At 67.6% G+C, this 56,426-nt stretch carries 50 protein-coding genes, 1 tRNA gene and 1 pseudogene (1 of these 52 running past the window's edge); 27 read left to right on the top strand and 25 right to left on the bottom strand.

Annotated elements, in window-relative coordinates:
* Positions 1-231: 3TM-type holin (locus MGN01_RS16225; RefSeq protein ID WP_280178549.1), on the bottom strand; the 231-nt coding region annotated here is incomplete at its 3' end.
* A 96-nt stretch (positions 232-327) separates the two neighbouring features.
* The gene (locus tag MGN01_RS16230; protein ID WP_147047874.1) at positions 328-1,227 is read right to left on the bottom strand and encodes an N-acetylmuramidase family protein; all 900 of its coding nucleotides are present in this window, start codon (positions 1,225-1,227) and stop codon (positions 328-330) included.
* A 245-nt stretch (positions 1,228-1,472) separates the two neighbouring features.
* On the opposite strand from MGN01_RS16230, the gene MGN01_RS16235 reads away from it, so the two are divergent.
* Positions 1,473-1,730 carry a hypothetical protein gene (locus MGN01_RS16235; protein ID WP_147047875.1) on the top strand — a complete coding sequence of 86 codons (258 nt, stop codon included), beginning with the start codon at positions 1,473-1,475 and terminating at the stop codon, positions 1,728-1,730.
* 44 nt (positions 1,731-1,774) lie between these two features.
* Here MGN01_RS16235 and MGN01_RS16240 read toward each other — a convergent pair whose 3' ends face one another.
* Genes MGN01_RS16240 through MGN01_RS24175 form a run of 3 tightly spaced genes read right to left on the bottom strand, consistent with a single transcriptional unit; the run spans position 1,775 to position 2,975 of the window.
* Positions 1,775-2,038 (bottom strand): hypothetical protein, encoded by a 264-nt coding sequence (locus MGN01_RS16240; protein ID WP_238258259.1) that lies wholly within the window; start codon positions 2,036-2,038, stop codon positions 1,775-1,777.
* On the bottom strand, positions 2,035-2,505 hold the full coding sequence (locus MGN01_RS16245) for a hypothetical protein (RefSeq protein WP_147047876.1): 471 nt from the start codon (positions 2,503-2,505) through the stop codon (positions 2,035-2,037). Before MGN01_RS16245 ends, MGN01_RS16240 begins: the two co-directional genes overlap by 4 nt.
* On the bottom strand, positions 2,505-2,975 hold the full coding sequence (locus MGN01_RS24175) for a hypothetical protein (RefSeq protein ID WP_238258261.1): 471 nt from the start codon (positions 2,973-2,975) through the stop codon (positions 2,505-2,507). Before MGN01_RS24175 ends, MGN01_RS16245 begins: the two co-directional genes overlap by 1 nt.
* A gap of 6 nt (positions 2,976-2,981) precedes the next feature.
* Here MGN01_RS24175 and MGN01_RS16250 point away from each other — a divergent pair, with 6 nt between their 5' ends.
* A complete protein-coding gene (locus tag MGN01_RS16250) occupies positions 2,982-3,476 on the top strand; it encodes a cytidine/deoxycytidylate deaminase family protein (protein ID WP_238258263.1) in 495 nt (164 codons plus the stop codon).
* Here MGN01_RS16250 and MGN01_RS24180 read toward each other — a convergent pair.
* A pseudogene (locus MGN01_RS24180) lies at positions 3,473-3,592 on the bottom strand (IS1595 family transposase); the annotation flags it as partial. The gene MGN01_RS16250 and the pseudogene MGN01_RS24180 overlap by 4 nt on opposite strands.
* 174 nt (positions 3,593-3,766) lie before the next feature.
* Between MGN01_RS24180 and MGN01_RS16260 the strand changes: the two are divergent.
* Positions 3,767-4,708 carry a PhnA-like protein gene (locus MGN01_RS16260; protein ID WP_147047877.1) on the top strand — a complete coding sequence of 314 codons (942 nt, stop codon included), beginning with the start codon at positions 3,767-3,769 and terminating at the stop codon, positions 4,706-4,708.
* 69 nt (positions 4,709-4,777) lie between these two features.
* Here MGN01_RS16260 and MGN01_RS16265 read toward each other — a convergent pair whose 3' ends face one another.
* From MGN01_RS16265 to MGN01_RS16285, 5 genes are all read right to left on the bottom strand, one after another.
* Positions 4,778-5,278 carry a YciE/YciF ferroxidase family protein gene (locus MGN01_RS16265; protein WP_147047878.1) on the bottom strand — a complete coding sequence of 167 codons (501 nt, stop codon included), beginning with the start codon at positions 5,276-5,278 and terminating at the stop codon, positions 4,778-4,780.
* Between the two features lie 548 nt (positions 5,279-5,826).
* Positions 5,827-7,146 (bottom strand): tyrosine-type recombinase/integrase, encoded by a 1,320-nt coding sequence (locus tag MGN01_RS16270; protein WP_147047879.1) that lies wholly within the window; start codon positions 7,144-7,146, stop codon positions 5,827-5,829.
* A 113-nt stretch (positions 7,147-7,259) separates the two neighbouring features.
* Positions 7,260-7,349 (bottom strand) — tRNA-Ser (locus MGN01_RS16275).
* Between the two features lie 94 nt (positions 7,350-7,443).
* The gene (gene mdoH / locus MGN01_RS16280; protein ID WP_280178550.1) at positions 7,444-9,627 is read right to left on the bottom strand and encodes a glucans biosynthesis glucosyltransferase MdoH; all 2,184 of its coding nucleotides are present in this window, start codon (positions 9,625-9,627) and stop codon (positions 7,444-7,446) included.
* 28 nt (positions 9,628-9,655) lie between these two features.
* Positions 9,656-11,305, bottom strand: a complete 1,650-nt coding sequence (locus tag MGN01_RS16285) for an OpgD/OpgG family glucan biosynthesis protein (RefSeq protein ID WP_147047880.1) — start codon at positions 11,303-11,305, stop codon at positions 9,656-9,658.
* A 166-nt stretch (positions 11,306-11,471) separates the two neighbouring features.
* Here MGN01_RS16285 and glmU point away from each other — a divergent pair, with 166 nt between their 5' ends.
* The 7 genes from glmU to MGN01_RS16320 all read left to right on the top strand — a co-directional run bounded on the left by glmU (position 11,472) and on the right by MGN01_RS16320 (position 20,911).
* Positions 11,472-12,866 carry a bifunctional UDP-N-acetylglucosamine diphosphorylase/glucosamine-1-phosphate N-acetyltransferase GlmU gene (glmU, locus tag MGN01_RS16290; protein ID WP_238258265.1) on the top strand — a complete coding sequence of 465 codons (1,395 nt, stop codon included), beginning with the start codon at positions 11,472-11,474 and terminating at the stop codon, positions 12,864-12,866.
* 172 nt (positions 12,867-13,038) lie between these two features.
* Entirely contained in the window at positions 13,039-14,865 is a 1,827-nt protein-coding gene (gene glmS, locus MGN01_RS16295) for a glutamine--fructose-6-phosphate transaminase (isomerizing) (protein ID WP_147047881.1), read from the top strand.
* A 144-nt stretch (positions 14,866-15,009) separates the two neighbouring features.
* Positions 15,010-16,536 (top strand): helicase HerA domain-containing protein, encoded by a 1,527-nt coding sequence (locus MGN01_RS16300; RefSeq protein ID WP_147047882.1) that lies wholly within the window; start codon positions 15,010-15,012, stop codon positions 16,534-16,536.
* Positions 16,537-16,657: 121 nt separating this feature from the next.
* Positions 16,658-17,041 (top strand): YciI family protein, encoded by a 384-nt coding sequence (locus tag MGN01_RS16305; RefSeq protein ID WP_147047883.1) that lies wholly within the window; start codon positions 16,658-16,660, stop codon positions 17,039-17,041.
* On the top strand, positions 17,038-18,318 hold the full coding sequence (locus tag MGN01_RS16310) for an RNA polymerase sigma factor (protein WP_147047884.1): 1,281 nt from the start codon (positions 17,038-17,040) through the stop codon (positions 18,316-18,318). Before MGN01_RS16305 ends, MGN01_RS16310 begins: the two co-directional genes overlap by 4 nt.
* 94 nt (positions 18,319-18,412) lie before the next feature.
* Positions 18,413-19,588: a winged helix-turn-helix domain-containing protein gene (locus MGN01_RS16315; protein ID WP_147047885.1), complete on the top strand. Its 1,176-nt coding sequence runs from the start codon at positions 18,413-18,415 to the stop codon at positions 19,586-19,588.
* 507 nt (positions 19,589-20,095) lie between these two features.
* Positions 20,096-20,911 carry a DUF502 domain-containing protein gene (locus MGN01_RS16320; RefSeq protein WP_147047886.1) on the top strand — a complete coding sequence of 272 codons (816 nt, stop codon included), beginning with the start codon at positions 20,096-20,098 and terminating at the stop codon, positions 20,909-20,911.
* Positions 20,912-20,927: 16 nt separating this feature from the next.
* On the opposite strand, the gene MGN01_RS16325 is transcribed toward MGN01_RS16320, so the two are convergent.
* A complete protein-coding gene (locus tag MGN01_RS16325; RefSeq protein WP_147047887.1) occupies positions 20,928-21,254 on the bottom strand; it encodes a hypothetical protein in 327 nt (108 codons plus the stop codon).
* 396 nt (positions 21,255-21,650) lie between these two features.
* Entirely contained in the window at positions 21,651-23,783 is a 2,133-nt protein-coding gene (recG, locus tag MGN01_RS16330; protein ID WP_147047888.1) for an ATP-dependent DNA helicase RecG, read from the bottom strand.
* Between the two features lie 325 nt (positions 23,784-24,108).
* On the opposite strand from recG, the gene MGN01_RS16335 reads away from it, so the two are divergent.
* Positions 24,109-24,405 carry an FAD assembly factor SdhE gene (locus MGN01_RS16335; protein WP_147047889.1) on the top strand — a complete coding sequence of 99 codons (297 nt, stop codon included), beginning with the start codon at positions 24,109-24,111 and terminating at the stop codon, positions 24,403-24,405.
* Positions 24,406-25,231: 826 nt separating this feature from the next.
* Positions 25,232-28,819, top strand: coding sequence for a transcription-repair coupling factor (gene mfd / locus MGN01_RS16340; RefSeq protein ID WP_147047941.1), 3,588 nt, complete (start codon positions 25,232-25,234; stop codon positions 28,817-28,819).
* 55 nt (positions 28,820-28,874) lie between these two features.
* On the opposite strand, the gene MGN01_RS16345 is transcribed toward mfd, so the two are convergent.
* Together MGN01_RS16345 and MGN01_RS16350 are read right to left on the bottom strand one after the other, a co-directional pair.
* The gene (locus MGN01_RS16345) at positions 28,875-29,216 is read right to left on the bottom strand and encodes a hypothetical protein (RefSeq protein WP_147047890.1); all 342 of its coding nucleotides are present in this window, start codon (positions 29,214-29,216) and stop codon (positions 28,875-28,877) included.
* 273 nt (positions 29,217-29,489) lie between these two features.
* Positions 29,490-30,779 carry an AMP-binding protein gene (locus tag MGN01_RS16350; RefSeq protein ID WP_147047942.1) on the bottom strand — a complete coding sequence of 430 codons (1,290 nt, stop codon included), beginning with the start codon at positions 30,777-30,779 and terminating at the stop codon, positions 29,490-29,492.
* A gap of 445 nt (positions 30,780-31,224) precedes the next feature.
* Between MGN01_RS16350 and MGN01_RS16355 the strand changes: the two genes are divergently transcribed.
* Positions 31,225-32,001, top strand: a complete 777-nt coding sequence (locus tag MGN01_RS16355) for an invasion associated locus B family protein (RefSeq protein ID WP_147047943.1) — start codon at positions 31,225-31,227, stop codon at positions 31,999-32,001.
* 115 nt (positions 32,002-32,116) lie between these two features.
* On the opposite strand, the gene hspQ is transcribed toward MGN01_RS16355, so the two are convergent.
* Both hspQ and MGN01_RS16365 read right to left on the bottom strand, forming a co-directional pair.
* A complete protein-coding gene (gene hspQ / locus MGN01_RS16360; RefSeq protein WP_147047891.1) occupies positions 32,117-32,455 on the bottom strand; it encodes a heat shock protein HspQ in 339 nt (112 codons plus the stop codon).
* A gap of 72 nt (positions 32,456-32,527) precedes the next feature.
* The gene (locus tag MGN01_RS16365) at positions 32,528-33,577 is read right to left on the bottom strand and encodes an HpcH/HpaI aldolase/citrate lyase family protein (RefSeq protein WP_147047892.1); all 1,050 of its coding nucleotides are present in this window, start codon (positions 33,575-33,577) and stop codon (positions 32,528-32,530) included.
* A 504-nt stretch (positions 33,578-34,081) separates the two neighbouring features.
* Here MGN01_RS16365 and MGN01_RS16370 point away from each other — a divergent pair.
* Entirely contained in the window at positions 34,082-35,425 is a 1,344-nt protein-coding gene (locus tag MGN01_RS16370) for a patatin-like phospholipase family protein (RefSeq protein ID WP_238258284.1), read from the top strand.
* A gap of 8 nt (positions 35,426-35,433) precedes the next feature.
* Here MGN01_RS16370 and MGN01_RS16375 read toward each other — a convergent pair whose 3' ends face one another.
* Entirely contained in the window at positions 35,434-36,639 is a 1,206-nt protein-coding gene (locus tag MGN01_RS16375) for an FAD-dependent monooxygenase (RefSeq protein WP_147047893.1), read from the bottom strand.
* Positions 36,640-36,922: 283 nt separating this feature from the next.
* Between MGN01_RS16375 and MGN01_RS23630 the strand changes: the two genes are divergently transcribed.
* From MGN01_RS23630 to pncA, 4 genes are all read left to right on the top strand, one after another.
* Entirely contained in the window at positions 36,923-37,111 is a 189-nt protein-coding gene (locus MGN01_RS23630; protein WP_170246019.1) for a hypothetical protein, read from the top strand.
* Positions 37,112-37,120: 9 nt separating this feature from the next.
* Positions 37,121-37,345 (top strand): hypothetical protein, encoded by a 225-nt coding sequence (locus MGN01_RS16380; protein WP_147047894.1) that lies wholly within the window; start codon positions 37,121-37,123, stop codon positions 37,343-37,345.
* A gap of 65 nt (positions 37,346-37,410) precedes the next feature.
* A complete protein-coding gene (locus tag MGN01_RS16385; protein WP_147047895.1) occupies positions 37,411-38,385 on the top strand; it encodes a quinone oxidoreductase family protein in 975 nt (324 codons plus the stop codon).
* Positions 38,386-38,440: 55 nt separating this feature from the next.
* Positions 38,441-39,070 carry a bifunctional nicotinamidase/pyrazinamidase gene (gene pncA, locus MGN01_RS16390; protein WP_147047896.1) on the top strand — a complete coding sequence of 210 codons (630 nt, stop codon included), beginning with the start codon at positions 38,441-38,443 and terminating at the stop codon, positions 39,068-39,070.
* Between the two features lie 70 nt (positions 39,071-39,140).
* Here the strand turns inward: pncA and rimO are convergent, their stop codons facing one another.
* Positions 39,141-40,493: a 30S ribosomal protein S12 methylthiotransferase RimO gene (gene rimO / locus MGN01_RS16395; protein WP_147047897.1), complete on the bottom strand. Its 1,353-nt coding sequence runs from the start codon at positions 40,491-40,493 to the stop codon at positions 39,141-39,143.
* A gap of 405 nt (positions 40,494-40,898) precedes the next feature.
* Here rimO and pabB point away from each other — a divergent pair, with 405 nt between their 5' ends.
* The 3 genes from pabB to MGN01_RS16410 are packed head-to-tail and all read left to right on the top strand — an operon-like array spanning position 40,899 to position 43,751.
* Complete coding sequence (gene pabB, locus MGN01_RS16400; protein WP_147047898.1) at positions 40,899-42,299, top strand: aminodeoxychorismate synthase component I; 1,401 nt, start codon at positions 40,899-40,901, stop codon at positions 42,297-42,299.
* Positions 42,296-42,937 (top strand): anthranilate synthase component II, encoded by a 642-nt coding sequence (locus MGN01_RS16405; protein ID WP_147047899.1) that lies wholly within the window; start codon positions 42,296-42,298, stop codon positions 42,935-42,937. The genes pabB and MGN01_RS16405 overlap by 4 nt, the downstream gene beginning before the upstream one ends.
* Positions 42,924-43,751, top strand: coding sequence for an aminotransferase class IV (locus tag MGN01_RS16410; protein ID WP_147047900.1), 828 nt, complete (start codon positions 42,924-42,926; stop codon positions 43,749-43,751). Before MGN01_RS16405 ends, MGN01_RS16410 begins: the two co-directional genes overlap by 14 nt.
* Positions 43,752-44,017: 266 nt before the next feature.
* Here MGN01_RS16410 and mazG read toward each other — a convergent pair whose 3' ends face one another.
* Positions 44,018-44,848 carry a nucleoside triphosphate pyrophosphohydrolase gene (gene mazG / locus MGN01_RS16415; RefSeq protein ID WP_147047901.1) on the bottom strand — a complete coding sequence of 277 codons (831 nt, stop codon included), beginning with the start codon at positions 44,846-44,848 and terminating at the stop codon, positions 44,018-44,020.
* Positions 44,849-45,523: 675 nt separating this feature from the next.
* On the opposite strand from mazG, the gene MGN01_RS16420 reads away from it, so the two are divergent.
* The 4 genes from MGN01_RS16420 to MGN01_RS16435 all read left to right on the top strand — a co-directional run bounded on the left by MGN01_RS16420 (position 45,524) and on the right by MGN01_RS16435 (position 49,342).
* Positions 45,524-46,618 (top strand): replication protein RepA, encoded by a 1,095-nt coding sequence (locus MGN01_RS16420; RefSeq protein ID WP_147047902.1) that lies wholly within the window; start codon positions 45,524-45,526, stop codon positions 46,616-46,618.
* Between the two features lie 267 nt (positions 46,619-46,885).
* Positions 46,886-47,545 carry a hypothetical protein gene (locus MGN01_RS16425; protein ID WP_147047903.1) on the top strand — a complete coding sequence of 220 codons (660 nt, stop codon included), beginning with the start codon at positions 46,886-46,888 and terminating at the stop codon, positions 47,543-47,545.
* A 223-nt stretch (positions 47,546-47,768) separates the two neighbouring features.
* Positions 47,769-48,896 carry a histidine kinase dimerization/phosphoacceptor domain -containing protein gene (locus tag MGN01_RS16430; protein WP_147047904.1) on the top strand — a complete coding sequence of 376 codons (1,128 nt, stop codon included), beginning with the start codon at positions 47,769-47,771 and terminating at the stop codon, positions 48,894-48,896.
* A complete protein-coding gene (locus tag MGN01_RS16435; protein WP_147047905.1) occupies positions 48,893-49,342 on the top strand; it encodes a response regulator in 450 nt (149 codons plus the stop codon). The genes MGN01_RS16430 and MGN01_RS16435 overlap by 4 nt, the downstream gene beginning before the upstream one ends.
* Before the next feature lie 3 nt (positions 49,343-49,345).
* On the opposite strand, the gene MGN01_RS16440 is transcribed toward MGN01_RS16435, so the two are convergent.
* The 3 genes from MGN01_RS16440 to MGN01_RS16450 all read right to left on the bottom strand — a co-directional run bounded on the left by MGN01_RS16440 (position 49,346) and on the right by MGN01_RS16450 (position 51,924).
* Positions 49,346-49,909, bottom strand: a complete 564-nt coding sequence (locus tag MGN01_RS16440) for a hypothetical protein (protein WP_147047906.1) — start codon at positions 49,907-49,909, stop codon at positions 49,346-49,348.
* Between the two features lie 191 nt (positions 49,910-50,100).
* On the bottom strand, positions 50,101-51,558 hold the full coding sequence (locus MGN01_RS16445; RefSeq protein WP_373319202.1) for a carbohydrate porin: 1,458 nt from the start codon (positions 51,556-51,558) through the stop codon (positions 50,101-50,103).
* Between the two features lie 90 nt (positions 51,559-51,648).
* Positions 51,649-51,924, bottom strand: a complete 276-nt coding sequence (locus MGN01_RS16450; RefSeq protein ID WP_147047907.1) for a hypothetical protein — start codon at positions 51,922-51,924, stop codon at positions 51,649-51,651.
* Between the two features lie 249 nt (positions 51,925-52,173).
* Between MGN01_RS16450 and MGN01_RS16455 the strand changes: the two genes are divergently transcribed.
* Complete coding sequence (locus tag MGN01_RS16455; RefSeq protein ID WP_147047908.1) at positions 52,174-52,437, top strand: hypothetical protein; 264 nt, start codon at positions 52,174-52,176, stop codon at positions 52,435-52,437.
* Positions 52,438-52,519: 82 nt separating this feature from the next.
* Here the strand turns inward: MGN01_RS16455 and MGN01_RS16460 are convergent, their stop codons facing one another.
* On the bottom strand, positions 52,520-54,175 hold the full coding sequence (locus MGN01_RS16460; RefSeq protein ID WP_147047909.1) for an acyl-CoA synthetase: 1,656 nt from the start codon (positions 54,173-54,175) through the stop codon (positions 52,520-52,522).
* A gap of 239 nt (positions 54,176-54,414) precedes the next feature.
* On the bottom strand, positions 54,415-54,609 hold the full coding sequence (locus MGN01_RS16465; RefSeq protein WP_147047910.1) for a hypothetical protein: 195 nt from the start codon (positions 54,607-54,609) through the stop codon (positions 54,415-54,417).
* Positions 54,610-54,889: 280 nt separating this feature from the next.
* On the opposite strand from MGN01_RS16465, the gene MGN01_RS16470 reads away from it, so the two are divergent.
* On the top strand, positions 54,890-56,426 hold the 5' portion of the coding sequence (locus MGN01_RS16470; RefSeq protein ID WP_147047911.1) for an ArnT family glycosyltransferase. It continues 251 nt past the right edge of the window; only the first 1,537 of its 1,788 coding nucleotides appear in the window; its start codon is at positions 54,890-54,892; its stop codon lies beyond the right edge, outside the window.

Here is a 56,426-nt window from a genome sequence, read left to right on the forward strand (position 1 = left end):
GCCGGCAGCGCAGATCCAACCAACCGACGGCCGCGAGCGCGCCGAGAACCGGTCGTTGCCCGTCGCTTCAGCGAGGTTCACCTGAGACTGCGCCTTGGCGACTTCCATCGCCGCATTGATCGCTGCCACGTCACGGGCGGCCAACGCTTGTTCAAGTTCGGCTTGTGCAGCCGCTTTCGCTGCCGGGTCCGGCACGAGCCGATCCACCAAGATTTTCGCGGTGTCCGCCACCGACGGGAGAACCGCACCGATCGCTGGCCCGATTCCGCCCGTCAGCGCGCCTCCGAGAATGCTTCCGATGAAGCCGCCAGCTCCGCTTGCCGTGGATCAGACCTTCTTGATGGGGAATGCGATGCGCAGGCGTTCGGCCATGCGGGCGAGGAGGCCAGGTTTGGGTTCGGCCGGCGCGACGGGTGTCGGCACCGGAACGGGCTGGATCTTGTCGATGGCAGCGGCAGTGGGGTCTGTCCGCGCGCCGCCGAGCGGAATTGGTTCCGGGATCGGCAGCTTCGCGGTGCCGATCGGAACGGGATCGCGCGCCGGCAGAGGCGCGGCAGGGATCGGCTGGGCAACCACCTGGTCCGGCGACCATGGCGTGTCGGGGATCGCCTTCCAGTGCGCGAAGCGAGCCGCCAGCTTGTCGTCGTAGGCGTTCTTCGCGTAGCTCGGCCCATTCCAGCCGCGAGCCACGAGCTTCCATTCGTGAGCCTTCAGGTTGGCCGCCAGCCCCATCGCCTTGATCAGCATCACGGTCGCGGTGAGCTGCGCACCCTCAGAGGCCGCCATGGCCACCACCATGTCCTGCGGACTGGCGAAGCCGCTTTGGGCGTAGTTCTCGCCAAGGATCTGCGTGAGGCCCCACGAGGCCGACAGGCACGCCGCGCGTTCATCGATCGCCAGCGCCTGCGCCAGGCGCGGATAGCTGTCGGTCGGATAGTTGCCGGGCTTCCACTTCTCATAGGCGAGGCCGAGCGACACGGCGCGCGTGCGCTTCTCACCCGACAGGTTGCGGTAGAAGACGTGCGGCTCGAACAGCTGCTTAGGCCGACGCAACTTGTCGAAGCCCGAGCCGCCTGACTCCACGTCGATGATCGCGTGCATCTCGTCTTCGCCGACGCCGACCAAGTGGCCAGCGGCCGGGAGATCCTGGTCTTGCATCTTGATCGCCGCACCGACGAAGCCGGCGGCACGCAGGCGCGCGAACGCGTCTGCCGGGGCAGTGGCCATTTCAGATCCTCACGATGTCAAAGAGCGCTCGGCCTCACCCGGCCGGCTGAGAGCGCAACGTTTCTGCAATATTCGCTGCGTAGGCTCGGCCCACCGCTAAGCCTTCGGCTGACTTGGTATGGGCGGCCGCGCGTAAAACCACGCGACCGGCACGCTAAGCCCGCTCTCTGATTTGACTGTCGGCCTGCGAAAACTAATTACTCCCTTCGCGCCACGAGGCGGCGAATCATCAAGGAGCACGGAAGGTGCCTCAAGAGGCTTTGGCGACCGAACTCTGCACGGTCATACTTTCGGATATTCTGGCGTCTGGCGCACAAACGCAGGCTGAGGTCCGCGAGGCCGCGCAAGGCAGTCTCTCCACCCTCTTGAATGAGTTCCACGCCGTCGGGGTGATCCCGGCCCTGGGCGACACCAACCAAATGTCCGTCTTTATCAACGGGCCGAAGCTCTGCATCGAGCTGCCGGTTTCTCTCTGTGCGCCCCGCACGCGCTGTACCATCTAGCGAAGCTACCCGACCCGCTCCAGGCTCGCCGTCTGCACCGGGAACTAGGTCGTCATCCCAGAGCTGTTCACGCCCATCAGCGTCGTGAGCGGTGAGAACTCAGGATCGCAGAGCATCACGGTGCCGACATCGCCCACTATGAACTCAGGCGGGATGCCGGCGCGGTTCGCGATGCGGACACGGTCGCCATTCTGGAACGGGGCTGCGCCCTGCCGGCGCGCGAACTCGGCGTGGACGTGATCGGCAATCGCCTCGGGCGTGTCGAGCGTGGTCTCTTCGACCTTGGTCTGTCTGAGCGTGAGCATCATGCGGCTCCAGGAAGCGGCCACTGGCCGGAAAGATCACCCTTCGAGACCTGAGCAGCGCGCCATAGGCTCTCGTCGACCTCGTCGGCGCTGAAGCCGAACACGTCCTTCAGTTGCAGGAGCTGCGCGCGCAGGACGTTGTTCGCGTATTCCAGCCGTTCCTTGGCGACCTTGCCGAGCATGGCTTCAGCCGGCGTCGTGGATGCGACGAGCGCGTTCACCTTCGCGGTTACGTCATCGATCCGGCCCCAGAGGGTTAAGGCGACGCGCCAGTCCGAGAGCGTGGGGTTATCGAGCACCGTAGCCGGCGCTGCCGCGATCGGAACGTCGAGCGCGCGCAAGGCGTCCCACAAGATCAGCCCATCGCGCGGTGTGATCTCCAGCGTGGCCGGCCCCTCGATGTGAGCAAGCTCTTCGCCGTCGAGCAGTGTGACAGAGACCTGTCCATCAGGGAGGTAATGAGCGTCCATCAGGCAACCTCGAACAGAATGCTGGCCGTGATCCGCGCACCGGTCACGATGTTGGCTGTGAAGTCGTTCTTGACGATCGCGAGCGTGCTGGAGCCGGGCGATGTAGAGGCAACTTGTCCGAAGCCGTTGACTGCCAGTTCTCGACCTAAGCCATAGAATAATCCGGTCGCATTGAACGGCATGTTGACATTTAGGCCTTGTCTGCTCGCGGTTCCGGCATTGTTGATCGTAATATCAACCGCAAGGTAGCAGAGCTTCGTGTTGATGAGCTGATACTTGGCTGAATTGACCGTGGCCGATCCGATTGTTCCGCCGGTCGCCGAGGGCGTCGGGCTGTAGGAGGTCATGCCCCCGCTGGAGAGGCCGAGGGCTGCGAAGACTTCCGCAGCGTTGTTCTTGGTCAGCAGGCTTCGGCCGAAGGCATTCGTGGACAAGGCCGCGATGGCCTCGAGGTTGGTCGCATAATACATGCTGAGATGTCAGCAATTTGTGACGCAGCAAGGAATGGCTCTTCAATAAAAAACTCCACGCTGTATTGCACTACCTTCCCGTGCCATCTTTGTGCAAAACATATAGTTGCAAGCGGCGTCACAAATGTAGTCTATCTGGAGCCCTATCCAAAAAGCTATGCGGAACGTCTACACAGCGACTCAATATCTGTCGACGGGTCTTCGGACCCGAACAAGGTTGAATTTAAGCCGTTTATTGGCATATCTCCTTTTAGGTATAGAGATCTATTTGAGAAGGGAAAAAGAAAGGACGAAATGGGCGAGGCTCGCAAATGGGTCTCTGAGCCTAGACGTCCAATGATCGATATAGTGTCGGCCATACACCTAAGTGCCGAAGATAATGTGATCGCTGAATTGGGCCGTCTGATCGTATCAACGACTTCAGATCACACTAAGACGGTCGAGGCTGTCTCTGACCCAAAAAGCGATAGCGGGCCCGTTCTAACCGGTACGTCGAGTTAGTTTTGGCAGGAACTCTTACGCTGCCAGTAACCCTTCCACTTCCGGGAAACCGGATGCTTGAGCGCCGCTTCCGTCATCATGAGGTACTGGACGCCGTTGCTCTTGCGGCGGTGATCCTATTTTCCCCGCAGCACGAGCGCTGACTTAGCTACAGGATGGGCGGCTCAGGCGCGATTGCCCTCCGACTCCACGCCAATGCCACGTCTGCGACCACCTGGGATGTAAAAGAGGGAAACATCACGCGGGGGCGGGGTTCGCCTTAGAGCCCACGTCGGGCTTTGGAGTTCGCCATGGCCGATCTATCCGACACCCATCGAAGCCCGGTAACACCGGCTGAGGACCTTCGCACGATCGCCCTTCACCATATCTCATGGGGCGCAATTTTAGGTGGCGTGTTCATCGCGCTGATCCTCCAGCTGATCCTCAGTCTCCTTGGGCTTGGCCTAGGCCTGACCAGCGTCAGCGCCACGGAAGGCGGCAATCCTGCTGCGAGCACGCTCTCGATCAGCGCCGGTGTCTGGTGGGTGATCTCAGGCATCATCGCGGCCGCAGCAGGCGGCTACACGGCTGGGCGTCTATCCGGAAAACCGGTCGAATCGACCGCCGGTTATCACGGCCTGATCTCCTGGGCCGTAACCACCTTCGTCGTGATCTACCTGCTGACGTCGTCGCTCGGCGGCTTGGTCGGGGGCGCCTTCAGTACCGTATCGAGTGCGGTGAGCAGCGTTGCGAGCGGTGCAGGCAGCGTCGCGTCTGGCGCAGGAAGCGCCGCTAAGACAGCAGTTCAGGCAGCCGGCCCGTCGATGCCGAACCTGCCGAACCCAATGACTGAAATTGAGAGCAGGGTGCGCGGTGCTTCTGGCGGACAGGACCCGGCAGCCTTGCGCGATCAAGCCGTTACGGCTGTTCGCGATGCATTGTCCGGCGATCCGGACAAGCAGCAGGCGGCGAAGGATAAGGCAGCCGAGGCGATCGCCAAGGCGCAAGGCATCCCGCAGGACCAAGCCAAGCAACAGGTTCAGCAGTACCAGGATCAGTACAACAAGGCGGTTGCTGACGCCAAGGAACAGGCAAAACAGACGGCTGAGGCGACGCGTAAGGCGGCTGCCCAGGGCGCCCTTTACGCTGCACTAGCCCTCCTCATTGGAGCGGCTGCTTCGTTCTTGGCTGGCCGCGCTGGCGCGGTCAATCCGACGCTGACCGGTGGTGTCACAGCGACGCGGCGAGTCTGAGCGATCCGTCGGCACGTTACTTCCGTGGAAAGGCGCCAGGATCCGGCGCCTTTCCCTTGCTAGCGAGGCTTACGCGCCCGTCGCACCCTCGACGTTGATCTTCTCGGCGATCTTCGACAACAGCGCGTCAGCCTTTTTCTCCTCCTGCAGAGTTTGGTCGAGCAGCTTGGCTGCATCGGTGTAGCCGAGCTGAGTTGCCCACGTTTTGAGGGTGCCATAGCGCGAGATCTCGTAGTGCTCGACGGCCTGGGCGCAGGCGGCCAGCACCGCATCTGCTGCCGGCGTCTCACCGAAATCCTCGAGATCCTCTTCCATTTCAGAGGTGATGCCCTGCATAGCCTCGCAGGTCTTCGCCCGCGCTGACTTGCCGATCAGTTCGAAGACCTGCTGCAGCCGCTCGACCTGCACCGCACTCTCCTCGCCATGTGTGACGAAGGCCTGACGCAGTTCCTCGTGCTCGGCTGCCTTCGCCGACTTCTTAAGGGCTTTCACCGACTGCTTCTCGGCCCAATAGACGTCCTTCAGGGTCTCATAAAAGGCGTCACTCAGGGTTTTCTGCTTGGCGGCCATATCGTCAGTCCTTGTGTTCCATCGCGGTCGTACTGGATGCGGTTCTGGCCACATCCGCGCCACAAGAACGTATTGGCTCCCGAGTGGCTCCTCGGGTCATCCTCACAATATTTTACTGGCAGCCGGAACCGGAAATAGGTCGGGTGCTTCTGTGTATATATGACCTGCGAGGCGCCATGCTCCCGAATATTTCTCACGAAGATCTAGGATTTCCGTCCGCTCCAGGAGCTTATAAGTTCAAGGACGCCACAGTGCATGTAGAAAGCAGGCACCTCAAGGCTTGGTCTGAGCAGCCCCAGGCCATCTTTTCGACGATTTTGCTTACGGCAGTTGGCGAAAAATCTTTGAAGTTTGCTCTTGGAACTCTAGAAATTAAGTGAATTCTTTACGAGCAACGATGTATCTTTTGGTATTGGTAGAACCCGACTCGGCGCAGAATTTGGATGGTGGCTCTAGCGGCCACCTCCAGCCGTATTTCTCTTCAACCCCCATTAAATCGCAACTTGCGGGCCGGTTTGTAACGGCAAATCGTCTCGCCGCTTCGCCTCCTACACGGCCGGCAGCTTTTTGAAGGCGATCTTTTCCAGCCATTCACGCTTCTGCGCGAGGCTTGGTCCGACGCCGTAGCGCGGCCGGTGATACTTGTGACCCATCAACGCCGCAGCGAGCTTGTCGGGCGCCTCCACGGCCGTAAGCCGATCCTCGAAGGTATGGCGAAGCGAGTAGAGGGTCTGGCCGTCCTCGCGCAGCAGCTTCTTGCTGTCGAGGAACTTGTTGACGAGCGCGGAGAGGCTGTCGGACTTGTGCCGGTACCGCGGGAACCCGTCCGGCTGCAGCTTCATCGCCTCCAGCGCCACGCCGACCAGTGGGATGTCGCGCTCCGACTGCTCGGTCTTCATCTTGCGCCCGTTCGGCCGAACCATGACGTGCGGAACGGCCGCGTCGAGCTTGATCGTTTCGCGGGTCAGGTTGCAGGCTTCCGACAGCCGCAGGCCGGTCTCCGAGATCAGGTAGAGCACCCGCCGCGCCTCGTCGTTCAACCCGTCGAGTGCGCCGTCCTTCAGCAGCTCGTCCTGAACGAACTTGGGATCGAAGGCGACGCGCTGGCCGGTGGTGCCGCCCTCGATCCGCATCTGCGCGAAGATCGGCCCGATCTGCATCTGGTGTGCGTGCTCGACCTTGCGGAGCATCTTGTTGAGGTGGCCGATGTCCTTGTTGGCCGTCTCGATCTCCATATCCTCGGCGATCACGCGGGCCTGCCACCATCGTTGGAAGTCGAGAGCATCGGCCCGGGTCAACTGGGCGACCGCCTTGTTCCCGACGACCTTGATGAAGTTGGCGATCGCGCGCTTTTTCGGGTTGCGCCACTTCCGGAGCTGATCCTCGGACATGGTTCGCAGAGACGCCTTCATCAGCGTCTCGAACTCGTCGAACAGGCCGGTTAGTTCGAGCGCCGGCGCCGGCACTGTGCCAAGCAGCGCGGCCTCGGCTGGCTTGTCGTCGATCACGTTGCGGGCGGCGAGCGCCTCGAAGCGCTGGAGGATCTCCTCGATCGGCCGCTGCGAGACCTCGACGGCGCTGATGTACTCGAACCCCAGGCGGCGGGCGTCGCGCCGGACCTTGTCGTAACGGGCGCGGGCAGCAACGGCATCGCCACGCAGGCCGTCGCGCCAATAGGCTTCGAGCTCAGAGTTGATTCGAGCGGCAGCGCGCGCTGCGCGCACCTTCCTCGGATCGTCGATGACGCGGATCTTGGTGGACTGCCGGATGACACCGCGCGGGTCGAACTCGGCGAAGGCGGCCGGCACCCGCCGGGCGTAGTGCCAGATGCCGGCGCGAGCCGTGAGGTAATCGGCGAGGTCGGACATCCAGCAACAGCCTGTTGGACGAAACGTTGGACGATTTCATGCCCTATGAGGGCACGATCGGCCAACTACGACCTTCAACCTACTGTGTTTGCTTGCAAATTTGAGTTGGACGTTGGCGGAAGGGGTGGGATTCGAACCCACGGTGGAGTTGCCCCCACGGCGGTTTTCAAGACCGCTGCCTTAAACCACTCGGCCACCCTTCCGATCCGGACGACACCGGAGCCGCGATCGAGCCCCGCAGCCGGGGGCTTGTAGCGGACAACCGCGCCGCTCGGAAACCAAAACCGCGAGAAATTCTCAAGTACCCCGCAGGCGCGTCAGGCGGTCGAGCAGGGCGCGGTCGTGGAGCAGTGCCATGCGCTCCTTCGGCGCGAGCCAGGCCGCTGCCTCGCCGAGCGTGTCGGCCTCGACGATCTTGGCCTGGGCCAGCGCCTGGTCGGCATCGATGCTGCCGCGCGGGCGGGCCGTGGCCGGCGGCAGCATGGCGGCGTGGTCGTGGGCCAGGCGCGGATCGGCGTGCAGGGCGGCGAGGGCGTCTACGTCGTCGAAACCCTGCCGGGCATTGCGGGCGGCAAGCTCGCCGGCGCGCTGTGCCACCGCGGGCGGGGTGTGCTCCTCGGGGGTGCCGAGCAGGCCGAAGCGCTTGAGGGCGAGGCCCCAGGCGAGCTGACCGCTCGCCCAGGAGATCGGGATCGCCAGCACCAGGCCGAGGATTGTGGGCGACATCCAGAGGAAGAGCGAGGTGGCGATGGCGAAGGCGGCACCGCCTGTGAGCAGGCCGAGCACCGTGTGCCAGCGGTGGCGGCGTATGATGTCGGAGAGCGGGATCGAACCGTCGTCGCGCCGCTGCGGGTTCCAGCCGGTATCCTGGCCGGCGAGGATGCGGAAGACCGAGCCCGACTGGATCAGCATCGCGATCGGCGCGATCAGCGCCGAGAGCAGGATCTCGATGAGGAACGACAGCACGAGCCGGACGGCGCCCCCGGAATCCCGCCGCGTCGCGCCGTCGATCAGCGCGAGCAGCAGCCCCAGGAATTTAGGGGCGAGCAGGATGCCCATGGTCAGCCCGAAGAGCTGGAGAGCGCGCACCGAATCGAAGCGCGGCCAGACCGGGGTCAGGCCAAACTCGGCGGAAAAGTATTCGGGGCGCACCCAGGCCGTCTGCAGCACCAGGGCGATACCGATGACGAGCTGGGCGAGCCAGAGCGGCGAGGCGAGGTAGCCCATGATGCCGGTGGCGAAGTGCTGGCGCGAGGGCAGGGCGAGGCCGGCCGCGCCGATCACCCGCGCATGCTGCAGATTTCCCTGCGCCCAGCGCCGGTCGCGCACGGAGAGGTCGATCAGGGTCGGCGGGCTCTCCTCGTAAGAGCCGCCCAGCAGCGGCAGCATGGTGACGCCCCAGCCGGCACGCCGGATCAGGGCCGCCTCGACGAAGTCGTGGCTGAGCACGTGGCCGCCGAAGGGCGGGCGGCCCTCGAGATCGGGCAGGCCGCAGGCCTCGGCGAAGGCCCGCGTCCGAATGATCGCGTTGTGGCCCCAGTAATTGCCGTCGCGGCCCGACCAGATCGTCAGGCCGGTGGCGATCACCGGCCCGTAGATTCGCGCGGCGAATTGCTGGACACGGGCGAACAGCGTGTTGCGGTTGATGATCAGGGGCAGGCTCTGGATGATGCCGGCATCCGGATCGGCCTCCATCGCCGCGGCCAGCCCAGTGATGCAGGCACCCGAGAGGAGGCTGTCCGCGTCGAGCACCAGCATGTGGTCGTAGGCGCCGCCCCAGCGGGTGACGAAGTCGCCGATATTGCCGGCCTTGCGGTGATGGTTCTTCGGACGGTGGCGATAGTAGAGCCGGGCATCCGGCCCGAGTTCGTCGCGCAAGCGCAGGAAGGCGCGCTCCTCGGCGATCCAGGCATCGGCCTGGGTGCTGTCCGACAGGACGAACCAGTCGAAATGCTTGCCAAGGCCGGTGGCCTCGACCTCCTCGCGCATGGCCTGGACGGCCGCGAAGGTGCGCGCGGTCGCCTCGTTATAGACCGGCATGACCACGGCCGTCCGGGTCGACAGGCTCGCCGGGACACCTCCCGTGCTGCGGGTCCGCAGCAGCGCGAAGAAGCCGAGGATCGCGGCGGTGAAGGCCAACGCGATCCAGGAGAAGGTGAGGGTGAACAGCCCGAGCAGCACGTATTGCAGCGCGGTCGCGGCGCCCGAGACCGAGATTACCTCGTACATCTGCCATGTGCCGTAGGCGGTCAGCGCTGCGGCTCCGCCGAACACGAAAACGCGTGCGGCGTAAGGCCGGGGCTCCGGCCGCAACGGCACCCGCCGCGCCGACCGGTCCCAGCGGGTGAGGTCCTGGACCGGCATGGCGAGGGGCGCCTCCGGCGGCATGGCCGGCCGGAACCCAACCCGCTCGTGTTCGGCGGAGGGCGAGGGTTGACGGGGAGCCGGCGCGGCATCGGCGAGGGTCATGGCGTCCGTCATCGAGGCTTCCAGGAGGCGGTCGCGGGCATCATCCGGTCCAGCGATAGAGCCAAGTCTCGCTCACTTGGCGCTCGCCTGCCTTGAGGGCGAGACGCAATTCGCTCGCCGGCTGCCCGCCGGCATCGAGCTCGAACACGACCCGTACGGTGCGGCGTTCGGGATAGGGGTAGATCGCTTGCCGGGTGATCGTGCCGGGACTGGCGATCAGGAGCGTGCGCAACTCGGGCACCGCCCCGTCCTGGCCGGCGAACAGGATGTCGCCGGTGAAGTCGACGAGGAACAGCCGGCGGGCGGCGCTGGAGCCGCGCCCGCTGCGGCTGTTGCCGACCACCGCCAGGGCAGGCTGGTCAGGCGACGGGTCCGGCGCCTGCCAGCACCAGGTCTGGCGATAGCGGAAGCGCGCCTCGCCGTTGGCCGGGATCACCGCCCGGGGACGCCAATAGGCGATAACGTTCTCGTTGACCTCCGAATCGCTCGGGATCTCGAGGAGCGTCACCGCCCCCGGCCCCCAGATCGCGTTGCCGTCGCCGCCTTCCGCCTCCAGGGGCTCGATCCAGAGCGAGGGCCGCCATTCCCAGTGCTGCACGTCGTCCTGGAAGGCGGCGTAGTCGCGGGTGCGCTGCATCAGGCCGAAGCCGTCCGGACCGTCGTCGACAAAGGAGGAGATCTGCAGCGCCTGCGGGTTGTTCACCGGACGCCAGATCGCCTCGCCGCTGCCGTTGCGGATCTGCAGGCCGCCGGAGCTGTAAGCGGCGGCGCGGGCATCGTCGACGCCGCGGCGGCCGACCGGGCCGAACAGGTAGCTGGTCTGCGCGCCGCCGAGGCCGAGATGGTCGATCGCCGCGCGGGTGAAGATAGACCCCTCCACCTCGACCACCGAGGCATCGCCCGGCTTCAGCGTCATGCGTAGCGCTGCCGAGCAGGACTCGGCGTCGAGCAGGGCATGGAGCACCAGGGGCGCCCCGTCTTTGCCCGGCCGCTCGATGAAGAAGGCCCGCCACCGGGAGAAATCCTCGCCGCGCGCATCGGCCGGGCGCAGCATCAGGGCGCGGGCGGTGAGGCCGAAACCCTGGCCGCGGGCGATCACGCGGAAGAAGGAGACGCCCTGGAAGCTCGCGAAATCGGTAAGCTCGCCGCCGCCGAAACGCGCACGCAGGCGAAAACCGGAAAAACCCGGATCCGTCTGGCCGGGATCGGGCAGGGCGATGCCGTCGGCCGCGAAGCGGTCGCGGGCATAGGGCACCGGGCGCACGACCCCGTCCTCGATCAGGAAGAGCTGAACGCGGTCGGTATAGACCGAGCCGCGATGCAGGGGCTCGACGGCGAAGTCGAGCCCGGCATCGCCCCAGACCGCGGCGCCCGGCGCCGTGCGGATCCCGGCATATTGCTCCCGCGTCAGGTTCTTGAGGACGTCCGGCAGGCCGTCCGCGCGCTGGGCTATGTAGGGCTGCCGCGCAAGGGCCCGCGCGAGGTCGGGCACGGTCGAGGCGGCGAAGGGCGTGCCGGCGGCAGGCATGGCGGGCGGCGTCTGCTGCGCAAGGGCCGGCCCGACTCCGGCCATGGCTCCCGCAACGAGGCCGGCCGCGGTCCGCAGGACGTCACGGCGGCTGTGTCCGGCATCGGCACCGACCCGCTCGTACGGCTCATGCTCGGAAAGTCCGGCGGAAGGATGCGTCATGCCCTCGTCGATGCAAAATGGAGATGGGGCGGGATCGGTCAGGTCGTTACGAAGCAACGCCTGAACCCGGGCTTAAGGTTGCGGTCTCCCCATCGGGTCGCGCGGCCTTTTCCGCAAGCCCGGCGATCGGTTACATGCCGCCGACGCCGAGGGAACGGGACAGCGGATGACGAATCTGGGAGCAGGGCAGGGGATGGGCGCGCGCGGCTTTGCAGCAATCGTCCTTGCCGCCGGCAAGGGAACGCGCATGCGCTCCGATCTGCCAAAGGTGCTGCACGCCATCGCCGGGCGCAGCATGCTCGGCCACGTGCTCGCCGCCGTGCAGGAGGCCGGCGCCACACGCGTCGACGTGGTGATCGAGCCCGGCCGCGCCGACGTCGCCGGCGAAGTCGAACGGCAGGCGCCGGGCGCGCAGGTCCACCCGCAGGTCGAGCGGCTCGGCACCGCCCATGCGGCCCTCCAGGCCTGCGCGGCGCTCGAGACCGGCAGCGACGTGATCATCGCCTTCGGCGACACCCCGCTCGTCACCGCGGAGACGTTTCGTCGGCTCAGCGAAGCCCTGTCTCACGGCGCAGCCATCGCCGTGCTGGCCTTCGATGCCGCCGATCCGAAGGGCTACGGCCGGGTTCTCACCGAGGGTGGCCAGGTCGTCGCGATCCGCGAGGAGAAGGACGCGTCGGAGGAGGAGCGGCGGACCCACCTTTCCAATGCCGGGCTGATGGCGCTCTCAGGCAGTCATGCCCTGCGGCTCCTGACCCGCATCGGCAACGACAATGTGGCGGGCGAGTACTACCTCACCGACGCGGTCGCCTTGGCCGTCGAGGAAGGGCTGCGCGTCGCCGTGGTCTCGATCGACGAGGCCGAGGCGCAGGGCGTCAACGACCGCGTGCAGCTCTCGGTGGCCGAGGCCGCGATCCAGGGCCGCCTGCGCCGCGCGGCGCAGCTCGGCGGTGCCACGCTGGTCGCGCCGGAGACGGTGTTTCTCGCCGCCGATACGGTGATCGGCCGCGACGTGGTGATCGAGCCGCATGTGGTCTTCGGTCCCGGCGTGCGCATCGGCGACAGCTGCCTGATCCGCGCCTTCTCGCATCTGGTCGAGTGCCGCCTGGAGCGCGGCGTCGATATCGGCCCGCATGTACGCCTGCGCGGCGGCGCGGTGCTGGAGGAGGGCGTCCATCTCGGCAATTTCGTCGAGCTGAAGAACGCGCATATGCATGCCGGCTCGAAGGCCGCACACCTGACCTATCTCGGCGATTCCGAGATTGGCGCACGGGCGAATATCGGCGCCGGCACCATCACCTGCAATTACGACGGGGTGAGCAAGCACCGCACGAGCATCGGGGAGAACGCCTTCATCGGCTCGAATTCCGCCATCGTCGCGCCGGTCACGATCGGGGCGGGTGCCCTGATCGGGGCGGGCTCGGTGATCGTGCGCGACGTGCCGGCCGATGCGCTGGCCGTCGCACGCGGGCGCCAGACCACCTTGGAAGGCCTCGCCAAATCGAAGCGCGCAACAATGCTCGCTGCCAAGGCTGCCAAGGCGAAGACGCCCGCGCCGTAGTCGCGCGGCGCGGCATCGCTGGCACTGTGGCGCTTCGATCCGCTACAAGCCGGCTCGATAGCCTGACGCATGAGGCCCGAACCTTGCGCGTGAGGTCGATCGAGGCGGCGTGCCGTCCCGTTGCGGGACGATGCGGCGTCGCGGTTGCGTCTATAACGGCAGGATCGCTGGCATGTGCGGGATCGTAGGCATCGTCGGGCGCGAGGCGGTGGCGGGGCAGGTGATCGAGGCGCTGCGGCGTCTCGAATACCGTGGCTACGATTCGGCCGGCATCGCCACCCTGGAACAGGGCCGGCTCGAACGTCGGCGGGCCGAGGGCAAGCTCTCCAACCTGCAGCTCAAGCTGGTGCAGTCGCCGCTCTCCGGCGCCATCGGCATCGGCCATACCCGCTGGGCGACGCATGGCCGGCCGAACGAGACCAACGCCCACCCGCACGCCACCGAGCGGCTGGCCGTGGTCCATAACGGCATCATCGAGAACTTTCGCGAGTTGAAGGCCGAGCTGCAGGCCGCCGGCGCACGCTTCGAGACCGAGACCGACACGGAAGTGGTCGCCCAGCTCGTCAGCCATCTGATGGGGCAGGGGCTCGGACCGGTCGCCGCCGTGGAAGCCGCGCTGCCGCGCCTGCGCGGCGCCTTCGCGCTCGGCTTCCTGTTCGCGGGCGAGGAGGACTTCCTGATCGGCGCCCGGCACGGCGCGCCCCTCGCCATCGGCTTCGGCCAGGGCGAGACCTATCTCGGCTCGGACGCGCTGGCGCTCGCCCCCTTCACCGACGAGATCACCTATCTCGACGAGGGCGACTGGGCGATCCTGACCCGCGACGGCGCGGAGGTTCGCGATATTGCCGGCAATGTGGTCGCGCGGCCCCGCCAGAAGATCGTGTCCCAGGCCTTCCTCGTCGACAAGGGCAACCACCGCCACTTCATGGTGAAGGAGATCCACGAGCAGCCCGAGGTGGTCGGCCGTACGCTCGCCCACTACGTCGACATGGCCAACGGCCGCATCGCGCTGCCCGAGGCGCTGCCCTTCGACTTCGCCCGGCTCTCGCGGCTCTCGATCACCGCCTGCGGCACCGCCTTCTATGCCGGGCTCGTCGCCAAATACTGGTTCGAGACCATCGCGCGGCTGCCCGTCGAGATCGACGTCGCCTCCGAGACCCGCTATCGCGAGCCGCCGCTGGAGCGGGACGGCCTGACGCTGGTCATCTCGCAATCGGGCGAGACCGCCGACACGCTGGCGAGCCTGCGCTATGCCAAGGCGCAGGGCCAGCACTCGCTTGCCGTGGTCAACGTGCCGACCTCGACCATCGCCCGCGAATCCTCGGTGGTGATGCCGACTTTGGCCGGCCCCGAGATCGGCGTCGCGTCGACAAAAGCCTTCTCCTGCCAGCTCACCGTGCTGCTCTGCCTCGCCATCGCGGCCGGCCGCGCGCGCGGCACGATCGACGCGGCGCGTGAGCGGGCGCTGGTCGATGCGCTGATCACCGTGCCCGGCCTGATGGCGGAATCGGTCAAGCTCGAACCGGAGGTCGAGGTCTTGTCGCGCGAGATCGCGAAGGCGCGCGACGTGCTCTATCTCGGCCGCGGCACCTCCTACCCGCTGGCGCTGGAGGGCGCGCTGAAGCTCAAGGAGATCAGCTACATCCATGCCGAGGGCTATGCCGCGGGCGAGCTCAAGCACGGCCCGATCGCGCTGATCGACGAGAGCGTGCCGGTGATCGTGATCGCGCCTCACGACGCGATCTTCGAGAAGACCGTCTCGAACATGCAGGAGGTTGCCGCCCGCGGCGGCCGGATCGTGCTGATCGGCGATGCCAAGGGGGCGGCCGATCACGGCCTCGACACGCTGGCAACGCTGACCATGCCAGATGTCGATCCGGTGGTGGCGCCGATCGTCTACGCGGTGCCGGTGCAGCTTCTCGCCTACCACACCGCCGTCTTCATGGGGAAAGACGTCGACCAGCCCAGAAACCTCGCGAAGTCGGTCACCGTGGAGTAGTCCTCGCGGCCGACGGCCACACCCGGTTCGAGATCGCCCCGGATGCCCCTCCCCGGCGTGGACATCGTCCCTCGAACTGGGTTTTGATCGTGGAGAGCTGCGCCGCCCGTTCGGCCGCGCCTGCCGATGCCAAGCGGACACCGTATGAAAATCGAGATCGTCCTCGGCGAGGTCGTGCTGAAAGGGGCTCGCGCCGAGCCCGCCCTGATGGACATCGAGGAGCTTCTGGCGACCCGACTGCTCGTCCAGGGCAATTCCGGCTCGGGCAAGTCGCACCTGCTCATGCGGCTGCTGGAGCAGAGCGCCGGCAAGGTCCAGCAGGTCATCGTCGACCCGGAAGGGGATTTCGTGTCGCTGGCCGAGCGCTACGGCCACGTCGTGATCGATGCGCGCCGGAGCGACGCCGAGATCGAGACCATCGCCCTGCGCGTGCGCCAGTCCCGCGTCTCGGCGGTGCTCGATCTCCAGAACCTCGAGGTCGAGGGCCAGATGCGGGCGGCCGGCATCTTCCTCAACGCCTTGTTCGACGCCGACCGGGAGCACTGGCATCCGGCCCTCGTCGTGGTCGACGAGGTGCAGCTCTTCGCGCCGGTGGAGCGGGGCGAGTTCTCCGAGGATGCGCGCCGGCTCTCCCTCGGCGCCATGACCAACCTGATGTGCCGCGGCCGCAAGCGCGGCCTCGCCGGCATCATCGCGACGCAGCGCCTCGCCAAGGTCGCGAAGAACGTCGCTGCGGAGGCCTCCAACTTCCTGATGGGCCGAACCTTCCTCGACATCGACATGGCGCGGGCCGGCGACCTGCTCGGCATGGACCGGCGCTCGACCGACATGTTCCGCGATCTCGGCCGCGGCCACTTCATGGCGCTCGGGCCGGCGCTCTACCGGCGCCCGACGCAGCTCCATGTCGGCGAGGTTGCGCTGCGCGCGCTCGGCGCGGCGCCGAAGCTCACGCCGCCGCCCGCCGAGGTCTCGCTGGAGGAGCGCGAGGCGTTGCTCGCGCCGGTGCCGATGACGGCACCCCGTCCGGTCGCGGAGCGCCGCGCCGCCGCGCCACCGCCGCCCTCTGTCAACGACATGCTGGCGCGCATCGCCGAGCGGCGCGAGGCCGACGAGGAGGAGCATGCGCCGCTCCCGGGCATGCCGCCGGAGGAGCGCGAGGCGGCCCTGCGCGCCATCGTCCAGGAGATCGTCGCCAACCCCGACAACGCCTTCGCGGACGAGCAGACCCTGTTCAACGCCTATTCCTACGCTCACCGCTTCAAGCGGCTGCCAGGTGCGGCCAATCGCGACGAGTTCCGGCGCCTGCTGGTGCTCGCCAAGGCGGGCGGTGACACGATGGACGCCTCCGACGAGCGCTGGCAGCAGGCGCTCGGCGTGGCGGAAGACGTGCCGGTCGAGGACCGTACCCTGTTCCTGCTCTTCGCCCGGGCCGCGATGAACCGCCACGAATGCCCGCCCGACGCCACCGTGGCGCGGATCTGCGGCACCCGCTCGGCGGGCCGGGCGCGAGGCATGATCTCGTTCCTGGAGCGCAAGGGCCACATCGCGGTGCGCTCGGGCTTCCGCAACCTGCGCACCGTGGCGATTCCGGCGCTGGGCTGGGAGACGGCACCGGGCGATCCCAATGCGCCGGACGACCCCTCCGACGAGCCGCGCATGGCGGCGGAGTAGAAGCACTCGCTCCCTCCTGCGGGGAGCGGACGCGGCGCGCTCGGGAAGCCTCGGAGTTTTTGCGCGGCCGTGTCGGCAGCGGCTAGCCTTGCCCGTCCTCGGGGAATCGGGTTCAGACGCCATGCTCTACGCCATCCTTTGCTATCACGACGAGAACACGGTCTGCGCCTGGAGCCGGGAGCAGGACGAGGCGGTGATGGGTCGGCTCATGGGCATCCAGCAGAGGCTCGCCCGGGAGGGCCGGCTCGGGCCGGTGGCCCGGCTGATGCCGACCACCGCCGCCACGACGCTGCGCAAGGACCGCGACCCGCCGCTGGTCGTCGACGGTCCCTTCGCCGAGACCAAGGAGCAGTTGCTCGGCTTCTACCTCGTCGAGGTCGCCGGGTTGGAGGAAGCCCTGGCGATCGCGCGGGAACTCGGCGAGGCCAATCCCGGCGGCGCCCACGAGGTCCGGCCGGTGGGCTACGCGCATATGGGCGATCCCGCCAAGGCGATCACGTCATGAGCGACCTCGACTGGATCGAGCAGGCGCTGACCGGCGCGCGTCCCGCCGCGGTGGCCGCCCTACTGCGCTATTTCCGCGATCTCGACACCGCCGAGGAAGCCTTTCAGGAGGCCTGCCTCAGGGCATTGTCGCACTGGCCGAAGAACGGGCCGCCGCGCGACACCGCCGCCTGGCTGATCATGGTCGGGCGCAATGCCGGGGTCGATGCTGCGCGCAAGCGCAGCCGGCTGGAGGCCCTGCCGGACGAGGACAAGCTCTCGGATCTGGAGGACGCCGAGGGCGCGATCGCCGAGCGGCTGGACGGCGCGCAGTATCGCGACGACATCCTGCGGCTGCTCTTCATCTGCTGCCACCCGAGCCTGCCGCGCACTGGTCAGATCGCGCTGGCGCTGCGGATCGTTTCAGGCCTATCGGTTGCCCGTATCGCCAGCGCCTTCCTGGTCGGCGAGAGCGCCATGGAACAGCGCATCACCCGCGCCAAGGGGAGGGTGGCGCGGGCCGAGGTGCCCTTCGAGGCGCCCGGCCCGGCCGAGCGCGCCGAGCGGCTCTCGGCAGTGGCCGCCATGCTCTACCTCGTCTTCAACGAGGGCTATTCCGCCGGCTACGACCAGGTTGAGGCCCGCGCCCCGCTCTGCGACGAGGCGATCCGGCTGACGCGGCTGCTCCTCAAGATCTTCCCGGCCGAGCCCGAATTGATGGGCCTGCTCGCCCTGATGCTGCTCCAGCATTCCCGCACGGCGGCGCGCTTCGATGCGCAGGGCGCCCTCGTGCTGCTGGAGGACCAGGATCGTGCGTCCTGGGATCGCGGCATGATCGGGGAGGGGCTGGCGCTTCTCGACAAGGCAATGCGGCACAACCAGCCCGGCCCCTACCAGATTCAAGCCGCGGTGGCGGCCCTCCATGCCCGCGCCACGACGGCCGCCGAGACCGACTGGGCGCAGATCGAGCACCTCTATGCGAGCCTGGAGCGGATGCAGCCTTCGCCCGTGGTGACGCTGAACCGGGCGGTCGCCGTGTTCAAGGCGCGCGGGGCAGAGGACGCACTCGCGCTGATCGCGCCGCTGGAGAAGGACCTGTCGGGCTACTTCTACTTCCACGGGGCGCGAGGCGCCTTCCTGAAGGACCTCGGCCGGCGCGAGGCGGCCCGCATCAGCTTCGACCGGGCGATCGCGCTGGCCGGCACGGCCGCGGAGGCGGCCTATATCCGGACGCAGCTCGACGGTTTGGGGGAGGGCGGCGCACGGGCGGCAGGGTCGAACGGAGTCAGCGAGCCATAGTGTTCGGCCGATCGCCTCCTTGCCTTGATCGTCCTCTCGAGCGCAGCGAAGCAATGACGAGCAGCTGTCTTTCGGCAAACCCCTTGGGACCAGGATGATCGAAACCATCGGCCTGCCGCTGGCGCGGCGGATCGCCCTCGCCGCGCAGGGTTTCGGCGCGAGGCGGCCGGAGACGCCGGGCACCGTGCATCTGCGCCGGACGCTCGATCGGCTGCATCTCCATCAGATCGACAGCGTCAACGTCCTCTCCCGCGCCCATTATCTGCCCGCCTTCTCCCGGCTCGGCCCCTACGACCGGGCCGAGCTCGATCGTCTCGCCTGGGGGCCGCGGCGTCAGCGCAGGCTGTTCGAGTACTGGGCACACGAGGCCTCGCTCCTGCCCTTCGCCTTCCAGCCCTATCTGCGCTGGCGGATGGCCAAGGCCGACCGTGGCGCGGCGGGCTGGACCCGGATGCGGGCCTTCGCGCGTGAGCGGCGCCCGGAGGCGATGGCGTTGCTCGATCGCATCCGTGGCGAGGGGCCGCTCGCGGCCGCGGAGTTCGAGGCCCATCAGGGCCAGTCGGGCTGGTGGGAATGGAGCGAGGTGAAGAGCGCGCTCGAATGGCTGTTCTGGGCGGGCCACATCACCACGGCCGCGCGCCGCGGGGGGTTCGAGCGCGTCTACGACCTGCCCGAACGCGTGCTCCCCGCCGAGGTGCTGGACCAGCCGACACCGTCGGAGGCCGAGGCGCACCGCTTCCTGATCGAGCGGTCCGCGGCCGCGCACGGCATCGCGACGGAGGCCGAGCTCCGCGACTATTTCCGCCTCTCGCCGGAGGAGGCGCGGCCGGCCATCCTGTCGCTGGCGGAGGAGGGGGTGCTGATCCCGGTCTCCGTGCCGGGATGGCGCCATGCCTGGCTGCACCGGGATGCGCGCCGGCCGCGCCGGATCGAGGCGAGGGCGCTTCTGGTGCCCTTCGACCCGCTGATCTGGCAGCGCGACCGCACGGAGCGACTCTTCGGCTTCCGCTACCGGATCGAGATCTACGTGCCGGCCGAGAAGCGCGTGCACGGCTACTACGTGCTGCCCTTCCTCCTCGGAGACCGCCTCGTCGCCCGCGTCGACCTCAAGGCCGACCGCCAGAGAAGCCGGCTCCTGGTGCAGTCCGTCCATGTCGAACCCGGTGCGCCGGCGCAGACCAGCGAGGCACTCTGGGCAGAACTCGGTGAGATGGCGCGATGGCTGGAACTGGACGGCGTCACCTCGTCCTCCGCTCGGGACGGTCTCTGATCCTGTCTGTGATGGACGCAGGGGATAGCAGCGCCCTCGCCGGCCTCGGGCCCAGCTCCTGCAGACGGCTCGCTCGCCACCCTACCCCGCTGTCGCATGGCCCCTCGCCCGGGGCGAGGACGTCGCTCGCGGCCTGCCGGCCTGGCATCGCCTCACTCTGCGCACCGCGTGGCCAGGCACGCTGATTCCGATTCGCCTCCGAGATTCCGTCGCTGGATTCCCAGGGCTCACATGGTCCTCAGGATGCGCTCAGCGCCGTCCGGCGCGCGCTGCCCTGAGTCAGGATTGAAGAGGACTCCGCGCCGCAGCGAGCACGGCACCACGCGCTGGCTGCGGCCGTATGACCTCTATGATGGCCGTGGAGCGTAGCGCCTCTGCTGCCACTGAGAGCGGTTCGCCGAACCGGGGAGGGCGCACGGACTTGAGACGGAGCAGGCGACCGGTTACCTCTTCACAGGACCCGAAACGCCCGAGCTTCCAGCAGTCCTGCGGTCCAGAGTTCCTTCCGTGGCGCCCACCATCTCGCCGATCCCGGACCCAGAGCCGCTCTCCTCGAAGACACGGGTGAGCGCGCGCGGCCGGCTACGCACCTATTTCCTCACCGGCGTCATCGTCGCCGGGCCATTGGCGATCACGATCTACATCACCTGGTGGATCATCGCCCTGATCGATGGCTGGGTGAAGCCGCTGGTGCCGGCGATGTACCTGCCGGATCACTACCTACCCTTCTCGATCCCCGGGCTCGGCCTCGTCATCGCCTTCGTGGCGGTGACGATGCTCGGCTTCCTGACCGCGAACCTCGTCGGCCGCTCCGTGGTGGAGTTCGGCGAGGTGCTGCTCGCCCGCACGCCCGTGATCTCCGGGCTCTATCGCGGCCTGCGCCAGATCTTCGAGACGCTTTTTTCGGCCAACGGCACCTCGTTCCGCACGGTCGGGCTGGTGCAGTTCCCGGTGAAGGGAACGTGGTCGGTGGTGTTCCTGTCCGCACCGGCCGGCACCGAGGTCCAGAGCGCGCTCGCCCGCAACGACGGCAGGCCGGAGGGCGAGGGGCACGACTATGTCGGCGTCTTCCTGCCCTGCGCGCCGAACCCAACCACGGGTTTCTTCTACTACCTGCCCCGCTCCGAGATCATCGAATTGAACATCAGCGTCGACGACGCGGCCAAGCTCGTGATGTCCGCCGGCGTGATCCAGCCCGAGGACCCGCAGGGACGCCTCAACGCAATGGCCGCGACCCTGCGCTCGGCCCAGTCCGAGCAGGAGCAGGCCAACGAAAAAGCGCGCCGGGAACCGGCGCGCCAGGACGCTTCGATCTCGATGTAGGCCGAGGGTGGCCGGCTCAGTGATGGATGCTGAGCGACGCCTTCTCGGCAGCGATGGTCGGCGGAGCCGCCTCGGCCATCTGACCCGCGGGGGACCGGGACGGCGATCCCGCCCAGTTGGTGGTCATCTGCGCCGTTAGCAGCAGAGCGAGCACCGCGCAGAGGGCGTTCGCGGCGATCCGGAACGGGCGGGCTGAGAGGCGCACGCCTTCCATCAGGTCGTCCGAAGGGGTCGAGGCCACGATCTTATCGGAGATCGGTAACAGCCACGGCTCGCTCGCCAGAGAGTTCGCGGAACCCATCTCGTGGGCGCCCGGCAGGTTCTGGAACAGTCCTGCAGACATGTCCGATCTCCCGTTTCCATCTGTCGCAGGCCAATGTGAACGGCCTTTCGTTCATCTCCAGTTAATCGGCGAATACGTTCATTTCAAGTTCATGAAGGCCACACTGCCTGCCCTACTGCACTCAAGCTTGCTGGCACAGAACTTCAAGTTATCTGCCTATCCAATTGTCAGATAATCATAAAATGGAATCGTTGCATTTTGAGCTAGTCTGTTCGGGTGCGGCGTGGGCGCGCAGTCTGCCACAGTGTGAACCTGTTCAGGATCGGATTTCTGAACGCGCCGGACCGCCGCGAATCTGAACGGTCGGCAGCAGGCGCGTGGCTGACTGCCTGCTTCGATCCGGCCCGTCTCCCGGTCGATCTCTGAGGAATCGCGTGGGAAGGGCCGGGCAGCGCTTCACCCAGCCCCGAGCAGCCGGATCGCCGCGTCTCGCTCGAACAGGTAGAGCAGCACCCGGAGCGCCTCGCCGCGCTCGCTCCGCAGGGCCGGGTCGCGCTCGACGATCAGCCGGGCATCGTCCCGGGCAGCCTCCAGCAGATCACCGTCGCTCTCGATCCGGGCGAGGCGGAAGGCTGCGGCGCCCGATTGGCGGGTGCCGAGCACCTCGCCCTCGCCGCGAAGGCGCAGGTCCTCTTCGGCAATGCGAAAACCGTCCTCGGTCTCGCGCATCATCTCGAGCCGGGCCTTGGCGACCTGTCCGAGGGGGCCGCGGTAGAGCAGCAGGCAGGAGGACGGCTTCGACCCACGCCCGACGCGGCCGCGCAGCTGGTGAAGCTGGGCGAGGCCGAAGCGCTCGGCATGCTCGATCACCATGATTGTGGCCTCCGGCACGTCGACGCCGACTTCGACCACCGTCGTCGAGACCAGGATCCGGGTCTCCCCCGAGGCGAAGCGTTCCATCGCCGCGTCCTTCTCCGGCCCGGGCATCTTGCCGTGGATCAGACCGACCCTGGTGCCGAACTCCTTGGCGAGGTCGTCAAAGCGTTCGGCCGCGGCGGCGAGATCGACGAATTCGGATTCGGCCACGAGCGGGCAGATCCAGTAGACGCGGTCGCCTGCCTCCAGCGCCCGGTGCAGCCCGACGACCACCTCGTCGGTGCGCTCGATGTTGAACAGGATCGTCTTGATCGGCTGGCGCCCGGCCGGCTTCTCGTCGAGCACCGAGACGTCCATGTCGCCGAAGAAGGTGAGCGCCAGGGTGCGCGGGATCGGCGTCGCGGTCATGACCAGGATGTCGACCGCCTCGCCCTTGGCCCCGAGCGCCAGGCGCTGGTGCACGCCGAAGCGATGCTGCTCGTCAACCACGGCGAGGCCGAGATCGGAGAAGACCACGCTCTCCTGAAACAGCGCATGGGTGCCAACCAGGATGTCGATCTTGCCCTCGGCGAGGTCGGAGAGGGTGGCACGGCGCTCGGCAACCCGGTCGCGGCCGGTCAGGAGCCGGATGCGCAAGGCCCCGACGAGAGGCGTCAGCCGCTCGAAATGCTGCCGGGCCAGGATCTCGGTCGGTGCCATCAGCGCCGCCTGCCGCCCGGCCTCGACGGCCGAGGCCATGGCAAGCAGCGCCACCGCGGTCTTGCCGGAGCCGACATCGCCCTGGAGCAGGCGCAGCATGCGCCGGTCCGAGGCCATGTCGGCCCGGATCTCCTCCACGGCGCGCCTCTGCGCGCCGGTCAGGGCGAAGGGCAGGGCGGCCTCGATCCGCTCCCTGAGATGACCGTCGCCGGCATTGGAGCGGCCGGGTTTTCGCCGCGCACGGGCCCGCATCAGGGCCAGCGCCAGTTGCGAGGCCAGGAGCTCATCATAGGCGAGGCGGCGGCGGGCCGGCGTCTGCGGCGGGGTCTCGCCCTCGGCGACGGGGGGAGCGGCGTCCACGGGATGATGCTCGGCGCGCAGGGCATCGGCGAAGGGCATCAGCCCGTTGGCCTTGAGCCAGGCCGGGTCCTGCCATTCCGGCAGAACCGGCAGCCGGTCGAGGGCGCTGTGCGCCAGACGGCTGATGGCGCGCGAAGTCAGTCCCTCGGTGGCTCCGTAGACCGGCTCGACGGCAGGCAGATCCGAGAAACCGGCTTCGTCGATGATGCGGGAGGGGTGCACCATCTGGCGCATGCCGTCCCACAGCTCGATCCGCCCCGAGATGTAGCGGTGGCTCCCGAGCGGCAGCATCTTCTCGACCCGCGCCCGCGGCATGCCGAAGAAGACGAGGCTGATATGGGTGCCCGCCGCATCCTCCACCAGCACGCGATAGGCGCGCCGTCCTGCCGCCGGGGCGCGGTGCTCGACGACGGTGACGCCCAGCGTCACCGGCTCGCCGATCGGCGCCTGCGCGACTGCGCCGACGAGCGGGCGCGCGATGCTGCGCTGGGGCAGGTGGAACAGCAGGTCGACGATGCGCGCCGGCCGCTCGTCGGTGCCGAGCAGCTTCTCGATCAGCGGTGCCATCTTCGCGCCGACGCCGGGCAGCCCACGGGCCGGGGCGAACAGGGCGTCGAGGAGACTTGGACGCAGGCGGGGGGAGTCGTCGGTCATGGGAGCGAGGCTGTGTAGGCCGGGGAGGATATGGCGTCACCCGCCTGCCGTCGCGTCCCTACGGCCCTGGACACAGGCCAATTTCGGCTGCCTTGCCCTTTCTATCCTCTCTCCCGCTCTTCCGGGGCGCCGCAATGATCCCGGACTGGCGGCGCGTCGAATGGCCCGCGGCTGCGGGAGGAGCGACGTGACAGGTTCAGGCAATCGACCCTGGATCCCGTGATCACCGGATGCCGGGATCCCAGGATCAGCCGATCCCGTGACCGTGCGGTTTCGCTCGCCCTGCCGCCTCGGCTAGACTCCGCCATCCCCTATGGAGCCCGTCATGTCCGGCACCACCCGCACCAGCGCCGATCTCGACCCCCGCCGCCGCCGCACGCTGTTCCGCGCCTGGCATCGCGGCATGCGCGAGATGGACCTGCTGATGGGCCGCTTCGCGGATGCCGAGATCGGCGCCTTGTCGGAGGACGACCTCACCGCCTTCGAGGCGCTGATCGAGCTGCCCGACCGGGATCTCCTCGGCTGGCTCACCGGGGAGGCTGCGACCCCATCGAACTACGACACGCCGGTGTTTCGCCGCCTCAAGGCGTTCCACCGCCACGATTCCCCGATCCATTCCTGAGCCGAGGCCGGTGCAGGCGGACCTGTCCGGCCACATCGTCCCGCCTTGGAGGACGGAGTGCAGCGTCACGCTGGAGGCCTGCTCGATCGTGCCGTGTGCGACCTCCCTCACCTAGGGAGGGGAGGACAACAGCGCCGCCCCCCTTGACAAATTTCCTATTACATGATTGAAGTCCGTCACCAGCCTCCCGCCCGTCGGGGGAGCGCCGCGGGGTCGAGGGCGGTGTTCCGGGGAGGCTTGGGCGATGCCCGCGTCGGTGGTCTCACCCATCGCCGCCCCGGGCGGGAAGGGTCGACGCAAGGTCTGCCCGGGCTGTGGCGGGGTTCGGCGAGGAAATGCGCCGGGCTTTGGCCGACCCTGCCTGGGCGACACCGAGATGCTGTCGGCATCGTCCACTACGGGGCGGTGCGCACGGAAGGAGGTAGCCACGCAACTTCCTCGGGATGGGGGCGTCCTGCCAGACAGGAGCCCGGCACCGGGGCGTGTTGAGCGACAGGTCGACATCACCGAAGACATCGCGACGCAAAACCGGTCCGGCCGCCCCTCACGACGGGCGCCAGGACCGCGGGACGCCGGGGACCCCCGCCTCTCGTGACCACGCGTGTCGACATGGGTCCGCGGCGTCCCGCGTCTCCCCGATCCATAACCACGGCGGAGATCGTCCGCGCGGGGACGAAGACGCGTGCCGGCATCTCCCCACGTGGGAACCTCGACCGGCCGGCCGGGCTTGCCCGACACGTCCCGGACAGGCATGCGGCGGCGCGACGTCGAGGGCGCGCATCGCCCCCTGACCAAGAACCCCGTTTCGAGCTACATCCCGCCGGACATGGCCAAATCCGCCCCTGCACCCGCTCCGAAGCAGCCGGTCGCGCGCTTCGCGCTGCCGAAATCCGCTCCGCTGACCAAGGCGATCGAGGCGCTGAAGCGCGGCGACAGCCCGACGCTGGCCAGCGTGCCCGACGGGTTCGACACCATCGTCGTCGCCGATCTCGCCCGCGCCTTGGGCGCCGGCTTCGAGGGGCCGGCGGTGCTCGTGCACGTAGCGCGCGATTCCAGCCGCTCCAACGCCTTCCAGACGGCGCTGAAATTCGTCGCCCCCGAGATCGAGGTGATGAACTTCCCCGGTTGGGACTGCCAGCCCTACGACCGCGTCTCGCCCAATGCCGGCATCGCCGCCCAGCGCATGACGGCGCTCTCGCGGCTGACCCGCTCGCGCTCCTCGGAGGAGAAGCCGCGCATCCTCTGCACCACGGTGAACGCCCTGGTGCAGCGCGTGCCGCCGAGGGACCGCATTGCGGTGGAGACGTTTTCGGCCTCGGCCGGCAGCGTCGTGCCGATGGCGAAGGTCCAGGAATGGGTCGAGGCCAACGGCTTCCTGCGCACGGGGACGGTGCGGGACACGGGCGAATACGCCGTGCGCGGCGGCATCCTGGACCTGTCGCCGCCCGGCCTGCCGAATCCGATCCGCCTCGATTTCTTCGGTGACACGCTGGAGACGATTCGCGCCTTCGATCCGGAGACCCAGCGTACCGTCGGCGCGCTCCGCTCCCTCGATCTGGTGCCGATGAGCGAGGTGCAGCTCGTCACCGAGACGATCCGGCGTTTTCGCCAGGGCTACATCTCGTCCTTCGGCGCTACGACCCGCGACGATCGGCTCTACGAGACGGTGAGCGAGGGCCGCCGCTATGCCGGCCTCGAACACTGGATGCCGCTCTTCTACGAGCATCTCGACACGCTGTTCGACTATGTCGGCGGCGTGCCGCTGATCTTCGACGCGCAGGCCGAGGACGCGGCCGCCGAGCGGCTCTCGCTGATCCAGGACTATTTCCAGGCTCGCGACGAGGCCCAGAAGACGCCGCAGGCCGGTGTCGCCCCCTACAAGCCGCTGCCGCCGCGCGCGCTCTACCTCACGCCGAACGAGCTGAAGGAGCGCATCGCCACGGTTGCCGTCGCCCGGCTCACCCCCTTCGCGCAGCCGGAATCCAGCGAGCGCGCGGTGATCGATTGCGGCGCCAGGGCCGGCCGGAACTTCGCGCCGGAGCGCGCCGACGAGGCGGCCAGCGTCTTCGATGCGGCGGTCGCCCACATCAAGGATCTGCAAGCGTCCGGTCATCACGTGATCCTCGGATCCTGGTCCGACGGCTCGCGCGACCGGCTCTGCGGCGTGCTCTCCGACCACGGCCTGAAGAAGCCCGTCGCCATCAACACGCTCACGGCCGTGAACGCGCTCAAGCGCGGGACCGACGTGGCGGTGGCTGTCTGGGGCCTCGAATCCGGCTTCGTCATCGACCGGCTCGCCGTCGTCTCCGAAGGCGACATCCTCGGCGACCGGCTGGTGCGCCAGAAGCGCAAGTCGAAGCGCCCGCAGGACGTGATCCTGGAGGTGCAGGCGCTGCAGCCGGGCGACCTCGTCGTGCATGCCGACCACGGCATCGGCCGCTTCGTGACGCTGAAGACTGTGCATGCCGCCGGCACGCCGCACGATTGCCTGGAGATCCAGTACGCCACCGGCCTGCTCTTGCTGCCGGTGGAGAATATCGAGCTGCTGACCCGCTACGGCTCCGAGGATTCGGAGGTGGCGCTGGACCGCCTCGGCGGCAGCGGCTGGCAGGCCCGCAAGGCCCGGATGAAGAAGCGCATCCTCGAAATGGCCGGCGCCCTCATCAAGGTCGCGGCCCAGCGCTTCGTGAAGCAGGCCCCGCGCCTGCACCCGCCGGAGGGGCTCTACGGCGAGTTCGCCTCGCGTTTCCAGTTCGAGGAGACCGAGGACCAGCAGAACGCCATCGACGCGGTGCTCGACGACCTGAATGCCGGCCGCCCGATGGACCGCCTGGTCTGCGGCGATGTCGGCTTCGGCAAGACCGAGGTGGCGCTCCGCGCCGCCTTCGCGGCTGCGATCTCAGGCAAGCAGGTCGCCGTCATCGTGCCGACGACGCTGCTCGCCCGCCAGCACTACCGCAATTTCGCCGAACGCTTCAAAGGCCTGCCGGTGCAGGTGGCGCAGCTCTCGCGCTTCGTCTCGGCCGGCGACATGCGCCAGACCCGGGCCGGGCTCGCCGACGGCACCGTCGACATCGTCGTCGGCACCCACGCGCTCCTGGCCAAGAACGTCTCGTTCAAGAATCTCGGCCTCATCATCGTCGACGAGGAGCAGCATTTCGGCGTCTCCCACAAGGAGCGGCTGAAGACGCTGCAGGCCGACGTCCACGTGCTGACGCTCTCAGCCACGCCGATCCCGCGCACGCTGCAGCTCGCCATGACCGGCGTGCGCGAGCTCTCGATCATCGCGACGCCCCCGGTGGACCGCCTCGCGGTGCGTACCTTCGTGACGCCGTTCGATCCGCTGCTCATCCGCGAGGCGCTGCTGCGCGAGCGCTACCGGGGCGGGCAATCCTTCTACGTGGTGCCCCGCATCGAGGACCTCGCCGAGGTCAAACGCTTCCTCGACCAGGAGATGCCCGAGACCACGGTCGCGGTCGCCCACGGTCAGATGGCCGCCGGGCAGCTGGAGGACGTCATGACCGCCTTCTACGAGGGCAAGTACGACGTGCTGCTCTCGACGACGATCGTCGAATCGGGGCTCGACATCCCCACCGCCAACACGCTGATCGTGCACCGGGCCGACATGTTCGGCCTTGCCCAGCTCTACCAGCTGCGCGGGCGCGTCGGCCGTTCGAAGGCGCGCGCCTACGCCCTGTTCACGACGCCGGCCAACCGCCAGCTCACCACGCAGGCCGAGCAGCGCCTCAAGGTGCTGCAGACGCTCGACACGCTCGGCGCCGGGTTCCAGCTCGCCTCCCACGACCTCGACATCCGCGGCGCCGGCAATCTCCTGGGCGACGAGCAGTCCGGCCACATCAAGGAGGTCGGCTACGAGCTCTACCAGCAGATGCTGGAGGATGCCGTCACGGCCCTGAAGGCCGGCATCGAGGAGCCGGAGGAGGAGGCCTGGTCGCCGACCATCGCGCTCGGCGCGCCGGTCACGATTCCCGAGGATTATGTCGAGGACCTCACCGTTCGGCTGGGCCTCTATCGCCGCCTCTCGACGCTGGAGAGCGATGCCGAACTCGAGAGCTTCGGCGCCGAGCTGATCGACCGGTTCGGCAAGCTGCCGCCCGAGGTGGAGCAACTCCTCAAGATCGTGACCATCAAGCTGCTCTGCCACGAGACCAATATCGAGAAGGTCGAGGCTGGCCCGAAGGGCATCGTGATCCAGTTCCGCGACCGGAAGTTCGCCAACCCGCAGGGGCTGATCGCCTACGTCACCGAGCAGGCCTCCTTCGCCAAGGTCCGGCCCGACATGAGCATCGTGTTCATCCGCGAGCTCACCAGCATCCCGGCGCGTCTCAAGGAGACCACGAATATCCTGAGAAGCCTCGCGAAGATCGCGGGGAAGGGAAAGAAAGCCGCCTGAAACGAAAAAGGCGGACCTCCTGGCCCGCCCGTCATCGTTTCGTTGCCCGAGGGCCCTAGAGTTCAGGCTCGTTGAGCACGTAGGGCCCGATGCGACTCTTGAGATCGACCGGAGCACCGGCTGGCATTGATTCGCCATCCATCTCGATGACGGGGATGCCGCCGCGCTTCATCCGCTCACGCAGACGGGCCGCGAGGCGCTCGTAGGCGGCGTCGCGACGATGGGAGCTTTGGAGGACGACGGCGGCGGGCCGCGCGATCACGTCGAGCACGTCGTCGCAGGCTTCGATCGAAGCGGTGACGCTGGCATAACCGAGCCCTGCGAGGTCGGCGGCCAGGGAATGGTCGGCGAGGCGGACGCCGTCGTCGACGACTAGCACTTGCTGCAGCGCACCCATAAGCGTTGCTGATACCTCAGATAGCCGGCCCAGGAAAGGGCCGCAGCGCAATAACTCCCATGGCCACGATTGGTTCGCGGGCCGTATTCGTCGCGAAACGATGCGACATCAGGGGTAGGCGAAAGGTGAACCAAAGTGCCAGATCGGACTGATTCGGCTGCGACCACCACCGAACGGCCTCTGCAATCGCCTGATAAAATTGAGAAAATTTTCAAGCCACATCAAAGCAGTGGGCAGCGGCGTCATGCAGGCATGTGCAGGACGGTGTGAAGGTCAAGCCTGTCCGGAAGAGCCGAGGACAGTACCGAGAGCATGGCCCGCTTCCGAGACGAGCGCCGTGGCAAGCCCTGCCGCAACCACTGGTACGTAGGGGCTCGGCCGCCATGCCTCGGCCGGCTCGGGAGCCGGAATTCCGCGATGCAGCGGGGCGCAAGCACAGGCTTGCCCCCAAAAGGCGAGGCGGCCTTCGCCGTCTCGGCGGATGGCGATCAGTGATTCGGGCAGGGCAAGGCGCTCGGGCGCGGCCAGGACGAGGGCGAGATCGCGCGCCGTGCCGCGGCGGCCGGACAGGATCGCGGTCTCGTCGAAGGCGACGGTCTCGATCACGGCCTCGACGCGCAGCGCCTGATCGGGCCGGCGGCTGCGGTTGGGGAAGCGGACGGGCGCCCGATGGGCCAGGCCGACCGAGCGCAGGGTCGAGGGCAGGGTGCGTCCGGCGAGGTTGGCTTCCAGGAAGCCGGGGGCAACGAGGTGGGTCGGCATCTCGCGCGCCAGGGCCGTGGCGAAGGCTGCCCCGTCGAAGAGCGGCAGGGTTTCGAGGCTCGCCCCCGAGACCAGCGCCGCAGCGAGCCCGGTGGCGAGGCCGCGCAGGTCGTGCGGCCCGATCAGGCTCAGGATGCGCTCGTCGGGTTCGACGCGCGTGGCCACGAGATGCGCCGTCGCGGCCGCGACCAGGGAGCCGAAGCCGCGATGGACCGGCCGGCCGGGATCGCCCGCAACGAAGCTGACGATGCCGGTGCCGGCGGGCGCGTGAGCGGGTGCTGCGCCCGGCTCATTCGAGGCGGCGGCGCGCTCGTCGAGCACCATGCCGTCGAGATTGATCACGCCGTCCGGCACGTCCGGCCCGAATGCCGCGACGTAGCGCAGCCCGAAATAGCGCGCGGCGACCGCGCAGATCCGCTCGGCGGGCGCCGCCATGCCGAGGCGGGACTGGGTAAGGATCGCAGAGACCCCGACGCCCTGAACGGCGGCGACGAGGGTGTCCTCGTCCCAGGCGACGGGCAGGAGGCAAGGGGTATGGCCGGCGGCTTCCACTGCGAGCAGGGCGAGCGCGCTCTCTGCGCTGCCGGGCAGGCACAGACCGATCCGGCTTCCGGGTGGAAGCCGCCAGCCGCGCAGGCCGCGAGCGAGCCGGTCGACGATTTCGGCGGCGGCGGCGTAGGTCCAGGTGATCGCGGGCCGGCCGCTCCAGAGCGGCTTGTCGGCCGGATCGATCAGGGCGATGCGGTCCGGATGGCGCCGGGCGGTCATGCGCAGCAGCGCGCCGAGCCCGATCCGCGCCATCACGGGCGTACCCAGCGTCTCAGCCCCCGTGACAGCCCAATGCGCAGACACCTGGACGCATCTCCGATCCTGTCCCAGGTGATGGCGCGGTTATGGTTAAGCGGACGTTAAACACCGCCCTCGAGGGGTGTCGCCGAACCGGCCAGGGCGCGACCATCGCGGCCGCCTGCGCTCTTCCGATTCGGCCCGCATGAGTGTACGGCGCAGACGTCATGCCTTCGCCTCATTACGGGGGGAAAGCAGGCCGCGCGATCATTCGACAGGGCAGTGGGTTAGCTGAGCCAGCGCCTCAATGCCCGCGAAGGTCCGGCTTTTCGTGACGGGGCCGACCCGTCGCCGGATGGCCGGATCGCACCAGTCCCGCTGGTCTCCGGACAGCAACGTGCGTCACCACAGCCGCACCACGAAGCGACGATTCGAATCCGTTGAAGGGGTCATGAAGCCGATGTTCCTTGCAAACCGTCCCGCGCGCCCGCTGCGCATGGCCGCGCTCATCGCCCTGGCGGGCCTCGGCGCCGGCCTTGCCAGCCCGTCCTTCGCCCAGGGCAACAAGAAGGCCGCTCCGGCGGCTCCCGCGCCTGCTGCCCCGGCCCCTGCCGCTCCCGGCGCCCAGCCGGCTCAGGGTGCTGCCCAGCAGGCTGGCCCGCAGATCATCGCCGTCAAGTCCGAGCCAAGCCAGGACAAGTGGACCAAGGTTTGCGGCAACGACAAGAACTCGGGCACCGACGTCTGCTACACCACCCGCGACTTCGTCTCGGATAACGGCCAGCCGGTTCTCGCAACCGCGGTCTACGACATGAAGAACGCGGCCCAGAAGCAGGAGGTCAAGGTCGTCCGCTTCCTGCTGCCCCTCGGCCTGATGCTCGCCCCGGGTATCCGCTTCAACGTCGACGGCAAGGAGCTCACCGCGGGCAAGTTCGCGGTCTGCTTCCCCAACGGCTGCTTCGCCGAGGCCGGCGGCGTCTCGGCCGAGTTCATGAACGCGCTCAAGAAGGGCACCACGCTCAACGTCGCGGTTCAGAACCAGACCCAGAAGGAAGTCATCTTCGCGGTGCCGCTCGCCGGCTTCGGCGCGGCCTTCGACGGCCCGGCCATGGACCCGAAGGTGCTCGAGGAGCAGCAGAAGAAGCTGCAGGCCGAGCTCGAGAAGAAGAGCGACGACATGCGCAAGAAGCTCGAGAGCCAGGGCGGCGCGGCTGCAAACGCTGCACCGAAGCCGTAAGGCCCGAGCCTTCGCCCTCGACCTGAGATTTCGGGTCGAGGGGGATCACACCAGGATACGAAAAAGGCCGGGCAGCGCTGCCCGGCCTTTTTCGTATTCTAGGATCTTGGATCGCTCAGTTCGCCTGGCCGGCCCGCACCCGGTAGGCCCCATCCGGCGCCCGGTCGAACACCTCCGGGATGCCGGCGTGGCGCAGGGCCTCGCCCGACATGTCCGGCACGAGGTTCTGCTCCGAGACGTAAGCGATGTACTCGCTGTCCGCATTCTCGGCGAGCAGGTGGTAGAAGGGCTGGTCCTTGCGCGGCCGCACCTCCTCCGGGATCGCCTCCCACCATTCCTCGGTGTTGGCGAATTCCGGGTCGACGTCGAACACGACGCCGCGGAACGGATAGATTCGGTGACGGACCACCGCTCCGAGGTTGAACTTGGCGGTTCTGATCAGGTCTTCGGGCATCGCAGTATCGGCCATGGTCGATAAATAGGCCGGCTCATCGTTCGTGTCACCCGATCCCAGCCTGCGACAGGATCACGGCAGCTTGTAGACCTTTGCCAGCTCCGGGTCCTTGTCGGCGACGAGTCGTGCGAGGTCGACGATGACCTTGGCCTGTTTCCAGGTGGCATCGTCCTGCATCTTGCCGTCGAGCATCACCGCGCCAGTGCCGTCGGGCATCGCCTCGACGATGCGGGCGGCGAAATTCACCTCGTCGGGATCGGGCGCGAACACCTTCTTGGCAATGGCGACTTGGCTCGGATGCAGCGTCCAGGCGCCGGCGCAGCCCATCAGGAAGGCGTTGCGGAACTGGACCTCACAGGCCGCGGCGTCCGAAAAATCGCCGAACGGACCGTAGAAGGCCTTGATGCCGTTGGCGGCGCAGGCATCGACCATGCGGGCGATGGTGTAGTGCCAGAGGTCCTGCTGGGCCGAGACGCGGGCCTCTTCGCCCCGGGCGTCGGCGATGACGCGGTACTCGGGATGACCGCCGCCGACGCGGGTGGTCTTCATGCCGCGGGACGCCGCGAGATCGGCCGGGCCGAGGCTCATGCCGTGCATGCGCGGGGAGGCGCAGGCGATGGCGTCGACATTGGCGACACCCTCGGCCGTCTCCAGAATGGCGTGGACCAGGATCGGCTTCTCGACCTTGTGGCGCGCCTCGAGCTGGGCGAGCAGCTGGTCGATGTAGTGAATGTCCCAAGGCCCCTCGACCTTCGGCACCATGATCACGTCGAGCTTGTTGCCGATCTCGGCCACGAGCTCGAACAGGTCGTCGAGAATCCAGGGCGAGTTCAGGGCGTTGATGCGGGTCCAGAGGCCGGTGCCAGTCTTGGCGAAGTCGACCTCCTTGCCCATGGCAATGAAGCCTTTGCGCGCGGCCTCCTTCTGATCTGCCGGCACCGCGTCCTCAAGGTTGCCGAGCACCACGTCGACGGTCGCGGCGAGATCGCCGACCTTGGCGCGAACCTTCTCGTTGTGCGGCGGCACGAAGTGGATCATCCGCTCCAGCTTCACCGGAAGCTCGCGGAACGGCTCGGGGGCCCCGGCGGCGAGCGGCTGGAAGAAGCGGCGCGGAAGTTTCATGCGGGTCAGCTCCGTAAGGCGCGGGTTTGTGCCTCCCGTAGTTCACCCTCGGCCTCCGCGTAAAGGCTACCCAAGTACAACCATGAGGCCATACGCGCGGCGAAGCGCTCGGCGATGATGACCACGATCTGCAAGGGACGATTGGGTTCGCCGCCGGGAGGCCGGCTCGGCGTTGCCCGCATGCGAATCAGCGAGGCCGGCAGCCGCCGGTTTCATCGGAATCGGGTGCGGTGCCGCACAGCGATGCGCGCGGTGAGCGCTGCACTGCGAAAACCTCGGAACTGGCCGATGGCCAGAGTGTTTCTGGGTCGAGGCGGCAACGAGCGCTCAGGCGCAGATGCAAAGAGGCAGTCAGGATAAGGCAGTCGGACCGGGTGGTCCTGAACTGGTCTCCAAAAGCTTTTCTCAAGAAGGCATTTGGGAACTCTTGATGGGTCATGATTTCGTGGACATCGTATGATGGCCGTGTCGTCGTGAGACTGCTTTCGTCCCCGGGGAATCGCCATGACTACAGAATTGACGACGATGAGCGCGAGCCGGCGCGGAGCTGTGACAGGCGCAATCCTGCTCGCCCTCGGTCTCGGTCTCAACGACGGCGCGCTCGCGCGCTCCCCGGCGCAGCACCAGCGCCCGCAAGCCGGCGAGAAGGCATCGCCGAAGCCGCAATCCCCCGATCCGCTCCAGCAGGGGAAACAGGAGCGCACGCCGTTCACGGCGCAGGAGACGGCCACCGCCAAGCCCGAGGGATTGCCCGGGCCACTGAGATTTTTCGGCGACGACCCGGCGGCCTTCCGCACTGTCATCGGCGAGGCCAAGGCGGCACATGATCCCTGGCTCGTCATCTCCGGGGGCGGCGAGAACGGTGCCTTCGCCGCCGGCATCCTCAGCGGATGGTCACAGGCCGGCGACCGTCCGGCCTTCGGCGTCATCACGGGGGTGAGCACGGGCGCGCTGATCGCACCGTTCGCCTTCGTCGGCTCCGAGGCGGATGCGGCGCTCAAGCAGAACTACACCAAGATCACCGCCGCCGACGTGTTCGAGTTCGGAGGTACCAACGCCGCGCTGACGGATACTTGGCCGCTCAAGGAGCGAATCGAGAAGTCGGTCACGCCCGATCTGCTCAAGGCGATCGCGGCCGAGCATGCCAAGGGCCGGCGCCTCCTCGTCGCGACGACGCAGGTCGAGACCGAGCGTCCGGTCGTGTGGGACATGGGCGAGATCGCCACCCTCGCCTCTGGCGCCGATGGCCGGCAATACGGCGAGAAGGCCCTGAAGCTGTTTCGCGAGATCGTGCTCGCCTCCACCGCCGTTCCCGGCGTGTTCCCGCCCGTGATGATCGATGCCGTCACCGAGGGCGGCAAGCGTATCCAGGAGATGCATGACGACGGCGGCTCCCTGGCGCCATACTATCTGGCACCGGCCGCAACGCTTACCGGGGCACCGGATGGCGGTTCGCCGCTTCCGGCGAGTACGGTCTATCTCGTCATCAACAACAAGCTGACGCCGGAATTCGGTCTCGTGCCGCGCACGGTGCTCGGCGTGCTCAGCGGCACCGTGTCGGCGGCGATCAAGGCGCAGACGCAGAGCGCTCTCGCGATCACCCGGGCCTACGCCGCCCGGACGCATCTCGACCTTCGCGTCGCCGAGATCGATGCCCGCTTCGACAAGACCTCGCCGGGTCCCTTCGACCCGAAATACATGAAGGCCCTTTTCGAGCATGGCGAGGCCCTGGCGAAGGCTGGCAAGGCCTTCCCGGAGGCCCGGATTGCCTCGCCGAAGGGGCGCTCCGACATTGTGAAGGGCGCCGAGACCATACCGCTGGATGATCGCACCCTCGCGCAGCGCTGAACCCTCGGTCAGCGCCCTCGCATCAGCGTGGGGGCGCCGAGACGGGGCAGCACACCCTCACGCATCACCGCCCGCCTGAGCGGACCGATCGTGGCCATGGCGAGCAGCCCGAGCCCGCGCAGGGCGTCGACCGGCAGGAGATCCGCCAGCAGGCTACGATTGAGCCAGTCGACCGCCGTTCCCCGCAGCCGCGCGTCGACGGCCCGGCCTCGCGCGAAGCCGGCAAGCGCCGCCCGGCTTCCCGGATCGCGCCTCGCCTCGCGGGCGGCAACGACCGCGTCACGAAGACCGGCAGCGTCGCGCAAGCCGAGATTCAGCCCCTGCGCGCCAATGGGCGGAAAGACGTGAGCAGCCTCGCCGATCAGCGCGAGGCGTTCGGCGACCGGCGTCGAGACGGACAGCCCGCGCATCGGCACAAGTCCGCGCGGGCCGTCGATCCGCATGGCGCCGAGCATCGCCTGAGCCTGGCGCTCGACCGATGCGGCGAGGGCCACGTCGTCGAGGGTGGAAAGGCGACGGGCCGGGGCCTCTCCCATCATCCAGACGAGGCTCGAACGATGGCCGCCGGGCAGCGGCACCAGCGTGAAGGGTCCCGAGCGCGTGTGAAACTCGGTGGAGACGTCGCGATGGGGACGGTCATGACCGAGGATCGTCGTGATCGCCGCCTGCGGGTAGGACCAATCGCGCACCGCCAATCCCGATGCGCCCCTGAGCGGTGAGCGGCCGCCATCCGCCCCGACGATCAGGCGGGCCTCGACCCCGTCGCCATCCTGGAGCCTGATCTGCGCACCGTCGGCGTCGCGATGGCTCTCGGTCGCGTCGCTCTCGAAGACGGTGAGGTTCGGCGCCGTGTGCGCGAGCCTGCGCAGATCGTTCACCAGCCGGGCGCTCTCGACGTTCCAGCCGAAGGCGTCGAGCCCGATCTCGGAGGCGACGAAGCGGGCAGGGGGCGGGCGAAACAGGCTGCCGGTGTCGTCGACGAGATGGAGTTCGGCCAAAGGTGCCGCGTGCGGAGCGATCGTCTGCCAGGCTCCGAGTGCATCGAGGAAACGGACAGACCCGTCGAGCAGAGCTACGGTCCGGCCGTCGGCGACGGGCGCGTGCCGCCCGACCAGCGCCGTGGCGATGCCCTCGCGCGCCAGCGCCAGTGCAGCGGCGAGCCCGGCGGCTCCCGCTCCGACCACCGCCACTTCGAAGCGAGTGCTGCTCGACACCGTGCACCTCAAGGGAACCCGTGGCGCGGCTTTCGCAACGCGCCTCCCGTCCCTTGCTTACAGAGGCGGCGCGGCGGCCGGGTCAAGACCGCGTCTCGCCCTCCTGCGGTCCCCGCGTGTTTTCCCAAGACCGTGGAGGCCAGCCGGTCAAAGGCGCGTCACGGCCCGGATCGAGGTCACCGGCCCGATGCCATGGGTCGGATGCAGCTCTCGCATGAAACCAAACCTTTCCACTCGCATTATTCCTGCTGCGTTCGAATTCTAGGCGGCGCGGGGGCGTCTGTTGAACAGTTTCTTTCTGACGAAGACCGAGTTCGACGAGCGCAGCTTCGGATCGACTCTCGACCCTCTTTTGCACGGCGTCGCACAGGGGCTCGCCCGTCTGTTTCCACCCATCGAGATCGCCTGCTCGACCGACCGGCAGGAAGTGTCCAGCCTGCATCGGGCGGAGGATGAACTCACGGATGAGTAGGGGGCAGAGATGAGAGCCGAGCTGATCGACCAGCACATCGCCGCCATGACGGCGGCGAGCACCAACCTGCTGCGCCAGATGCAGGATGAGGGCCTCGACTACACGCTCAACGTCCGGCCCACTGATACGGCGACCATGCATGTCAGCGTGCGCGACCTGACCCCCGACATCGAGAACCGCATTCGCCGCTGCCTGCTCGGCACCGGGATGCAGGTCGCGGTCAGCGAAGCCTGACACTGTCGTTTTCGTCGGTTCGGCCCTATCTCCGCTCCAACCTTCAGTATTGAGGAAGAGCGCAGATGCCCAAGGCGATCCGGGTTCACGAGTATGGCGGCCCCGAGGCGATGTCCTATGAGGACGTGCCGACCGCGGAGCCGGGTCCTGGCCAGCTCCGCATCCGCCAGACGGCAATCGGGGTCAATTTCATCGACGTCTATTTCCGCAAGGGCGCCTACAAGGCGGCCTCGCTGCCCTTCACCCTCGGCAAGGAGGGTGCCGGCGAGGTTGCAGCGATCGGCGAGGGCGTCACCGGTTTCCGGGTCGGTGAGCGCGTCGCCTACGCTGGCGCCGTCGGCACCTACGCCGAGGAGGTGATTGTCGAGGCGGCGGGCACGGTGCACGTGCCGGACGGCGTCAGCGACGAGACCGCCGCTGCGATGATGCTGAAGGGCCTGACTGCGCAATACCTCCTGCGCCGGACCTATCGGGTCCAGAAGGGCGATACGATCCTGTTCCATGCGGCCGCCGGCGGCGTCGGCCTCATCGCCACGCAATGGGCCAAGCATCTCGGCGCCACCGTGATCGGCACCGTCGGCTCGCAGGAGAAGGCGGAGCTCGCGCGCGCGCACGGCTGTGATCATGTGATCCTGTACCGCGACGAGGATTTCGCCGCTCGGGTCAAGGAGATCACCAAGGGCGCGGGCGTCCCGGTCGTCTATGACGGTGTCGGCAAGGCAACGTTCCCGGCTTCGCTCGACTGCCTCAGGCCCTTCGGCATCTTCGCGAGCTTCGGTGCCTCCTCTGGCCCGATCGATGCCTTCGACATCGGCATCCTTGCCCAGAAGGGCTCGCTCTTCGCGACCCGGCCGACGCTGTTCACACACATCGCCACGCGTGAACTCCTCGACGCCAACGCGGCCGAGCTGTTCGACGTCGTGAAGAGCGGCGCGGTGAAGATCCCGATCCACTCGCGTGCCCGGCTCGCGGACGCCGCGCAGGTGCATCGCGATCTCGAAGCGCGCAAGACCACGGGCTCCACGGTGATGATCCCGTGATCCAGGGACCACCGGATACCGGGATCCTGGTGTCCTTGCAGGACCGTTCTCGGTGATGAGGTTTTCGAAGGCGGACGTCCTCGTCGTGATGGATGTCCAGTCCGACTTCCTCCCCGGCGGGGCCTTGGCCGTGCCGGATGGTGACGCGGTCATCGGGCCGATCAACCGGCTGGCCCGCCACGCCCCGCATGTCGTGCTGACGCAGGACTGGCATCCGGCCGACCATGCCTCCTTCGCCTCGCGCCACCGGGGCAGGGCGCCGTTCGAGACGATTCGGATGTCCTATGGCGAGCAGGTCCTGTGGCCGGATCACTGCGTCCAGGGCTCTCCAGGGGCCGACCTGGCACCGGGCCTGGAGGTGGCGCGAGCGGACCTGATCCTGCGCAAGGGGACCCACCCGGGCGTGGACAGCTACTCGGCCTTCCTCGAAGCGGACGGGACGACACGCACGGGACTCGCCGGCTACCTGCGCGAACGCGGCCTGACCCGCCTCGTTCTCACCGGCCTCGCGACGGATTTCTGCATCCTCTGGACGGCGCTCGACGCCCGCAAGGAGGGCTTCGCAGTCACCGTCGTCGAGGATGCGGTGCGCGGGATCGACGTCGCCGGTTCGGTCGAGCACGCCTGGGCGGCGATGCGCGAGGCAGGTGTCGAGCGGATCGACAGCCGCTCGATCGAGGCCTGACAGGATCCTGTCGTCACAGGATTGCCGGCCGATTACCTGCCCGTGATCCAGGGATCACGGGACGGGTCCGCTACACCGCGATCCCGTGCAGGTCGTAGGCCTCGGCCCGCTCGATCTTCACGGTGACGATGTCGCCCGGCCGCAGGGGCCGTCGCGAGGCGACATGAACCGTGCCGTCGATCTCGGGCGCGTCGGCCTTCGAGCGGCCCTTGGCCACCGTCGGCCCGCTCTCGTCGATGATCACCTGCAGCCGTTTGCCGACCTTGGCTCGCTGCAGCTTGAGCGAGACGCCGTTCTGCGCCTCCATGAAGCGCCGCTTGCGCTCGGCCTTCACCTCGGGCGGCACCTGCACGCCGACGTCGTTCGCCGTGGCGCCACGCACCGGCTCGTACTCGAAACAGCCGACGCGCTCGAGCCGCGCTTCCTTGATCCAGTCGACCAGCTCGTCGAACTCCGCTTCGGTCTCGCCGGGAAAACCGACGATGAAGGTCGAGCGGATCGCCAGATCCGGGCAGATTTCGCGCCAGCGACGGATACGATCGAGCTGCTTCTCCTGGTTGCCCGGCCGGCGCATCCTCTTGAGAACGCTCGGAGATGCATGCTGGAGCGGCATGTCGAGATAGGGCAGCACCTTGCCCTCCGCCATCAGCGGAATGACCTCGTCGACATGGGGGTAGGGGTAGACGTAATGGAGCCGGACCCAGGCTCCGAGTTCACCGAGCTCCTTGCTGAGATCATAGAAGCGGGCGCGCACGTCGCGGTCCTGCCAGCGGCTCGCGGCGTAGCGGGTGTCGATGCCGTAGGCGCTGGTATCCTGCGAGACCACCAGCAGCTCCTTGACGCCGGCCTTCACCAGCTTCTCGGCCTCGCGCAGCACGTCGGCCGCCGGTCGGCTGACGAGATCGCCCCGCAAGCTCGGGATGATGCAGAAGGTGCAGCGGTTGTTGCAACCCTCGGAGATCTTCAAATAGGCGTAGTGCCGCGGCGTCAGCTTCACGCCCTGCGGAGGGATCAGGTCGAGGAACGGATCATGGGCAGGCGGCACCGCCTCGTGCACGGCCGCGACCACGGATTCGTAGGCCTGAGGGCCGGTGACGGCGAGAAGCTGCGGATACTTTTCGCGGATCTCCTCCGGCTGAGCCCCCATGCAGCCGGTGACGATGACCCGGCCGTTCTCGGCCATGGCCTCGCCGATGGCCGAAAGCGACTCAGCCTTGGCGGAATCCAGGAAGCCGCAGGTGTTGACGATCACCACGTCCGCCCCGTCGTGGCGGCGCGCCAGTTCGTAGCCCTCGGCCCGCAGATGCGTGAGGATCCGCTCGGAATCGACCAGCGCCTTGGGGCAACCGAGCGAGACGAACGAGATCCGCGGCGCGGCCTTCGTCCCGGCATCCGGGGTGACGGATTGGGCAATGGCAGTCATGACGTCTCGAACGGCAAGGCGACGAGAGGCAGCCGGGCGGCCGCGTGAATCTCGGGCGGGAAAGGATGCCGGGGGTATAACCGGCCAGAGCGCGCGATGCGAGCCTGACGCGGAATGGCGTCTGGCGGTTTGAGTGAACGGACAAAAAGGGTTTTGACGGTGCGGCGCTCAGCCAGCAGCTGGCTTGCGAGCGCTCGGACGCCCGAACGGCACAATAGACCTCTTTTATTTGAATAGCTTATAGGAGCTTTCTAAGTTTTCTTCTGAAGCTCGGATCAGCCCTCTGTCTCGTGACTCATGTCGTGGCTGCAGACGAGTCGCATCATCCCGGAATTGACGGGATGCGTGTCGGCGCGGTTGGTGCTTGGAACGTCAACGAGCGCGAGACGCGAAAACACCTCCTCCATGGTCTGGACCCGCGAGATCCCATCCATCGATCCGATCGTGGCGGCGGCGCGCCTGTCACGCCTGCCCGGGCTCGCCTTTCTCGACAGTGCCATGCACCACCACACGCTGGGTCGTGTCTCCGTGCTGGCGGCCGATCCCTTCGCTCGTTTCCGTCTGCGTGAAGGCTACGCCACCCTCGATGGCAGGCCGCTCAATGGCACACCGTTGGAGGCCCTGCGTGCCTGCCTCGCGCCCTACCAGTTGCCGCCCATGCCGGACCTTCCCGGCTTCCCGGGAGCGGCCATCGGCTATTTCGCCTACGATTTCGGCCGTGAACTGGAGCGGGTCGTACCGCCCCCTCGTCGAGCTGGATTGACCGACGACATCGCGCTCAACCTCTACGACACACTCCTCGTCATCGACCACGGGCGCGACCGATGCCTGTTGGTGGCCACCGGCTTTCCGGAAACGGAGGCAAAGGCCCGCGAGGCTCGGGCGCAGAGCCGCCTCGATGCCTTCGCCGATGTGCTCGAGACGCGAGAGCCCGCCCCGTCCGGAGTTCCAGCCACAGCCGCGCTCTCATGGAACTCGAACTTCACGCGGCAAGCTTATGAAGCCGCTGTCGAAAAGGTTCGTGCTTATATTCGTGCCGGCGACATCTATCAGGCCAATATCGCCCAGCGCTTCAGCGCCGATCTGCCCCCGGCTTTCGATGGGTTCGGGCTCTATCGGCGGCTGCGCGAGACCAATCCCGCCACCTTCGGTGCCTATCTCGCCTTCGATGACCTCACCGTCGCCTCGAGCTCACCGGAGCGGTTCATCACGCTGCGCGGCCGGCATGTCGAGACGCGCCCGATCAAGGGAACGGTCCGCCGTGTCGCCGATCCGGACGAGGATACCCGCCTGGCCCGAGCCCTTCAGCAGAACCCGAAGGAGCGCGCCGAAAACATCATGATCGTCGACCTGCTGCGCAACGATCTCTCGCGCATCTGCGAACCGCGCAGCGTCCATGTGCCGGTCCTGTGCGGTCTGGAATCCTACGCCTCGGTTCACCATCTCGTCTCGGTGGTCACCGGCACTCTGCGGGAGGGAGCCGACGCTCTCGACCTCATCGCAAAGACTTTTCCGGGCGGCTCGATCACCGGCGCGCCGAAGCTCAGGGCCATGGACATCATCACCGAGATCGAAGGCGATGCGCGCGAGCTGTATTGCGGCGCCATCGGTGCCATCGGCTTTGACGGCTCGATGGACACCTCCATCGCCATCCGCACCGTATTCATGGACCGGCACCAGGCCGTGCTCCAGGCCGGCGGCGGCATCACGCTGTTGTCGGAGCCCGGTCCCGAATACGAGGAGACCCTGACCAAGGCCGCCCGGGTCTTCGCCGCCTTCGAGCCCGACGAGGTGGCCGCGCCATGATCCTTGTCATCGACAATTACGACTCCTTCGTCTTCAACGTGGTCCGCTACTTCGAGGAACTCGGTGAGACGGTCGAGGTCGCGCGCAACGATGCGCTCTCGGTGTCCGAGATCCGCGACGCCGTCCCCGACGCCGTCGTGATCTCGCCCGGTCCCTGCACGCCTGCCGAAGCAGGCGTTAGCCTGCCGGCGATCCGTGAGCTGTCGGGCGCCGTGCCGATCCTCGGCGTCTGCCTGGGCCATCAGGCCATCGGCGCTGCTTTCGGGGGACGCGTCGAGCGCGCGATCCGCCCGCTCCACGGCCATGCGACGCCGATCCACCACGACGGAACCGGGCTGTTCTCGGGCCTGTCCGACCCGATGGCGGTGGCACGGTATCACTCGCTGATCGTCGCGCCGGAATCCGGCATGGAGCATCAGCTCGCGATCGACGCCCTTTCCGCCGAGGGCGAGATCATGGCCCTCTCGCACCGTCGGCATCCGACCTGGGGCATCCAGTTCCATCCGGAATCGGTGCTCACCGAGGGCGGCCACGCGATCTTCTCCAATTTCCTCCGGCTCGCCCGCGCCTGGCGGGAGGGCAGGGGCCGGATGCCGGAGCGCGTGTCGCGGCCCCTGGATACCCATGCTCTGGTATGACGGCCGGATCGTCGAGGGGCCCGTCCCCTTCGACCTCGCCGATCGTGGCCTGCTGCTCGGCGACGGGATGTTCGACACCGCGCTCGCTCTCGACGGCCGGATCGTGTTCGAGGCGGCCCATGTCGCCCGCCTCGTCGCAGCCGCCGAAACGCTCGGCTTCTTGGTCGACGCGCGCGTCATCATTGAGGCCATGCGCGCGGTTGCCGGTGCGGCGCCACGCGCGGCGGTTCGGACCACCGTCACGCGCGGAGCCGGTCCGCGCGGAATCGCGCCGCCTGCCGAACCGCGCCCCCTCGTCTTTGCCAGCGCGGCCGCAGCGAATCCCGGCTTCGCCTATGCGAGTCTGCGTCTCCAGGTCTCGACGATCGCGCGCAATGAGACCTCACCGGCCTCTCGCACCAAGACTCTCGGCTACCTCGACGCGGTGCTGGCCGCCCACGCTGCCCGGGCCGAAGGCTTTGACGAGGCCTTGTTTCTCAACACGCGGGGGCGCGTGGCCTGCGCGGGAACGGGCAACGTTTTCGCCGTGATTGATCGGCAACTCGTCACGCCACCCGTCGAGGAGGGCGTTCTGGCGGGAATCGTACGCGCGCTGCTTCTGGAGCAGGCTCCGAGCCTCGGCCTACCCGTTCAGGAGAGGGCGCTGAGCCTCGATGAGCTTCGGCAAGCCCAAGCCGTGTTCGTGACCAACTCCTTGCGCCTGCTCAGTCCGGTTGCGGCGATCGGTGACCGGTCATGGCCTGATGACGAGGATGTCACGACAGCCCGCTGCCGCGAGCTGATCGCGCGTGCCGTCGCTGCCGCTCAGGCTTGAGGTTTCGAAGAGCTAAGGACGGATGAACCACGGGTGCGAACCCGCGACACGTGCCCAGATGCGCTGGGCGATGATCACGGCCTGAGCCGCCAGGCCGAACCGGGTGCTGAAGCCGCATCTCGTGATGGCGGCGACGGGTCTGTGTGAGACCGTGGGCGCCATCGCCCTGGCGAGCCCGATCACAGGTTCAGCCGATCCTCTGATCCCTTGATGCAAGGATCAGGGGACAAGGTCGCTGCCAGCGTGATTCGCCGAGCCTGGAGCCGTCAGGGTTCCTTCCGTTTAACAGCCTGCCAGGCCGCTTCCATAACGGGGAGGGCGCTCGATGACAGCGAGTGGCCCTGCCCTGCGAGATGCTCCGCCATCGCCTCGAACCGGCGCTCGAACTTGCGGGTGCCTCGCCGGAGCGCCTCCTCCGGGTCGACGCCGGCATGCCGGGCCAAGTTCGCCACCGAGAACAGAAGATCGCCAATCTCCTCGGCGACGGCCTCCGGGTCGCCCTGCCCCAGGCTCTCCTCGACCTCGTCAGCCTCTTCCCGAACCTTGGCGATCACGTCCCTCGCATCCGGCCAATCGAATCCGTAGCTGGCGGCCTTTCGCGAGATTTTTTCCGCGCGGGTGAGAGCCGGCAGCACCAGCGGGACCCCATGGAGGGGTGACTCGCGTCTCGGGATGCTATTCCGCCGCACCTTCCCGGCGCGTTCCTCAGCTTTGATGCGCTGCCAAGCCAGATCCACCGCATGCGCGTCATAGACCCGCTTGTCGGCCGGTACTGGGTTGCCCTCGGTGTCGAAGATGTGCGGGTGCCGGCGGATGAGCTTGGCAACGATGCTCTCGACAACGTCCGCGAACGCGAATTTTCCGGCTTCCTCCGCCATCCGAGCCTGAAAGACCACCTGCAGCAGCAGGTCCCCGAGCTCGTCGCGCAGGTCGTCGTCATCCGCCCGATCGACCGCATCCGCGACCTCGTAGGCCTCCTCGATCGTGAAGGGCACGATGCTGGCTGGAGTCTGTGCGACATCCCAAGGACAGCCCCGAATCGGATCACGCAGCGTCGCCATCAGCGAGAGCAGGCTGTCGATGGATGCGTTGGGCATGGGTGGTCGTACCGCTTTCGTTCCAGAAGGTATCTCTTCGGCTCTCGCGCCTGTTCAGACGCTTATGCCTTGAGGCGTGGGATAACTGCCCCTGGATCTGTGGATAATTCCAATTATTCCATACAATCCTACGGCAATTCGCCTGTTCGCTACGAAGAACAGATTGCGCACCCTTTAGGAAATATATCAGACCATGATTTAGGAGAGTCATTTCAGCAGGTTATATGACTACCCGGAAAATCAATCTGGATCAGAGATTTAGAGCCGGTTTAGGTATGGGATTCTGCGTGGGGGCGCATTGGATTCTGCGTGCAGACGTATTGAATTCTGCGTGTCGGTTTCCCTCAGTCGCATGGGATTCTGCGTGGTGGTGCATGGAATTCGGCGGGGAAAATCACGTGAGGCTGTGCATTCCGGGGATCATGGCGATGGGGCGCCCCGTATTGAACTCTGCGTAAGGCCCGAGGCCGGGTCTTCGCCGCATCGAAATCTGCGTGCCGTGTCTTCGTGCAATTGCCTGGGGATTGCCGGCATTGAGATGCGGGGAAAGCCGGGATAACCCGGATCCGCCACAGGACTCCGCGGTTACGAATCGTGCGACATCCGCTGCCATCCCCATCCGGCCTCGGTCGACTGATGGGGCAGGGTGGCGGGGACGGGGATCGCGGAACGGGAATGTCGGGGCTCGAGCAGAAGATCGATCAGATCCGGGACACGGATCTGCGCGCCGAGCTCGAGCAGGCGCGTGGCGGATTCCTGTTCGCTCAGATCGTCGAGCACATCCTGTTCCGCCAGCGCGAGCGGGATGAGCAGGCGGCTGCCGAGGCCACGCAGAAGAACCGGCGCGACGGCATGGGGCGCGACCAGCGCCGGCGCGATGCCGTGCGTGAGGTCATCGAGAACGAGCCTGCGGCGCCGGAGAACCTGCAGCACATCCACTCGGTGCTGGCGCTCTGCGGCCTGCCCTACCGCGATCCTGGCCCCGTGCGGGAGGTGGTGCGCGAGTATGGCCGCAACTCACTGAGCCTCAGTGCCGGCCGGCTCAAGAACCCCGTTACGGGTGAGATGGAGGCGCAGGGGCTTCCCTTCGGGCCGAAGGCGCGCCTCCTGCTGCTGCACCTCTGCACGGAGGCCGTGCGCCAGCGCAGCCCCGTCATCGCCGTGGCCGACAGCCTGTCCGGCTTCATGCGCGAGATGGGTTTCGCCGTGACCGGCGGCGAGCGTGGGACCATCGGTGCCTTCAAGGAGCAACTGAATCGGCTTGCGGCCTGCTCCATGCAGATCGGCCTCTGGGACGGCCGCGAGAGCGCCTCGACGCTGACCGTCCCGCCCTTCCGCCGGCTCGATCTGTGGCGACCGCAAGGGGCAGGGGAGGTAGTCTGGCAGCGCGAGGTGCAGTTCCACCAGGACTTCTACGAGAGCCTGATCAAGCACGCCCTGCCCGTCGATATCCGTGCGGCGCGGGCGCTGTCGGGGTCGGCGCGCAAGCTCGACCTGCTGTTCTGGGTCGGATACCGGCTGCGGGCGCTGCAGCGTCCGCTCAGGCTCACCTGGGACAACCTGCACAAGCAGTTCGGGGCGGACAACGCCAGCCAGCGCAGCTTCCGCCAGGCCTTCAAGGCCGATCTCGCCGGAGTGCTCGAGGTGTTTCCGCGCCTGCCGATCAGCCTTGATGAGCGTGGCATGCTGCTCAACCCAGCCGATCCGAGCGCGCTGATCGTCCCGCCGAAAGCAATCGGAATAGCTCGGAAGAAGCGTAGCGCAGCCTGATTTTTCTCGGAATACCGGGGCTCCGTTCGTGCGCATCAGCGTGATGATACAGCTGCTCACCCGTGACAACATGACGTGCGGCTGCGGGCTGGCTCGCATGGGAGCGGGATATCGTCTGCCAGCGGAATATTCCATCTATTATTCCGAATATGGAATAAAACGGAATTTTGGAAATACGGGAATGGCTGGACGGAATAAGAATATTCCATTAGTGGATGGGTGAGGATCCTGGAACGGCGGTGATCCGAACGAGGAGATCGATGCGCCATGGTTCTGTCCGAAGCGGAGGCCGAGGCACAGCTTTTAGCCCTGCACCGGCAGCGTGAGGCACTCGATCGCGCCATCGCGGATCTAACGCTCTATCTCGAACTCGGCCGCCGACTGACCAAGGAAGCCGGCTTGGGCAACGCTCCGGCCCCCGGTCCGGCCATGGCCCCCGGCGATGTCCCGCTGGGCCAGGGCGGCGGGCGATGGAACCACGACACCGATCCGCATCGGGCAGACCTCGCGTCGCACCAAGCCCCACCGGAGCGGCACGTCACCGCTCCAGGCCGGGCGCCAGCGACACCCGATCCCAGGATCATGCCCAGCCCCGCCCCGGTTGGCGCGTCGGGTTCACCTCCGGCAGGGCCGCCGGCGGCGGGCGCTCCTCACCCGGTCGAGGGCGCCCTTTCGGAAGGCGTGCTCGCTCGCCGCTACGGTCGCGCGCTGATCGAGGCGGCCATTCAAGCCCTGCGCGAGGCCGGTCGGCCCCTCCATGCCAGCGAGATCCTGGCCGTGCTTACCAGCCGGGGTTTTTCCCTGCCTGGTCATGATGCCGTCGCCGCACTCAACACACGCCTCTGGAAGCGGTCTGGACCCGGAGGCCCGCTCGCGCGGATGGGCGATGCGGTCTATGCCCTGGCCGAAGCGGGGGGCGAGGCGTGATGCACCGCGCCGGCCCGACGCACTGTAAGAACGGCGTGAGCAGGGCTGTCTCCTCGCCGGCCAGGGAGAGCAGCGCCGGAATCCCGGCCTGAACCTCTTCGGTCGTCACACCTCCTTTCCTTCCGCGACCTGGCATCTGCGAATTGACTGCGGGCCGCGAAGGCCGGATCAACGCGGGGATGCGTCGCCCGCGCGGTGACAAGACGGCAGAAGACGAGACGGGATGGAACGGGAAGACGCCTGGCGGCAAACCGATCGCTTGCAGACCGAGACCGGCAAGGGCGACCCCTTCGCCGCCGCCGTGCGCGGCACGCGCATGCCGATGATCATCACCGACCCGCGCCAGCCCGACAATCCGATCGTCTACGTCAACGACGCCTTCCTCGGCCTGACCGGCTACGGGCGCGACGAGGTCATGGGGCAGAACTGCCGCTTCCTGCAGGGAGCGGACACCGACAGGGCGGCCGTACAGCAGATCCGCGAAGCGGTCGAAGCGAACCGCGACATCTCCATCGACGTGCTGAACTACCGCAAGGACGGCACGCCGTTCTGGAACGCGCTCTACATCAGCCCGGTCTCGAACGAGGCCGGCGAGGTGCTCTACTTCTTCGCCTCGCAGGTCGACGTCACCGACCGCATCGATGCGCATCTGAAGACGTGGAGCGAGAAGGAGCATTTCGAGCGCGAGGTCGCCAAGCGCACGCGCGAATTGAGCGAGGCGCTCGCCGCCAAGACCATGCTGCTCCACGAGGTCGACCATCGGGTCAAGAACAACCTTCAGATGGTCGCCTCGCTGCTGGCCCTGCAGACGCGCACCATCACCGATCCGGCGGCGCGGGAGACGATGGAGGGCATGCTCAAGCGTGTCGAGGCGCTCGGCACGGTGCATCGCCGGCTCTACCAGTCGAACGATCTCGAGCGCTTCGATGTGACGGAGTTCGTGCGCGACCTTGCCGGTGACCTGGTGCGCGGGCTCGGGCGCGGCGACATCCGGCTGCATTTCGACGTCGAGGCCGTCGAGGTGCCCGTGGCCAAGGCGCCGCCGATCGCGCTGATCCTGAACGAGCTGATCACCAATGCTCTCCGGCACGCCTTCCCCGATGGACGGCCGGGACGGCTCTCGATCGCGGTGACGCCCGGCGAGGCCTCCTTTGCGATCCAGGTCAGGGATGACGGTGTCGGGATGACGGATCCCGCCCCGGCTTCCGGACGGCGCTCCTTCGGCAAGCGGCTGATGGAAACCCTTGCCCGCCAGTTGAATGCCAGTATCACATGGCGGGCTGCCGATCCCGGCACCGTCGTCCATATCAGTCTGCCCCACGACGCGGCAGTCCATTCGGAGCCCAGGTGACCGAGCCTTTGAGGGTCCTGCTGGTCGAGGACGAGGCCCTGATCCTGATGCAGCTCGAGATGCTGCTGGAGGATGCCGGGCACAGCGTCGTCGGCACGGCCATGACTGCGTCTGCCGGTTCGGCGCTGCTGCGCGAGACCCGGCCCGAGCTGGTCTTCGTCGACCTGCGGCTGGCCGAAGGGTCCTCCGGTCTCGATGTGGCGCGAACCGCGAGCGATCTCGGCGGCATCGCCTGCGTGTTCATCACCGCCAATCCGCGCCAGCTCGGCGATGACCTTGCCGGTGCCGCCGCGGTGATCGCCAAGCCGTTCTCGGGCGGTGTCCTGGAGGACACCCTGGCCTTCCTCGAACAGGCCCTGCGCCGGCCCCCGCCGTCCCTCGCCGTGCCGCACGGCATGGTGCTGGCGCCGGCATTCCTGGCGAATTGGGCGCCGGCGGAGGGATAGGGCCTACGCTTTCAGTCTCACATCCTCTGGACGGGGTGCGTCCGGGCGAGCCCAGTCGGTGGGCGGGCTGATCAACGTAATCTTGCGGCGGCGCGAGCGGCGGCTGATCTCCGAGATGCGACAGACCAGCCGCACGGAGGTCTGGGCGGACAGGCTCAAGGCCGGACGCCTCGGCATCAGGATGTAGAGGTAGACATCGTCGTAGGGCTGGCCCGAGAAGCGGGCATTCGAGCCGTCGAGGTCGCGGGCGATGTTGACGCGCCGGCCGAGAGCGGTCCGGTCTGCTTGAGCGCGCTTGTGCCAGGGTTCGGAGGCACTCTTGTCGATCCAGGTCTGAGGTGCGAGGCGGCCGGCGCCGGGCTTCTTCAAGACCACGCTCTTGAGACGGCACTTGTGCCGCTCGACGTCGTGCAGGCGCAGGCGGAGGCAGCGGAACGGCCCGTCGTCGAGATAGTCGGCCCAGGTCAGCGACCAGAGCTGCTCCTCCTCCGCCAATGCCTTCCGGCGTGCCTGCGCGTCGCGCCGGAAGGCGAGCACGAAGGTGGCGAAGCTGGAGAGGGCTGCCACCCACAGGAGGATCCAGGCCGTCAGACTCGATTCGCCGAAGGGCACGGGACCTCACGCGTCGACGCGGGACAGGATGGGAAACCTATCGGGCCAGCGAAGCGGCGCAAGACCGAGCTGCGCACGGTTCGAAATCGGGGGGAAGGTGTGGCTCCGCCGTCATCGCTTCGGCTCTGCGCGCAATGACGGCTTGATCAATACTGGATCGTCGCCCGCATCCCGACGACGGCGGCATTCTTGACCCGGCCGAGTTCGGGATAGCGCGGATTGGCAATGCCGCCACCGGGATGCAGGATCAGCTGGGCGTCCGGCTGCACCGTGAAGCCGGGGACCACCAGGGCCTGGTAGGTCGCCTCGAGCACCGTCTCGCCGCGCCGGCGCGGCATCGGCATGCCGGTATAGGCGATGGTGTCGGCATCGGCCCGGCGTGCGTCGTCGCTGATCCGGGCATGGGCCAGGCTGAGGCCAATCGTGTCGTCGTCGCGGCCCTCGAACAGGCCTTTATAGGCGAGGCCCGTATCGACATAGGCGTCCACCAAGCTGGAGCGGGTCGGCGAGTAGGCAGCGCGCACGAAGAAGCCCAGGCCCTCGTCGTCCTTGTTGGTCTCGCGATACAGCGTCTGGTCCCAGATCGCGTAGATGCCGGCATTGCCGCGCAGGGGCCGGCCGATGCCGGTGGAGTTCGGAGCGGCCAGCGGCACGCCGTTGGTGTCGAAGCGCAGGGAATCGAAGCGGCCGAAATGCTGCCAGCCGCCCAGCGTGATGTCGCCGGGCAAGCCCTTGGCATCCTTGTCGGTGTTGTAGGCGTAGGTGGCCTCGGCGATGACGAGCGCCGGGTCGCGCGTGCGGAAATTGGTGCCGGTGCGGTCGAGGCGTTGCGCGTCCGGATCGTCACCGGGGCGATTGGCACCGGCCGGGTCGCCGTCGTAGATCCCCGCCTGCAACGAGAAGCCGCCGCCCGGCACGTATTTGGCGCGAACCGCCGGGGCCGCCAGCGGATAGGCCGGCCCGTCGCTCGGCAGGTTGAGCCCGGTGATCGCCGGCCAGCCGAAGGTGGAGTTCACGAAGAGCGTCGCCGTCTGGCTGACGAAGAATTCGGTATCGGCCGCCTGCTGGCCGATACGCAGGCCGAGCTTGCCGTCCATGAACTGCTGATCGAACCAGAGCACGTAGAGCCGGCTGGAGGGCAGGGCCTCGATCACGCTCGTGGTGAGCAGGTTGCCAACGTAGTAACGCGACAGCCCGGTGCCGTGGATGAAGTAGGCGTTGGCGTGGATTGTCGCGCCTTCCCAGCCGACGAGCTTCTGCAGGTTCAGGTTGAGCCGGAGATTCAGGCGATCCTCGGCGATCGCGCCCTGACGGATGCCGCCGACCGGGTTGCCGAGGAAGTCGGCGATGTAGGTCAGGCTGTACTCGATGCCCTTCTCCTTCAGCACCGGGCGGATGCCGAGGGGATCGCCGAAGGGTCCGAGGGAGGGCGCGATCGAGCGGACATAGCCGCCCGAGGCCTGGCTGGTCGATTCAGGCTGCGAGACCGAGATGCGCGGGTCGCCGCCCGCGCCTTCGAATTCCTGCGCTCGCGCCGGGCAGGCGAGGGCGGTGGCAAGCAGGAACACCCCCGAGAGGTGGCGCAGCACGGTCGTCCCCGGCAACGTGACTCGGGGCGGACGTTAAGGCGAGGTGAGGATCGTGGCCAGGGCTACGGAGGCGGCACGCGCCGAGACCGGCGGCTTGCGGCTTTTCTACCGCAGTCCGGCCGAGGCGTCGGCCTCGCGCCGCGCCGGACGCGTCCAGACCGGCTTGCCCGGCAGGTGCAGGGGAGCGGCCGCGCTCACGTCCGAGCCGATGATCGAGGTGATGCGGGCGGTGCGGCCGGCAAAGCCCTGCCCGCTCTTCGACGAGCCCTTGGCCGCGAGCACGGCGGCCGGATCGACGCTCTGAGCCAGAACGGGGGAGGCGGCGAATGCGGCGCCCAGAACGCCGAGCGCGGCGAATGCAGTGACGGACCGAACGACCATGGCCGAAATCCCAATACGAACCGCGCTGCACCCGGCAGGCGGCACGTCCCCTCGTGCAGGAACCTAAGCCTTTCCGCCCTGTTCGGATGTGCGATTTCGCACGACTTCACAGACGAGGACTTTGACTTGGTCTCATGTGCGAAACTGCACGACATTACGGCGAGACGCTGCCCATCTCACGGTCTCACCAAGAAGACACGGCCCCCGATATTTGACGGAGACCGCGCACAAACGACAAGGAAGATGACCATGAACACGCGTCTCGCATCCATCGCCGCTGCCCTGGCTCTCGGCCTGGCAACTCCCGTCTCGGCCCTCGCACAAACCTATATCGCGCCCGCCGGATTCCCCCTCGCCGCGGTGGAAGCCGGCCCCGGCTGGCAGCCGCGCTCGGCCGATCTCATCGCAGCGCGCGTGCGGGGCTACGATTCCTCGGCCAAGGGCGGCAACGCCTCCCAGCCGGAACGGGCCTTCCCGCAATACGGCACCACCTCGGGCGGCCCGGCCTACTGAGCGCTCACGGAGTTCACACCGAAAACGGCGGGACGAGGGTCCCGCCGTTTTCGTATGCGGGTTGGGAGGCCGCGCCTCCCCGTCACCCGTCTCTCGCCCGTTCCCGCAGCACGAATTTTTGGACCTTGCCGGTCGAGGTCTTGGGCAATTCCCCGAACATCACCTGCTTCGGCAGCTTGTAGGAGGCGAGCCGCTCGCGGCACCAGGCGATCAGCTCTTCGGCCGACACCGCCTTGCCGTCCTTGAGCTCGACGAAGGCCACCGGGGTCTCGCCCCATTTCTCGTCGGGCTTGGCGACAACTGCGGCGGCCGAGACGGCGGGGTGCTTGAACAGGGCGTCCTCGACCTCGATCGAGGAGATGTTCTCGCCGCCCGAGATGATGATGTCCTTCGAGCGGTCCTTGAGCTGCACGTAGCCGTCGGGGTGCTTGACGCCGAGATCGCCGGAGCGGAACCAGCCGCCCTTGAAGGCCGCCTCGGTGGCCTTCGGGTTCTTCAGGTAGCCGCGCATCACGACGTTGCCCTGGAACATCACCTCGCCGATGGTCTCGCCGTCGGCCGGCAGCGAGACCATGGTCTCGGGATCGCGTACATCGAAGCCTTCGAGCACCGGATAGCGCACGCCCTGGCGGGCCTTCTTCCTGGCGCGCTCGTCGGAGGGCAGGTCGTTCCAGTCCTCGTGCCAGGCATTGACCACGGCCGGGCCGTAGGTCTCGGTCAGCCCGTAGAGATGGGTGACCTCGAACCCGGCCTCGCCCATCGCCGCCAGAACCGCCTCGGGCGGCGGCGCTGCGGCGGTCAGGAAATGGACCCGGTGGGGCAGGGGCTTCTTCTGGTCGTCCGGCGCGTTCAGGAGCGTCGACATCACGATCGGCGCCCCCGACAGATGGGTGACCTTGTGGTCGACGAGGGCCGCATACATGGCCGGCGCGCGCACCTGGCGCAGGCAGACATGCGTCCCGGCGACGATCGAGAGCGACCAAGGGAAGCACCAGCCGTTGCAGTGGAACATCGGCAGCGTCCAGAGATAGACAGCGTGCTGCGGCATGGCGGCGGTGATGATGTTGCCGAGCGACAGAAGCGCCGCACCGCGGTGGTGATAGACCACCCCCTTCGGGTCGCCCGTGGTGCCCGAGGTGTAGTTCAGCGAGATGGCGTCCCACTCGTCGTCGGGCATCGCCCAGTCGTGATCCGGATCGCCGGTTTCGAGAAAGGCCTCGTAGCCGATCTCACCGAGCCGCTCGCCCTCGCCGGAAAAGACCGGATCGTCGACGTCGATCACGAAAGGAGCGACCCCGGCGGTCTTCAGGGCAGCCCGCGCAGTCTTCGAGAATTCGCGGTCGACGATCAGTATTTGGGCCTCGCCATGGTCGAGGCAGAAGCCGATCGCCGCGGCATCGAGCCGGGTGTTGAGGGTGTTCAGCACGGCGCCGGTCATCGGCACGCCGTAATGGCACTCGATCATCTCGGGCGTGTTGGCGAGAAGCACCGCCACGGTGTCGCCGCGCCCGATCCCGCGCGCCGCCAAGGCCGAGGCGAGGCGGCGCGCGCGCGCGTAGAGCTCCGCGTAGGACCGGCGCAGATCGCCATGGATCACGGCCGTCTGCTCGGGAAAGGTGCGGGCGGCGCGGTCGAGATAGGTCAGGGGCGTCAGCGGCTGGTAATTGGCCGGGTTCCGGTCGAGATGCCGGTCGTAGATCGTCGTCTTGGGTTTTGCCGTTTTCGGCTTCTTGGACATGGGCGTTTTCTCCTCGCGGGAGAGTAGCCGGATGTCCTTGGCGATCAATGGATTTTGCGTGGGCCCGCGTCATTCCGGGGTCGCCATCGGCGCCCCGGAATGACGGTCTGATGCGGATACGAAAAAGCCTACGGCGCGTCACACGCCGCAGGCTCTTCGTGATCGTCGGATCGGGTCGATTCAGGCCCTTGGGCCGGCGGCTCGGTCGTCCGGGTCCCGGTGGAGACCCGGGCTGGACCCTAGCGCTCGTGTCCGTTCAGGAGCTTCTCGATGGCGGCGAGGCCGCTCCGCTCCGCGGCCTCTTCCGTGGTCTGCAGGCGATCCGCCCGCTGGAAGAGCTTGCCGTGTCGGCGAATCGCCCAGGTGAAGTGTCCGGCCGGGCGCTCGCAAGCTGCGATTTCGAGGGTGTAGGGGTTCGCTGAATTGTTGCTCATGGAGGGGATATAGGGTGCCGACTCCGCCTCGGCTACCGCACTGCCGCATATCTCGGTTGCGGCCGGCTGGAACCGCATCCTCCAGGCGTACGATCCGCGGCCCGCGACAGGGCGAAAAGCCTCTCGGAATTGACATTGCAGGGTCGATCATCGACACGGGGCGCCTCTCTAAGAGCGCCCGCCAGGCGGCGCGCGGACCCGCTGTCGAGGCCCTCTCCGGTCGGAATGCCTGCGTGATCCGCACCCCCCATCAATCCCCATCATCGACCGTTTGGACGGCATGACGAGCTCCACCGCCGGCACCGCGGTATCGCACGCGGACGAGACCCGCCCTGGTGTGATCGGAGGAGCGATCCGGCTCGCGGAACGGGTGCTCGCTCTCGGGGCCGCGAGCCATCCGCGGGCCGCGATCCTGCTGGTTCTGCTCGGCCTCGCCTGTTTCCTGCCCGGCATCGTCTCGCTGCAGCCGATGGACCGGGACGAGCCGCGCTTCGCCCAGGCCTCCAAGCAGATGCTGGAGACGGGCGATCTCGTCGATATCCGCTTCCAGGGTGAGGCGCGCCACAAGAAGCCCGTCGGCATCTACTGGGCGCAGGCCGCCGCCGTCGGTGCAGCCGAGGCGCTCGGTGTGCCGGAGGCCCGCAGCCGGATTTTCTTCTACCGCATCCCGTCGCTGCTCGGCGCGCTGGCGGCCGCACTGCTCACATACTGGGCGGCCCTCGCCTTCCTGGAGCGCCGGGGCGCGCTGCTCGCCGCCGCCCTGTTCACCGCCTGCATCGATCTCGCCGCCGAGGCCCGCCTTGCCAAGACCGATGCGCTTCTCGCCGCCTGCGCCGTCGCGGCGATGGGCGCGCTGGCGCGCGTCTGGCTCGGGCGCGTGCGGCTGACCCGCGAGCGGGCGCCGGCCGGCCTCGGCACCACCTCGATCTTCTGGCTTGCCCTGGCTCTCGGCATCCTGGTCAAGGGGCCTATGGTGCCGATGTTCGCCGGGCTCGCCATCCTCGTGCTCTGCATCCGTGAGGGCTCGGCCCGCTGGCTGTCCGAGCTGCGCTTCGGATCCGGCCTGCTGCTGGTGCTCGCGATCGTGGCCCCCTGGTTCATCGCCATTGCCTGGAAGACCGGCGGCGAGTTCTTTGCAGCCTCCGTCGGCAAGGACATGCTGGCGAAGGTCGGCTCGGGCACCGAGCGGCATTGGGGCCCGCCCGGCTTCTACGCCATCGCCTTCTTCGCGACGTTCTGGCCTGCCGCAATCTTCTCTGCCCTGGCGATCCCCTTCGCCTGGGTGAACCGCCGCGACGATCACGTGGTGTTCCTGCTCGCCTGGATCGTGCCGTCCTGGATCGTGTTCGAAGCGGTGGCGACGAAGCTGCCCCATTACGTGCTGCCGCTCTATCCGGCCGTGGCGATCCTGACCGTGGTCGCCCTGGTGCGCGGTGGGTTCGATCCGGACCGGCGCGGGGCGCGGACCAGCGCCGGGCTCGTGGTGCTGATCCCCGTCGGGCTCACCATCGGCCTCTCGGCGGTGGCGTGGTCGTTCGACCATGCGCTGCCGCTCACCGCCCTGCCGTTCCTGCTCATCGCCTGCATCCTGTCCTGGCTCGCCTGGGCCGCCTTCTCGCGAAGGGCCGTCGAGGCGGCACTCGGCATCGGGATTGCGGCCTCGGTGGTGCTGTCCTCGAGCGTGTTCGGGCTGGTGCAGCCGGTGCTGGCGAGCCTGAAGGTCTCGCCGCGCCTCGGAGCGGTCCGCGACGCACTGCCCTGCAAGGCGGCGCAGGTCGCGACCTTCGGCTACCGTGAGCCGAGCTTCGTCTTCACCA

It is taken from the genome of Methylobacterium gnaphalii (assembly GCF_007992215.1).
Classification (GTDB): Bacteria; Pseudomonadota; Alphaproteobacteria; order Rhizobiales; family Beijerinckiaceae; genus Methylobacterium; species Methylobacterium gnaphalii.

Excerpts from the sequence above, each read along its gene's own strand:
- MGN01_RS16410 (WP_147047900.1), top strand. The coding sequence starts at position 42,924 with ATGCTCTGGTATGACGGCCGGATCGTCGAGGGGCCCGTCCCCTTCGAC.
- MGN01_RS16265 (WP_147047878.1), bottom strand. The coding sequence starts at position 5,278 with ATGGCCGCCAAGCAGAAAACCCTGAGTGACGCCTTTTATGAGACCCTG.
- MGN01_RS16230 (WP_147047874.1), bottom strand. The coding sequence starts at position 1,227 with ATGGCCACTGCCCCGGCAGACGCGTTCGCGCGCCTGCGTGCCGCCGGC.
- MGN01_RS16350 (WP_147047942.1), bottom strand. The coding sequence starts at position 30,779 with ATGGCGCGGATCGGGCTCGGCGCGCTGCTGCGCATGACCGCCCGGCGC.
- MGN01_RS16460 (WP_147047909.1), bottom strand. The coding sequence starts at position 54,175 with ATGTCCAAGAAGCCGAAAACGGCAAAACCCAAGACGACGATCTACGAC.
- MGN01_RS16355 (WP_147047943.1), top strand. The coding sequence starts at position 31,225 with ATGTTCCTTGCAAACCGTCCCGCGCGCCCGCTGCGCATGGCCGCGCTC.
- MGN01_RS16430 (WP_147047904.1), top strand. The coding sequence starts at position 47,769 with ATGGAACGGGAAGACGCCTGGCGGCAAACCGATCGCTTGCAGACCGAG.
- glmU (WP_238258265.1), top strand. The coding sequence starts at position 11,472 with ATGACGAATCTGGGAGCAGGGCAGGGGATGGGCGCGCGCGGCTTTGCA.
- MGN01_RS16365 (WP_147047892.1), bottom strand. The coding sequence starts at position 33,577 with ATGAAACTTCCGCGCCGCTTCTTCCAGCCGCTCGCCGCCGGGGCCCCC.
- MGN01_RS16370 (WP_238258284.1), top strand. The coding sequence starts at position 34,082 with ATGACTACAGAATTGACGACGATGAGCGCGAGCCGGCGCGGAGCTGTG.
- MGN01_RS16420 (WP_147047902.1), top strand. The coding sequence starts at position 45,524 with ATGTCGGGGCTCGAGCAGAAGATCGATCAGATCCGGGACACGGATCTG.
- rimO (WP_147047897.1), bottom strand. The coding sequence starts at position 40,493 with ATGACTGCCATTGCCCAATCCGTCACCCCGGATGCCGGGACGAAGGCC.
- glmS (WP_147047881.1), top strand. The coding sequence starts at position 13,039 with ATGTGCGGGATCGTAGGCATCGTCGGGCGCGAGGCGGTGGCGGGGCAG.
- MGN01_RS16270 (WP_147047879.1), bottom strand. The coding sequence starts at position 7,146 with ATGTCCGACCTCGCCGATTACCTCACGGCTCGCGCCGGCATCTGGCAC.
- MGN01_RS16325 (WP_147047887.1), bottom strand. The coding sequence starts at position 21,254 with ATGTCTGCAGGACTGTTCCAGAACCTGCCGGGCGCCCACGAGATGGGT.
- MGN01_RS16450 (WP_147047907.1), bottom strand. The coding sequence starts at position 51,924 with ATGGTCGTTCGGTCCGTCACTGCATTCGCCGCGCTCGGCGTTCTGGGC.
- MGN01_RS16260 (WP_147047877.1), top strand. The coding sequence starts at position 3,767 with ATGGCCGATCTATCCGACACCCATCGAAGCCCGGTAACACCGGCTGAG.
- MGN01_RS16455 (WP_147047908.1), top strand. The coding sequence starts at position 52,174 with ATGAACACGCGTCTCGCATCCATCGCCGCTGCCCTGGCTCTCGGCCTG.
- MGN01_RS16305 (WP_147047883.1), top strand. The coding sequence starts at position 16,658 with ATGCTCTACGCCATCCTTTGCTATCACGACGAGAACACGGTCTGCGCC.
- mfd (WP_147047941.1), top strand. The coding sequence starts at position 25,232 with ATGGCCAAATCCGCCCCTGCACCCGCTCCGAAGCAGCCGGTCGCGCGC.
- MGN01_RS16240 (WP_238258259.1), bottom strand. The coding sequence starts at position 2,038 with ATGATGCTCACGCTCAGACAGACCAAGGTCGAAGAGACCACGCTCGAC.
- MGN01_RS16315 (WP_147047885.1), top strand. The coding sequence starts at position 18,413 with ATGATCGAAACCATCGGCCTGCCGCTGGCGCGGCGGATCGCCCTCGCC.
- MGN01_RS16465 (WP_147047910.1), bottom strand. The coding sequence starts at position 54,609 with ATGAGCAACAATTCAGCGAACCCCTACACCCTCGAAATCGCAGCTTGC.
- MGN01_RS16405 (WP_147047899.1), top strand. The coding sequence starts at position 42,296 with ATGATCCTTGTCATCGACAATTACGACTCCTTCGTCTTCAACGTGGTC.
- recG (WP_147047888.1), bottom strand. The coding sequence starts at position 23,783 with ATGACCGACGACTCCCCCCGCCTGCGTCCAAGTCTCCTCGACGCCCTG.
- MGN01_RS16285 (WP_147047880.1), bottom strand. The coding sequence starts at position 11,305 with ATGACGCATCCTTCCGCCGGACTTTCCGAGCATGAGCCGTACGAGCGG.
- MGN01_RS16300 (WP_147047882.1), top strand. The coding sequence starts at position 15,010 with ATGAAAATCGAGATCGTCCTCGGCGAGGTCGTGCTGAAAGGGGCTCGC.
- mazG (WP_147047901.1), bottom strand. The coding sequence starts at position 44,848 with ATGCCCAACGCATCCATCGACAGCCTGCTCTCGCTGATGGCGACGCTG.
- MGN01_RS24175 (WP_238258261.1), bottom strand. The coding sequence starts at position 2,975 with ATGTATTATGCGACCAACCTCGAGGCCATCGCGGCCTTGTCCACGAAT.
- mdoH (WP_280178550.1), bottom strand. The coding sequence starts at position 9,627 with ATGACGGACGCCATGACCCTCGCCGATGCCGCGCCGGCTCCCCGTCAA.
- hspQ (WP_147047891.1), bottom strand. The coding sequence starts at position 32,455 with ATGCCCGAAGACCTGATCAGAACCGCCAAGTTCAACCTCGGAGCGGTG.
- pncA (WP_147047896.1), top strand. The coding sequence starts at position 38,441 with ATGAGGTTTTCGAAGGCGGACGTCCTCGTCGTGATGGATGTCCAGTCC.
- MGN01_RS16345 (WP_147047890.1), bottom strand. The coding sequence starts at position 29,216 with ATGGGTGCGCTGCAGCAAGTGCTAGTCGTCGACGACGGCGTCCGCCTC.
- MGN01_RS16425 (WP_147047903.1), top strand. The coding sequence starts at position 46,886 with ATGGTTCTGTCCGAAGCGGAGGCCGAGGCACAGCTTTTAGCCCTGCAC.
- MGN01_RS16380 (WP_147047894.1), top strand. The coding sequence starts at position 37,121 with ATGAGAGCCGAGCTGATCGACCAGCACATCGCCGCCATGACGGCGGCG.
- pabB (WP_147047898.1), top strand. The coding sequence starts at position 40,899 with ATGGTCTGGACCCGCGAGATCCCATCCATCGATCCGATCGTGGCGGCG.
- MGN01_RS16310 (WP_147047884.1), top strand. The coding sequence starts at position 17,038 with ATGAGCGACCTCGACTGGATCGAGCAGGCGCTGACCGGCGCGCGTCCC.
- MGN01_RS16245 (WP_147047876.1), bottom strand. The coding sequence starts at position 2,505 with ATGGACGCTCATTACCTCCCTGATGGACAGGTCTCTGTCACACTGCTC.
- MGN01_RS16385 (WP_147047895.1), top strand. The coding sequence starts at position 37,411 with ATGCCCAAGGCGATCCGGGTTCACGAGTATGGCGGCCCCGAGGCGATG.
- MGN01_RS16250 (WP_238258263.1), top strand. The coding sequence starts at position 2,982 with ATGTCAGCAATTTGTGACGCAGCAAGGAATGGCTCTTCAATAAAAAAC.
- MGN01_RS16335 (WP_147047889.1), top strand. The coding sequence starts at position 24,109 with ATGTCCGGCACCACCCGCACCAGCGCCGATCTCGACCCCCGCCGCCGC.